The 57,671-nt window shown below is 38.6% G+C and carries 52 protein-coding genes, 4 tRNA genes, 1 pseudogene and 1 other annotated feature (1 of these 58 running past the window's edge); of the genes and pseudogenes, 44 read left to right on the top strand and 13 right to left on the bottom strand.

The features are described from left to right. Positions 1-381, top strand: partial view of a GNAT family N-acetyltransferase gene (locus tag AB1K80_RS13550; RefSeq protein WP_412857215.1) — the 3' portion only. The gene continues 108 nt to the left of window position 1, outside the view; the window shows 381 of its 489 coding nt (coding positions 109-489); the start codon falls outside the window, past its left edge; it ends in the stop codon at positions 379-381. Positions 382-434: 53 nt separating this feature from the next. Here AB1K80_RS13550 and AB1K80_RS13545 read toward each other — a convergent pair whose 3' ends face one another. The 3 genes from AB1K80_RS13545 to AB1K80_RS13535 form a co-directional block, all read right to left on the bottom strand. Continuing rightward, positions 435-641: a hypothetical protein gene (locus AB1K80_RS13545; protein ID WP_412857214.1), complete on the bottom strand. Its 207-nt coding sequence runs from the start codon at positions 639-641 to the stop codon at positions 435-437. Positions 642-775: 134 nt separating this feature from the next. Next, positions 776-910 carry a hypothetical protein gene (locus AB1K80_RS13540; protein WP_412857219.1) on the bottom strand — a complete coding sequence of 45 codons (135 nt, stop codon included), beginning with the start codon at positions 908-910 and terminating at the stop codon, positions 776-778. A 183-nt stretch (positions 911-1,093) separates the two neighbouring features. Then, entirely contained in the window at positions 1,094-2,017 is a 924-nt protein-coding gene (locus AB1K80_RS13535; RefSeq protein ID WP_412857213.1) for a DUF4885 family protein, read from the bottom strand. Positions 2,018-2,127: 110 nt separating this feature from the next. Between AB1K80_RS13535 and AB1K80_RS13530 the strand changes: the two genes are divergently transcribed. Beyond that, positions 2,128-2,985 (top strand): hypothetical protein, encoded by an 858-nt coding sequence (locus AB1K80_RS13530; protein WP_412857212.1) that lies wholly within the window; start codon positions 2,128-2,130, stop codon positions 2,983-2,985. A 443-nt stretch (positions 2,986-3,428) separates the two neighbouring features. On the opposite strand, the gene AB1K80_RS13525 is transcribed toward AB1K80_RS13530, so the two are convergent. Beyond that, entirely contained in the window at positions 3,429-4,349 is a 921-nt protein-coding gene (locus tag AB1K80_RS13525) for a DUF4885 family protein (protein ID WP_412857210.1), read from the bottom strand. A 264-nt stretch (positions 4,350-4,613) separates the two neighbouring features. Between AB1K80_RS13525 and dnaB the strand changes: the two genes are divergently transcribed. The 6 genes from dnaB to AB1K80_RS13495 all read left to right on the top strand — a co-directional run bounded on the left by dnaB (position 4,614) and on the right by AB1K80_RS13495 (position 9,871). Beyond that, the gene (dnaB, locus tag AB1K80_RS13520; protein WP_412857208.1) at positions 4,614-5,978 is read left to right on the top strand and encodes a replicative DNA helicase; all 1,365 of its coding nucleotides are present in this window, start codon (positions 4,614-4,616) and stop codon (positions 5,976-5,978) included. Positions 5,979-6,077: 99 nt separating this feature from the next. Next, entirely contained in the window at positions 6,078-6,491 is a 414-nt protein-coding gene (locus AB1K80_RS13515) for a VOC family protein (RefSeq protein ID WP_412857207.1), read from the top strand. 340 nt (positions 6,492-6,831) lie between these two features. Next, positions 6,832-8,121, top strand: coding sequence for an adenylosuccinate synthase (locus tag AB1K80_RS13510; RefSeq protein WP_412857206.1), 1,290 nt, complete (start codon positions 6,832-6,834; stop codon positions 8,119-8,121). Between the two features lie 145 nt (positions 8,122-8,266). Beyond that, positions 8,267-9,289 (top strand): DUF418 domain-containing protein, encoded by a 1,023-nt coding sequence (locus AB1K80_RS13505; RefSeq protein WP_412857204.1) that lies wholly within the window; start codon positions 8,267-8,269, stop codon positions 9,287-9,289. Positions 9,290-9,318: 29 nt separating this feature from the next. Then, positions 9,319-9,633: a hypothetical protein gene (locus tag AB1K80_RS13500; RefSeq protein WP_412857203.1), complete on the top strand. Its 315-nt coding sequence runs from the start codon at positions 9,319-9,321 to the stop codon at positions 9,631-9,633. 28 nt (positions 9,634-9,661) lie between these two features. Beyond that, positions 9,662-9,871, top strand: coding sequence for a hypothetical protein (locus tag AB1K80_RS13495; protein ID WP_412857201.1), 210 nt, complete (start codon positions 9,662-9,664; stop codon positions 9,869-9,871). A gap of 32 nt (positions 9,872-9,903) precedes the next feature. Here AB1K80_RS13495 and AB1K80_RS13490 read toward each other — a convergent pair whose 3' ends face one another. Next, on the bottom strand, positions 9,904-10,428 hold the full coding sequence (locus AB1K80_RS13490) for a peroxiredoxin family protein (RefSeq protein ID WP_412857200.1): 525 nt from the start codon (positions 10,426-10,428) through the stop codon (positions 9,904-9,906). Positions 10,429-10,728: 300 nt separating this feature from the next. Here AB1K80_RS13490 and AB1K80_RS13485 point away from each other — a divergent pair. From AB1K80_RS13485 to AB1K80_RS13435, 11 genes are all read left to right on the top strand, one after another. Next, positions 10,729-10,804: transfer RNA gene (locus AB1K80_RS13485), tRNA-Lys, on the top strand. A gap of 6 nt (positions 10,805-10,810) precedes the next feature. Beyond that, a tRNA-Glu gene (locus AB1K80_RS13480) sits at positions 10,811-10,882 on the top strand. An 81-nt stretch (positions 10,883-10,963) separates the two neighbouring features. Further along, positions 10,964-11,040, top strand: a tRNA-Asp gene (locus tag AB1K80_RS13475). A 25-nt stretch (positions 11,041-11,065) separates the two neighbouring features. Then, positions 11,066-11,138: transfer RNA gene (locus AB1K80_RS13470), tRNA-Phe, on the top strand. A 344-nt stretch (positions 11,139-11,482) separates the two neighbouring features. Next, positions 11,483-12,190, top strand: coding sequence for a response regulator YycF (gene yycF / locus AB1K80_RS13465; RefSeq protein WP_412857199.1), 708 nt, complete (start codon positions 11,483-11,485; stop codon positions 12,188-12,190). 7 nt (positions 12,191-12,197) lie between these two features. Further along, positions 12,198-14,036, top strand: coding sequence for a cell wall metabolism sensor histidine kinase WalK (gene walK, locus AB1K80_RS13460; protein ID WP_412857198.1), 1,839 nt, complete (start codon positions 12,198-12,200; stop codon positions 14,034-14,036). Beyond that, on the top strand, positions 14,026-15,402 hold the full coding sequence (gene yycH / locus AB1K80_RS13455) for a two-component system activity regulator YycH (RefSeq protein WP_412857197.1): 1,377 nt from the start codon (positions 14,026-14,028) through the stop codon (positions 15,400-15,402). Before walK ends, yycH begins: the two co-directional genes overlap by 11 nt. Then, the gene (locus AB1K80_RS13450) at positions 15,389-16,252 is read left to right on the top strand and encodes a two-component system regulatory protein YycI (protein ID WP_412857195.1); all 864 of its coding nucleotides are present in this window, start codon (positions 15,389-15,391) and stop codon (positions 16,250-16,252) included. The genes yycH and AB1K80_RS13450 overlap by 14 nt, the downstream gene beginning before the upstream one ends. Positions 16,253-16,258: 6 nt before the next feature. Then, complete coding sequence (locus tag AB1K80_RS13445) at positions 16,259-17,053, top strand: MBL fold metallo-hydrolase (protein ID WP_412857194.1); 795 nt, start codon at positions 16,259-16,261, stop codon at positions 17,051-17,053. 74 nt (positions 17,054-17,127) lie between these two features. Then, the gene (locus tag AB1K80_RS13440) at positions 17,128-18,318 is read left to right on the top strand and encodes a S1C family serine protease (RefSeq protein ID WP_412857218.1); all 1,191 of its coding nucleotides are present in this window, start codon (positions 17,128-17,130) and stop codon (positions 18,316-18,318) included. A gap of 68 nt (positions 18,319-18,386) precedes the next feature. After that, a complete protein-coding gene (locus AB1K80_RS13435; RefSeq protein ID WP_412857193.1) occupies positions 18,387-18,851 on the top strand; it encodes a GNAT family N-acetyltransferase in 465 nt (154 codons plus the stop codon). Positions 18,852-18,891: 40 nt separating this feature from the next. On the opposite strand, the gene AB1K80_RS13430 is transcribed toward AB1K80_RS13435, so the two are convergent. Together AB1K80_RS13430 and AB1K80_RS13425 are read right to left on the bottom strand one after the other, a co-directional pair. Continuing rightward, a complete protein-coding gene (locus AB1K80_RS13430) occupies positions 18,892-19,773 on the bottom strand; it encodes an ABC transporter ATP-binding protein (RefSeq protein ID WP_412857192.1) in 882 nt (293 codons plus the stop codon). Further along, entirely contained in the window at positions 19,774-20,463 is a 690-nt protein-coding gene (locus AB1K80_RS13425; protein ID WP_412857191.1) for an ABC transporter permease subunit, read from the bottom strand. A 196-nt stretch (positions 20,464-20,659) separates the two neighbouring features. Then, positions 20,660-20,930 (top strand) — a binding site (T-box leader). Positions 20,931-21,038: 108 nt separating this feature from the next. Here AB1K80_RS13425 and AB1K80_RS13420 point away from each other — a divergent pair. From AB1K80_RS13420 to AB1K80_RS13390, 7 genes are all read left to right on the top strand, one after another. Beyond that, positions 21,039-21,899 (top strand): S-adenosyl-l-methionine hydroxide adenosyltransferase family protein, encoded by an 861-nt coding sequence (locus AB1K80_RS13420; RefSeq protein ID WP_412857190.1) that lies wholly within the window; start codon positions 21,039-21,041, stop codon positions 21,897-21,899. A gap of 15 nt (positions 21,900-21,914) precedes the next feature. After that, a complete protein-coding gene (locus AB1K80_RS13415) occupies positions 21,915-22,472 on the top strand; it encodes an ECF-type riboflavin transporter substrate-binding protein (protein ID WP_412857189.1) in 558 nt (185 codons plus the stop codon). A 19-nt stretch (positions 22,473-22,491) separates the two neighbouring features. Further along, on the top strand, positions 22,492-24,207 hold the full coding sequence (locus tag AB1K80_RS13410) for an ABC transporter ATP-binding protein (protein WP_412857188.1): 1,716 nt from the start codon (positions 22,492-22,494) through the stop codon (positions 24,205-24,207). Continuing rightward, positions 24,198-25,028 (top strand): energy-coupling factor transporter transmembrane component T family protein, encoded by an 831-nt coding sequence (locus tag AB1K80_RS13405; RefSeq protein WP_412857186.1) that lies wholly within the window; start codon positions 24,198-24,200, stop codon positions 25,026-25,028. Before AB1K80_RS13410 ends, AB1K80_RS13405 begins: the two co-directional genes overlap by 10 nt. A gap of 162 nt (positions 25,029-25,190) precedes the next feature. Then, positions 25,191-25,361 carry a CxxH/CxxC protein gene (locus AB1K80_RS13400; protein ID WP_412857184.1) on the top strand — a complete coding sequence of 57 codons (171 nt, stop codon included), beginning with the start codon at positions 25,191-25,193 and terminating at the stop codon, positions 25,359-25,361. 80 nt (positions 25,362-25,441) lie between these two features. After that, positions 25,442-25,921, top strand: coding sequence for a 23S rRNA (pseudouridine(1915)-N(3))-methyltransferase RlmH (rlmH, locus tag AB1K80_RS13395; protein ID WP_412857183.1), 480 nt, complete (start codon positions 25,442-25,444; stop codon positions 25,919-25,921). Between the two features lie 53 nt (positions 25,922-25,974). Beyond that, on the top strand, positions 25,975-27,759 hold the full coding sequence (locus AB1K80_RS13390; RefSeq protein ID WP_412857181.1) for an AIPR family protein: 1,785 nt from the start codon (positions 25,975-25,977) through the stop codon (positions 27,757-27,759). A gap of 504 nt (positions 27,760-28,263) precedes the next feature. Here the strand turns inward: AB1K80_RS13390 and AB1K80_RS13385 are convergent. Then, positions 28,264-30,342 carry a methyl-accepting chemotaxis protein gene (locus tag AB1K80_RS13385; RefSeq protein WP_412857180.1) on the bottom strand — a complete coding sequence of 693 codons (2,079 nt, stop codon included), beginning with the start codon at positions 30,340-30,342 and terminating at the stop codon, positions 28,264-28,266. A 413-nt stretch (positions 30,343-30,755) separates the two neighbouring features. After that, positions 30,756-31,463 (bottom strand): 23S rRNA pseudouridine(2604) synthase RluF, encoded by a 708-nt coding sequence (gene rluF / locus AB1K80_RS13380; RefSeq protein ID WP_412857179.1) that lies wholly within the window; start codon positions 31,461-31,463, stop codon positions 30,756-30,758. A 393-nt stretch (positions 31,464-31,856) separates the two neighbouring features. Between rluF and AB1K80_RS13375 the strand changes: the two genes are divergently transcribed. Beyond that, on the top strand, positions 31,857-32,882 hold the full coding sequence (locus AB1K80_RS13375) for a restriction endonuclease (protein WP_412857177.1): 1,026 nt from the start codon (positions 31,857-31,859) through the stop codon (positions 32,880-32,882). 410 nt (positions 32,883-33,292) lie between these two features. On the opposite strand, the gene AB1K80_RS13370 is transcribed toward AB1K80_RS13375, so the two are convergent. Next, positions 33,293-33,451 (bottom strand): hypothetical protein, encoded by a 159-nt coding sequence (locus AB1K80_RS13370; protein ID WP_412857176.1) that lies wholly within the window; start codon positions 33,449-33,451, stop codon positions 33,293-33,295. A 51-nt stretch (positions 33,452-33,502) separates the two neighbouring features. Further along, entirely contained in the window at positions 33,503-34,048 is a 546-nt protein-coding gene (locus AB1K80_RS13365; RefSeq protein WP_412857175.1) for a Pathogenicity island protein, read from the bottom strand. Positions 34,049-34,575: 527 nt separating this feature from the next. Here AB1K80_RS13365 and AB1K80_RS13360 point away from each other — a divergent pair. Both AB1K80_RS13360 and AB1K80_RS13355 read left to right on the top strand, forming a co-directional pair. Beyond that, on the top strand, positions 34,576-35,079 hold the full coding sequence (locus AB1K80_RS13360) for a hypothetical protein (protein ID WP_412857173.1): 504 nt from the start codon (positions 34,576-34,578) through the stop codon (positions 35,077-35,079). 165 nt (positions 35,080-35,244) lie between these two features. After that, positions 35,245-37,068, top strand: a complete 1,824-nt coding sequence (locus AB1K80_RS13355; protein ID WP_412857172.1) for a hypothetical protein — start codon at positions 35,245-35,247, stop codon at positions 37,066-37,068. A gap of 94 nt (positions 37,069-37,162) precedes the next feature. Here AB1K80_RS13355 and AB1K80_RS13350 read toward each other — a convergent pair whose 3' ends face one another. Continuing rightward, a complete protein-coding gene (locus AB1K80_RS13350) occupies positions 37,163-37,897 on the bottom strand; it encodes an SDR family NAD(P)-dependent oxidoreductase (protein WP_412857171.1) in 735 nt (244 codons plus the stop codon). Between the two features lie 153 nt (positions 37,898-38,050). On the opposite strand from AB1K80_RS13350, the gene AB1K80_RS13345 reads away from it, so the two are divergent. The 13 genes and pseudogenes from AB1K80_RS13345 to AB1K80_RS13285 all read left to right on the top strand — a co-directional run bounded on the left by AB1K80_RS13345 (position 38,051) and on the right by AB1K80_RS13285 (position 53,032). Then, positions 38,051-38,635, top strand: coding sequence for a TetR/AcrR family transcriptional regulator (locus AB1K80_RS13345; RefSeq protein WP_412857169.1), 585 nt, complete (start codon positions 38,051-38,053; stop codon positions 38,633-38,635). A gap of 177 nt (positions 38,636-38,812) precedes the next feature. Beyond that, positions 38,813-41,068 carry a helix-turn-helix domain-containing protein gene (locus AB1K80_RS13340; RefSeq protein ID WP_412857167.1) on the top strand — a complete coding sequence of 752 codons (2,256 nt, stop codon included), beginning with the start codon at positions 38,813-38,815 and terminating at the stop codon, positions 41,066-41,068. Between the two features lie 339 nt (positions 41,069-41,407). Next, entirely contained in the window at positions 41,408-42,829 is a 1,422-nt protein-coding gene (locus AB1K80_RS13335; protein WP_412857166.1) for an MFS transporter, read from the top strand. Between the two features lie 101 nt (positions 42,830-42,930). After that, positions 42,931-44,121 carry an amidohydrolase gene (locus tag AB1K80_RS13330; RefSeq protein WP_412857165.1) on the top strand — a complete coding sequence of 397 codons (1,191 nt, stop codon included), beginning with the start codon at positions 42,931-42,933 and terminating at the stop codon, positions 44,119-44,121. Between the two features lie 320 nt (positions 44,122-44,441). Beyond that, the gene (locus AB1K80_RS13325) at positions 44,442-45,284 is read left to right on the top strand and encodes an MBL fold metallo-hydrolase (RefSeq protein WP_412857163.1); all 843 of its coding nucleotides are present in this window, start codon (positions 44,442-44,444) and stop codon (positions 45,282-45,284) included. 124 nt (positions 45,285-45,408) lie between these two features. Next, positions 45,409-47,514, top strand: a complete 2,106-nt coding sequence (locus tag AB1K80_RS13320) for an MMPL family transporter (RefSeq protein WP_412857162.1) — start codon at positions 45,409-45,411, stop codon at positions 47,512-47,514. Then, positions 47,515-48,186: a response regulator transcription factor gene (locus AB1K80_RS13315; RefSeq protein ID WP_412857161.1), complete on the top strand. Its 672-nt coding sequence runs from the start codon at positions 47,515-47,517 to the stop codon at positions 48,184-48,186. Next, positions 48,183-49,553, top strand: coding sequence for a sensor histidine kinase (locus AB1K80_RS13310; RefSeq protein ID WP_412857160.1), 1,371 nt, complete (start codon positions 48,183-48,185; stop codon positions 49,551-49,553). The genes AB1K80_RS13315 and AB1K80_RS13310 overlap by 4 nt, the downstream gene beginning before the upstream one ends. Before the next feature lie 141 nt (positions 49,554-49,694). Then, positions 49,695-49,934 (top strand): helix-turn-helix transcriptional regulator, encoded by a 240-nt coding sequence (locus AB1K80_RS13305; RefSeq protein WP_412857159.1) that lies wholly within the window; start codon positions 49,695-49,697, stop codon positions 49,932-49,934. Then, positions 49,924-50,268 carry a DUF2178 domain-containing protein gene (locus tag AB1K80_RS13300; RefSeq protein ID WP_412857158.1) on the top strand — a complete coding sequence of 115 codons (345 nt, stop codon included), beginning with the start codon at positions 49,924-49,926 and terminating at the stop codon, positions 50,266-50,268. The genes AB1K80_RS13305 and AB1K80_RS13300 overlap by 11 nt, the downstream gene beginning before the upstream one ends. 94 nt (positions 50,269-50,362) lie before the next feature. Next, positions 50,363-50,849 (top strand): annotated as a pseudogene (locus AB1K80_RS13295) (LURP-one-related/scramblase family protein). Positions 50,850-51,018: 169 nt separating this feature from the next. After that, positions 51,019-52,377, top strand: a complete 1,359-nt coding sequence (locus AB1K80_RS13290) for a TcaA 3rd/4th domain-containing protein (protein ID WP_412857156.1) — start codon at positions 51,019-51,021, stop codon at positions 52,375-52,377. 67 nt (positions 52,378-52,444) lie between these two features. Beyond that, positions 52,445-53,032, top strand: coding sequence for an Imm64 family immunity protein (locus tag AB1K80_RS13285; protein ID WP_412857155.1), 588 nt, complete (start codon positions 52,445-52,447; stop codon positions 53,030-53,032). 59 nt (positions 53,033-53,091) lie between these two features. Here the strand turns inward: AB1K80_RS13285 and AB1K80_RS13280 are convergent, their stop codons facing one another. Continuing rightward, positions 53,092-53,802: a GntR family transcriptional regulator gene (locus tag AB1K80_RS13280; protein ID WP_412857154.1), complete on the bottom strand. Its 711-nt coding sequence runs from the start codon at positions 53,800-53,802 to the stop codon at positions 53,092-53,094. Between the two features lie 156 nt (positions 53,803-53,958). On the opposite strand from AB1K80_RS13280, the gene AB1K80_RS13275 reads away from it, so the two are divergent. After that, a complete protein-coding gene (locus AB1K80_RS13275) occupies positions 53,959-55,854 on the top strand; it encodes a beta-glucoside-specific PTS transporter subunit IIABC (RefSeq protein WP_412857153.1) in 1,896 nt (631 codons plus the stop codon). Between the two features lie 12 nt (positions 55,855-55,866). Further along, on the top strand, positions 55,867-57,306 hold the full coding sequence (gene bglA, locus AB1K80_RS13270; protein ID WP_412857151.1) for a 6-phospho-beta-glucosidase BglA: 1,440 nt from the start codon (positions 55,867-55,869) through the stop codon (positions 57,304-57,306). Positions 57,307-57,671 lie beyond the last annotated feature (365 nt).

Raw genomic sequence — 57,671 nt, 5'->3', positions numbered from 1 at the left:
CGTGCATTAGATGGATTGACTGTTATCGATGAAAAGGGAGAGATCAAGGGGTTCATTACATACATCATCAAAGATCAGGTATGCGAAATCATTTCATTAGATAGTATCAAAGAAGGTGAAGGGATAGGGACCTCATTGATTCAGGAAGTCGAAAAACGTGCTATAAAAGAGACATGTAAGCTCCTTCAACTTGTTACAACCAATGATAATTTAGATGCTTTAAAGTTCTTTCAAAAACGAGGATTTGTTCTGTCACATATCATCAATAATGCCGTAGAAAAGGCAAGAAAGATAAAACCAGAGATCCCGTTCATTGGCCATTATGGCATACCAATTAGAGATGAAATAGTCTTGATTAAGAAACTGTCTAGTGAAGAGTAACAATTTCTGAATAGAAAAAAGCGCCAATTGGCGCTTTTTAGATAGACTCCTGATTATTTACAATGAAATGAGTAATCTAGGTTCAAAAAACTTAATTCCACTTCTGGAGAACCATTCACGTCATAGCATGAATTGGTGAGAGTACGAATTTCCTTATTGTTAAAGGACACTTTGGTAAATAGTAAGAGGGACGCCATCACAAGGATAAACGGGACAATGATCGCCATCCTTTGTGGAGTCGTTAATTTCTTTCGTTTCATTTTCGGATTCAACCTTCCATTTTTGGATATAAATTAAAAAATATTATAACACATTGTATGATTGATCATAAAAACAGAAGAAGCAGACAGCAAAGGTCTGCTTCTTCTGTTTTCTAAAAAAGTTCATCAATGAATCAGGCTTTATTGCTCTTTCCTTTTAACAGCTCTATGATGAGTTCATTTTGTTTTTCTATTGATTTTAAACTTTTCTCTATCATGGTACTTGATATGACAATCACAATTAAAATCGCTATCCCCACAAATAACAAGTAAACCCCTCCTTAAATGCAAATGTCGTACCCAATTAATTTCCACTCCTAGGTAGTTCTTGTTTTATTGTGGGAATCCTTCTATAACCTTTAGAAAGACACGAATAAACAAAGCGCTGTGATCGTTATTGTCACAGTGCTTTGTTTATCGTGATGACTTTATGATCATGATTCAAGTCATGTTCATCCAATGTCATATAAAGAATCGTTTTGATAGCCAATAGATAACACCAAATCTGGAATAGAATCAAACCCATTTTTCGCTAGGTCAAAAAGCTGTGCACCATAATGTGAACCGGCAATGCGCGCATGTTCTGCTGTGTATGGATTTTTAAGGAGTTCTTCTTTGTAAATATCAAAAATATTTGTTCCGTTATCTGTTACAAATTGCCCGTTTACTAGGCTAAGATCTTTTAAATTGTAGCCTGTGACTGTCTTTATTTGATTGACAAGACGGAACTTAGCAAGGGTGTCAGCTGTGAATTGATTGGAGTCATCGGATCTGTTTTTCATGATATGGAAAAACAACTCTCGTGTATTGTTGTTGTTTGAATTTAATATGTCTTCTATTTGCTTGATCAGCGATTCGTCTTTCGATCCACTTACAACTAATTTGAAATTGTTTGGGTCAATGGTAAAAGTTAAATTTGTGTTTTTAGGAATGGTTAAACCATTGGTAGAAAATAAAGCTTGCAGTTGTTCGTTCACCTTTTGGCGATTGAATATTTTCTTTTCTCCACTTTCTTGGGTAGGGTCGTAACGTTTTTCATTTCTGAAGATGGCATCATTAAAATCATATTGTCCGCCTTTTCCAGAATTAGCCCAGCTAATTTCCATAGTATAAGCCGCTTCTCTCTCCACTTTAGTTAGATCATTCCTGAAATAAGGAGAGTATGGATTTCGATATTTATCAAATATATGACCATGAGGATCTTTGAATCGTTTATTTTGTTCATTTATTTTTTGGTATTTTTCATCTAGTATTTTCATCCGTTTATCAGATTCGGTCATCACCTTATTTGTACTTTGGATAGCTGGTTGACTATTATTGTCCATTCTGTTTGGATTGATTGAAGCATTTGCTGTGTACGACGTATTAATATTCATTCTGACTCTCCTTTTTTGAAAAAAGTAGTGATTATTTAATATATCGGCATTTTAGTTAATATATGTTAGTATTGAACTGATATAGGAATTATTACAAGGGAGAGTAAATTATGGCAAATAGTATTTTAAAACGTTTTATATTTCCAGTGTTGTTGTTGGTAATTGTTACCAGTTTTATTACGCCAAATTCAGCAGAAGCAGCGATTACGGGGAATAACAGTCCGAACACAGCAAGTTCAATGGGATATTGGAAATATAGTCGTCCAGATACGACAATCTTACCAGAAGGTGAAAATGAAGCATATTATCAGTTCACGATTAATAGAGGTGAAAGGGTTTATGTGAGAAGTTCGTATAATAAGCAATATATGGGTATGAAAATAGAGGTGTATAATTCGAAATCTAATAAGCCAGGTTCCAGAGTGATTAACCCTGATTCAATTACACCATTTATTTTTGCTAATACTGGTGATGTTACATCTGCTTCAGAAACTTATTTTGTGAAAGTGACTCGAGGTACATATACAGGGGATATGTATTTTACTGTTTCAATTGAAGATCGTATTAAATCTGGTAATGGGAAGTTCAATTTTACGGGGACCGCTACCAACTTTGGGAATACTTCTTTGAAACTAACAGGCGTTGATTCTTCTGTTATAACAATGGATTTAACGAACAATTCTTCTATTCCTAAAAACGCCATTGTTAAATCTATTTCGACGAATAGCACTCAAACACCTAACCAAGGGGGTGTGACACACAACCTGATGGCTAGTCAAAACAATGTTTGGTACCAATCACTTTATTCCTCTGCAACGAAAGGTTCGTATCGAATTTCTCTGGAAAATCAATTAAAAGTGGCTCAAAAATGGAGTTTTATGTACAACGCAAAAGCTACAGCGAAATCTACTATGAGAAATGTCAGCGCTGATATCAGTTATGAATATGATGTCACTGATGAGTTCTAATTTTGTGTATTGAAAGGCACATCAAGATGGTACAAGCATTGTAAGTTTAACTTGTGAAGAAAATAAGTAGATATGTAGAAATGATGAAATTGAATAAGATCATGGGACATCCCTTTAACGTTACAGTACAACCGTAAGAGGGAGAATGTTTTGTACAATCATTGTACGCTTAGGAATGGACCACTTTAAAAAAGAAGAAAGGCTCTTGTGACATGTATTGTCATAGAGCCTTTCTTCTTTGTGGATCATGTTTGGCATGAATCTTATATCATTTCATATTTAATGGAGTTTCACATGTGACCCGTATATACCCATACCTTGGACACGTACATATCTATTAAACAGTTCAAATTCAGGCGGAAAGTCTATACTAATTGATATCATTTGTTCAAACGCATATATATCCCCTAGTATTTTCTTACTCTATCATTTCATAACTCCATTTAACCAATGTCTTGTAAAGAACCGTTTTGATAGCCAATGGATAACACCAAATCTGGAATAGAATCAAACCCATTTTTCGCTAGATCAAATAGCTGTGCACCGTAATGTGACGCGGCGATGCGCGCATGTTCTGCTGTGTATGGATTTTTAAGGAGTTCTTCTTTGTAAATATCAAAAATATTTGTTCCGTTATCTGTTACAAATTGCCCGTTTACAAGGCTAAGATCTTTTAAATTGTAGCCTGTGACTGTCTTTATTTGATTGACAAGACGGAACTTAGCAAGGGTGTCAGCTGTGAATTGAGTAGAATCGTCCGATCTGCTTTTCATGATATGGAAAAATAACTCTCTTGTATTGTTGTTTGTATGTAAGATATCTTCTATTTGTTTGATCAGTGATTGGTCTTTTGTTCCACTTACGACTAATTTAAAATTGTTTGGGTCAATGGTAAAAGTTAAATTTGTGTTTTTAGGAATGGTCAAACCGTTGGCAGAGAATAAAGCTTGTAATTGCTCATTCACTTTTTGGCGATTGAGTATTTTCTTTTCTACGCTTTCCCGGGTTGGGTCGTACCGTTGTTCATTTCTGAAGATGGCATCATTAAAATCATATTGTCCGCCTTTATTATTTCTTGCCCAACTCATTTCCATTGTGTAAGCAGCGCCTCTTTCAAAATGGGTTAGGTCACTTCTGAAATAAGGAGAGTAAGGGTTTTTATACTTATCATAAATATGGGCTTGAGGATCTTTGAATCGTTTATTTTGTTCATTTATTTTTTGATATTTTTCATCGAGTATTTTCATCCGTCTATCAGATTCAGTCATCACCTCATTTGTACTTTGGATAGCTGGCTGGCTATTGAAGTGCGTACGATTATGATTGTTTGAAACAGCTGATGTGTATGATGTGTTCATATTCACTTTGATTCTCCTTTTAAATCATGATTATTTAATATATCGGCATTTAAGTAAATAATTGTGATATATAAGGTGTTACAACAGAATATAGAAAAAGGGACATATTTATATATCTTCATGCACACTTATGTTTTGATATAAAAACACACTGTTCAATCAATCATCCTCATGGTAATTTTGACTATAGTTGATGTTTTTCACTTTTTTAGTGATGAAAATGTTAAAATGATGAGTAGCGTATTTTTTTATGAAAGGACGGTGCTTGGCATGACGGAACTTCTCGATGACCGGCTGCCGCCGCAAAATATAGAAGCCGAGCAGGCCGTATTGGGTGCTGTTTTTTTAGAACCATCTGCGCTAACGCTCGCTTCTGAAGTATTAATTCCAGAGGATTTCTATAGAATGTCGCATCAAAAGATATACAATGCGATGCTGATACTTGGTGATAGGGGAGAACCGGTTGATCTTGTCACGGTGACGTCTGAACTTGCCAATACAGATTTACTAGAAGAGGTAGGCGGGATTTCGTATTTAACGGATATTGCGAACTCTGTCCCGACTGCCGCCAACATTGAATACTATGCAAAAATAGTAGAAGAAAAATCGATATTAAGACGTCTGATTCGAACAGCGACAACCATTGCACAGGATGGGTATACGCGTGAGGATGAAGTAGAAGATCTATTGAGTGATGCTGAAAAGACCATTATGGAAGTGGCGCAGCGCAAAAACTCAGGGGCTTTTCAAAACATCAAGGACGTTCTTGTTCAAACATACGATAATATTGAGCAGCTACATCACCGAAAAGGCGATATTACAGGGATTCCCACAGGTTTCTCTGAGCTTGACCGGATGACAGCTGGATTCCAGCGAAATGACTTGATTATCGTAGCGGCTCGTCCATCAGTAGGGAAAACAGCCTTCGCCTTGAACATCGCACAAAACGTCGCGACCAAGACAGATGAAAGTGTCGCCATTTTTAGTTTAGAGATGGGTGCTGAGCAGCTTGTCATGCGTATGCTTTGTGCAGAGGGGAATATCAATGCACAGAACTTAAGAACCGGTAATCTGACAGAAGAGGACTGGGGGAAGCTGACAATGGCGATGGGTTCTTTATCGAACAGTGGAATTTTCATTGATGATACCCCAGGGATCCGTGTGAGTGAAATTCGTTCGAAATGTCGACGCTTGAAGCAAGAGAACGGTCTTGGCATGATCTTGATTGACTACTTGCAGCTCATTCAAGGGAGCGGTCGATCAAGCGATAACCGTCAGCAAGAGGTTTCTGAAATTTCTAGGGCCTTAAAGTCACTCGCAAGGGAACTTGAAGTACCAGTCATTGCCCTGTCTCAGCTTTCTCGTGGCGTTGAGCAGCGTCAGGACAAACGTCCAATGATGTCTGATATTCGTGAATCAGGGAGTATCGAGCAGGATGCCGATATCGTGGCTTTCCTTTATCGTGATGACTACTATGACAAAGAATCAGAGAATAAGAACATCATAGAAATTATTATTGCCAAACAGCGTAACGGTCCAGTTGGTACTGTCTCACTGGCGTTCGTCAAAGAATATAACAAATTCGTCAACCTCGAAAGGAGATTTGACGATGCCGGTGTTCCGCCCGGTGCCTAAGCCCAGCTCAAACAAGCTGGGCTTTTTCTGTTTAAGACAAGCAAGGAGGAGGAAAGAAAGTAAGGATCGTATATTTAAAAGAGAAAGGAGCGATGTCGGATGAAATTTCAACAGTTCCAGGCTGCACAGTTGCGTATCGCACGTCCAACAGTCAATATGAAAGCGGTTTTATCTTTTTATGAAGAAGGGCTAGGGCTCAAACGAATCGGATCATTTGATCAGCATGAAGGATATGATGGCGTCATGCTTGGACTTCCTCACCAGCATGTGCATTTAGAGATTACAAAACATGAAGAAGAAGAGGCTCTACCTGTCCCACATCCCGAACAGTTACTAATATTCTATATTCCTGAAGTAGAAGAGTTTGAGAGTATGACCGAGAGGCTGATCTCATTCGGTGGAAAGCAAGTCACTTCAACTAACCCATACTGGGATCGAGGAGGAGTGACGATTGAAGATCCGGATGGGTATCGAGTTGTACTAATGAATTCAGAAGGCATTACACCTATGTAAAACTCCCGAGCTGGGGGGCTGATAGGGGGACACGCAAATTTAGCCAATATCGCTTGGATTGCATGTCTCTAGGCGGGCAAGTGGTGTGCTTCGACAGACAGAAATGGATGCCGTGGCCACTTTCCTCCTGACAATATGATAATTAGTTATTTTTACTCAAAATCATCTCTTTTATGTGTGGAAGGAGCGATTAAAGCGCTTTTACCCCTAATTAAAACGAACAAAATCCCACTTATTGATTTTAACGTTCGGATTTGGCGTTGACTTTTTGATTGTGCATTGATAAAATAAACGTGTTTGATAGAGATAACGTTTTGAAAGGTTAACGGAGGTGCACGAAATGTCTTCAGTAGTCGTAGTAGGTACGCAGTGGGGTGACGAGGGGAAAGGGAAAATTACCGATTTCCTTTCAGAAAATGCAGAGGTGATTGCCCGTTATCAAGGGGGAAACAATGCAGGTCACACGATCAAATTTGATGGAGTGACTTACAAGCTACACCTCATTCCGTCCGGTATTTTTTATAAAGAGAAAACTTGTGTCATCGGTAATGGAATGGTCGTTGATCCTAAAGCATTGGTCGCTGAACTTGCGTATCTTCACGAACGTAATGTGAGTACAGAGAACCTCAGAATCAGCAATAGAGCCCATGTCATTCTGCCTTATCACTTAAAATTGGATGAGGTAGAAGAAGAGCGGAAAGGGGCTAACAAGATCGGTACGACGAAAAAGGGAATCGGACCCGCTTATATGGACAAAGCAGCTCGTATCGGTATCCGTGTCGCAGATCTATTAGATCGTGAAGTATTTGAAGAGAAGCTTGCTCGTAATCTAGAAGAGAAAAATCGTCTTTTAGAAAAAATGTACGACACAGAAGGCTTCAAAATTGAGGATATTTTAGACGAGTATTATGAATATGGTCAGCAAGTGAAAAAATATGTCGTGGACACGTCTGTTGTATTGAATGATGCATTAGATGATGGTCGTCGCGTTCTGTTTGAAGGTGCACAAGGTGTCATGCTTGATATTGATCAAGGGACATATCCATTTGTGACATCATCGAATCCAGTTGCTGGAGGAGTCACGATTGGTTCTGGTGTTGGTCCTACGAAAATTCAACATGTCGTTGGTGTGTCAAAGGCTTATACAACACGTGTTGGAGATGGCCCGTTCCCTACAGAACTTCATGATGACATTGGTGATCAAATTCGTGAGGTTGGCCGTGAGTATGGTACGACAACTGGACGCCCGCGCCGTGTTGGTTGGTTTGACAGTGTCGTTGTTCGTCATGCGCGCCGCGTGAGTGGTATAACAGATTTATCTCTCAACTCAATCGATGTACTGACAGGAATTGAGACATTGAAAATCTGTGTCGCTTATAAATTGAACGGAGAAATCACAGAAGAATTCCCAGCAAGCTTAAATGAATTAGCGAAATGTGAGCCTGTCTACGAAGAAATGCCGGGCTGGACTGAAGATATTACAGGTGTGAAAAACCTAAGTGAATTACCTGCAAATGCGCGTCATTATTTAGAGCGTATTTCACAATTAACAGGTATTCCACTTTCGATTTTCTCAGTCGGACCAGATCGTTCACAAACGAATGTTGTCCGTAGCGTGTACCGTCCATAAACAAGTCATATAGATGAAAAAAAACACTAGTGAAATGACACATTTTACTAGTGTTTTTTTGTTTAAAAATTTCTTAATTTCAGTGAAACCAACTTCCCGATATTACCAAAATATGATAACTGTATATAGGGGAAGGAGCGTTCATGTGAAAGAAAGAATACGATTATTAGATATTTTACGAGGCTTTGCAATATTAGGCACATTAGGGACGAATATTTGGTTTTTTGGCTATGCAGGGAATACCTTTGCGACAGACCAAATTGCTTATGAGTATGAAAACGGTAGTGTCCTTGAAAGGATTGTCTTGATGCTTGTTTATGGCAAGATGCTGTCACTATTGACCATTATGTTTGGTGTTGGATTAGAGCTGAAATATCAGCAGGCCAAAAGGAAAAATGCACCTTGGCCAGGCACATATTTATGGATTCTTTTGTTTTTGTTTATAGAAGGTTTTATCCATTTTGCACTTGTGATGGAATATGATGTGCTCATGAGTTACGCTGTCACTGGTTTACTCGTGGCATTTATTGTACGTGGAGGGACTCGTCGCATCAAAAAAGGCATGATCTTCTTTGGTATTCTTCATCTCATCGTCATATCCGCACTCATGGTGTTTTCACCTTCGGAAGAAGCATCCTATGATCAAACTGGCGAGCCAATGCTAGAGGAACAGCTTCCGGAAACGTGGATAGCACAGGTTCAAGAACGGTTACAGTATTTCTTGCTGTACAGAGAAGAAGCCATTTTTATCATTCCAATGAATACCTTTTTGTTTTTATTAGGTGTTCGGATGATGAGAGCGGGTGTATTTTATGAAAATGAGCGAGGACGATCGTTGCGGGACACACTGTTCCGAATCGGTCTTTGGATTGGAATACCGCTTAACGCCCTTATCTTTGTGCCGAATGAATTAGTGGAATTCGTCGTGCGCTACGTCTTTTCACCATTCCTCTCGATCTTTTATATAGCGATCATTGCCAAGCTCTTGGCTCGAACTCAATCGTGGTGGATGTGGACTTGGATGGAGCATGTGGGAAAAATGGCGCTAAGCTGTTACATCCTGCAAAATGTAATCTGTTCGATTCTATTTTATAGCTGGGGATTAGGCCTTGGCGGTCAGGTTATTCAGCTGAAGAGATTGAATATGCACGTGTTTGGCTTCAATTAGGAGCAAATCAGGCAATCGACGAGTTAAACGTGAAAAAAATACAAAAGGGTGCGCTCGTCAATCCTGATTTACCTCACGGAGCCCGTTATCCAGAAGACGTTGTTCAACTAGCAGGTTCACGCTTAGTGGATGGCTCAGTCACCTATCATTCGAATGGAGATGGGACAGTCAATCTCTATCAAGTGCCTTTAAGATGGGATGCATCACCAGACATGGAGACCGAGGTTCTTGAACAAGAGACAACACGTATCATTGATCAACCGAAAGTGGTTAAGATCGCTGTTGGACAGGATGAACAGGTGAAGAAGCTGATCGGTTTGTTGAAAAAATCAACATCCCAATAAATTCACAAATCAGAATGGAGTGATCCATTTGTTTTTTAGAAAAATGACTGAAAAGGAGAAGGTAAACGCAGAAAAAGCAGCTGGTTTTGCGTGTATCTTTTATATGCTGGCATTGGGATGTCATGCGATTTATTCGTATATGCAAGGTGATAGACCACCGGTCACTTTTATCCTATTAATCGCAGGTCTCCTCGTGTTTTTCTTAATAGAATGGCTGTTGAACAAAAGACAATCATAAAAAAAGAAGCTCCCATCACGAGAGCTTCTTTTTTATTTTAATGATTGATATTGGCCTTTTAGGTTTTTACGAATGTACTGGATGATTTTGCGTAGTTCGTTGGCGTGCGGTCTGCCAAATGGACTTGTTTGTCTCTGCTGATAGAGTACCTGACCTTTTTCATTTAATAAGAAATAGGCTGGTTCTCCGTGTACACCATGATCTTTATAAGGTGCATCTTCCCCGTGATAGAAGACCTCGTATGCTTTTAATGATGTGAGGTCTTGGTCAGACATGATAGGGAAGGATAGTCCCTCTTTATCAGCGAATTCTTTCAAATGATCAGGCTGATCCGTCGAAATCGCCATCAAATGAATGTTTTTATCTTGAAAATACGATTGCTGCTTTTCTAGTTCTTTTAATTCTTCCACACATACTGGGCACCATGATCCTCTAAAGAAAATGATGAGGTGCCAGCTTTGATGCTCCTCCAAGTGCTGATAAAAGTCGATATGATCCCCCTGCACTGTTGGTAACGAGAAATTCGGCATCTTATCTCCTAATTGAAATGAACTCATCTTATGTCCTCCTTTTCAATATCACCTTGTTTTATGTATAACCATTTATGTGCGGAATAAAACGTTTCCGTGTGTTGTGGAGACCGCTTAGGAGATAGACATTATGATAGGAGACATCAAATCAGACACTTTTTTTAAAAAATGTCGAAAAACGTATTGCCATATGTAATTACTCTATGATATTATAAATCTCGTTGTTATAAAGGTCTCTGAAACTTGTTAGGATGCGATGTTCCAGCTTTTTTGAAAGCTTTTGGTTTGACGCAATACGGCTTCTTCAGATTCACTTTTGCAAACCGAGAGCCATTAGCTCAGTTGGTAGAGCATCTGACTTTTAATCAGAGGGTCGAAGGTTCGAGTCCTTCATGGCTCACCATGTTTTGGCCCGTTGGTCAAGCGGTTAAGACACCGCCCTTTCACGGCGGTAACACGGGTTCGAATCCCGTACGGGTCATTGATTTACTTTAGCGTTAAGCTAATTTTTCCTCACTTGCTTGGGAGAGCACCACGATTGCTTTTTCGAGCAAGTTACTGAGGTCCGGTAGTTCAGTTGGTTAGAATGCCTGCCTGTCACGCAGGAGGTCGCGGGTTCGAGTCCCGTCCGGACCGCCATTTACATATTTATCATCTTCATGATGGCTCGGTAGCTCAGTTGGTAGAGCAACGGACTGAAAATCCGTGTGTCGGCGGTTCGATTCCGTCCCGAGCCACTTCCAAACGCATCTGCAATCGCAGGTGCGTTTTTATTATGTAAAGAACATATAAAAAGGGAGAAGCCGGGCCTAGGTAGGGCCCGGCTCCATAAGAAGAAGACGTTACAATCATATAGACGTTTGATGCGTGTAAAAGTTTCAATAAAAAAGGAAAAAGCCAATCATTTTTGTTTATCATGTCTCTTCCAAGCGTTCACTAGAAAAGAAAGCCGTTATTGTTTTTATCTTTGCCTCGTAAAACGTTATAATAGACAGTGAGCCTTTTTTAAAAAAAGAAAAGGGCCTGATCAAACATGCAAAATTGAGTGACATAGATGCTAAAAATGCAGGAGGAAATCATAATGGAAAAAAAGATTCTTGTCGTAGATGATGAAAAACCGATTGCTGATATATTGGAATTTAACTTAAGAAAAGAGGGCTATGAAGTGCATTGTGCGTATGATGGCAATGAAGCCCTTGATATGGTCGAAGAAATTAAACCGGATATCATTTTGCTCGATATCATGTTGCCAAACAAAGATGGCGTCGAAGTATGTCGTGAAGTGAGAAAGAAATATGACATGCCTATTATCATGCTGACAGCGAAGGATTCAGAAATTGATAAGGTGATCGGTCTTGAGCTTGGTGCAGATGATTATGTGACGAAGCCATTTAGCACACGAGAGCTGCTTGCACGTGTAAAAGCGAATCTCAGAAGACAGACGGCTACTCCACAGGCAGAGGAAGAAGCTGAATCCAATGATATTGAAGTTGGTTCACTAGTGATCTATCCAGATGCGTATGTCGTATCGAAGCGAGAAGAAACGATTGAATTGACGCACCGTGAGTTCGAATTACTTCATTATTTAGCGAAGCATATCGGACAAGTCATGACACGTGAGCACTTACTGCAAACGGTTTGGGGATATGATTACTTTGGAGATGTCCGTACAGTGGATGTCACAGTCCGTCGTCTTCGTGAGAAAATTGAAGACAACCCTAGTCACCCAAGCTGGATCGTGACAAGACGAGGCGTTGGCTACTATTTAAGAAACCCAGAACAGGACTAAGATTCTTATGAGTAAAGTAGGGTTTTTTCGCACGATTCACTTCAAATTGACATTAATCTACATACTGCTGATCATTGTTGCTATGCAGATCATTGGTGTGTACTTTGTAAAACAGCTAGAGCAGTCCTTAATTAATTCCTATGATAATTCCTTGAATCAGCGAATCTACTCGTTATCGTATTACTTAGAACAGGATTCAACGAAAAGTAAGGCTGAATTAAAAGAGGATGCTCAAAAGATATTAAACGATTTTAACAACAAAGATGAGTCTAATGAAATCTCAGAAGTCAGTTATATTGACGAGAGTAGAGAAGTGATCGCCTCTGTGAATAATGGCAACCAAGAGATTGCCGGTAAAAAAATCACCGATCAAATCATTAGCCGTATATTTGCGGTGGGCAAAGATTACGAGAAGAAATTCTATGACCCATCTTCTAATAAACGAGTGCGTATTTCAGCTACAGCCGTGAAGAATGAGAATCAAGAGACAGTGGGTGTGATTTATGTTGTCTCTTCTATGGAAAGTGTTTTTAATCAAATGCGAACTATCAATACCATTTTGGCTACAGGGACGCTGATCGCACTGGGGACGACGGCTTTACTTGGTATTTTTATCTTTAGGACGATTACCCATCCAATTTCGGATATGAGGAAACAAGCAATTGAGCTTGCGAAAGGGAATTTTTCTCGAAAGGTTCGGAAGTATGGACATGATGAGATTGGCCAGCTTGCGACCACGTTTAATTATTTAACGAGAGAACTCGAAGAAGCGCAGCTGATGACAGAGGGTGAACGGAGAAAGCTATCTTCTGTTATTGCCTATATGACCGATGGTGTCATTGCAACGAATCAAAACGGCGCCATTATCCTATTGAACAGCCCGGCACTAGAGCTCTTGAATGTTTCACGTGAAACGGCACTAGAAATGCCTATCACGTCATTGCTTGGTTTAGAAGAAACTCATACATTCGAAGACTTGGTCGAAAATCAAGATTCCATGTTGCTTGAAATTGAACGAGAAGATCAGCTATCGGTGTTACGTGTCAATTTCTCTGTGATTCAGAAAGAACACGGGAAGATTGATGGGTTAATTGCGGTCATTTATGACGTCACAGAGCAAGAGAAAATTGATGCTGAACGCCGCGAATTCGTTGCGAATGTATCCCATGAACTTCGTACGCCGTTAACGACGATGCGAAGCTATCTTGAAGCATTGGCAGAGGGTGCAATTGGAGATAAAGAGCTGGCCCCAAGATTCCTTGGCGTCACTCAAAATGAAACAGAGCGCATGATTAGACTAGTTAATGACCTGTTGCAGCTTTCCAAGTTTGATAGCAAGGATTATCAATTCAATCGTGAGTGGACGAATTTCATCAAATTCATCTCACTTGTTATCGATCGATTTGAAATGACGAAGGAGCAGCATGTCGACTTCATCCGTAACCTGACGCAACGTGAAGTGTATGTTGAAATTGACCAAGATAAAATTACACAAGTACTTGATAACATCATTTCAAATGCCTTGAAGTATTCACCAGAGGGTGGGCATATTACGTTCACAGCCGATCTGGATGAGGAAAAAGGTCTTGTGTTATTCAGTGTGAAAGATGAAGGAATCGGTATCCCGAAAAAGGATATGGATAAAATATTTGAACGTTTTTATCGAGTGGATAAAGCGAGAACAAGAAAGCTTGGCGGTACCGGTCTAGGTCTTGCCATTGCAAAAGAAATGGTTCAGGCTCATGGTGGAGATATTTGGGCTGACAGCATTGAAGGGAAAGGAACGACTGTGACCTTTACTCTTCCGTACAATGAAGAACAAGAGGATGATTGGGATGAAGCGTGAGACCTTTAAAACGATATTACTGACAATCCTAATTGCGATCAGTCTTGTGTTTACGTGGAATATTTGGATGTTCCAGCCTGTCATGCAGGACAAGGCAGATGCCGGCACTAAGGTCGTAGAGAAGAAGAAGATTTCAAGCGACGAGCCTCGCAGTCTCATTGAGGTTGTAAAGCCCCGAGAGATGTTCATCCATTCGAATGGCGAGCATGTGAAAGTGGATCAAAAGGAGCTCTTTCAAAACTTTTGGAATGATGTGAGCCTTTGGGATGCCAAAGAAATTGAGGATGTGTCGGATCAATATTCCGAGCAAAGATTTAAGAATTTCTTCTATGGAAGTGGGGGGCAAGGAAAGACATTGGATCTTGTATTCAATGATCCTATCCCTATTGATATATTCCAAGCGCTGTTTAAATGGCCGAATAAATCCATTGAATACAACTCATTTGATCGGATGATTGTTCCCTTTGAACAGCAGGACAAGGACAACAAGAAAGTATATTTGGTTCTATACAGCAAAGAAATAGTGCTTGAGCTGACCATAGAGTCCGCCAATTACCGTAATCTAATGAACAGTATCGCAGCCGCTCAAAACGAGATGCCGCGTTATGACTTATATACGTTCTCGACTAATTCTAAAAGAGATTTCCTACTGCCGAGAAAGCAAATGCAGCTTGAATCAAAAATGTTCTTTATCGAGACGATTAAGACAAGCATATTCAAGGATGCCTTATTCAATGATCCGAGTCTTGTCGGTGAGGAGTCTAATTTAAATCGGACGGTGTATACAGATGGGACAAGTCGTCTGGAAGCAAATCAAAAAGATCACCGCATCCAATATCAACAGCGCAATATCAACGCTAGTACCGTCTTCCAAACGGGAGATTTGATCCAGCGAAGTGTGAAATATTTCAATGACACGGGAAGCTTTACTGATAATTATCAATACTTCGGTATTAATAGTAATCAACAGTTGTCCTTCCACATGTTTATGGATGGTTTGCCAATCATCAACAGCACCCAGCACCCGTTCGGGATGACTTCCCTTGAAGTGCAATGGGCGAATGAAGATATCTTGAACTACAAACGTCCAAACTATATTCTTGGCAACAAGGCGAGTCAGAGGCAACAGGTGAAGCTGATGAATGGAACAGAGCTGAAGGACTTGATTATCAAGCAGTCGACATATGATCTGGAGAAAATTGAACAAATTTTCCCGTCGTATCAAGCGACTTCCACTGCATCAGATCAAGACCAAACCATGTTTGTTTGGTTGGAGCCGGTATGGTGTATGAAATATAATGGCAAGATCGTCATGTTGTCGAATGACTTGTTGGCAGAGGGGAGCGAGAAGAATGGAGTGGAATAAGACCAAAACGATCTTCATTGTGGCTTTTCTCGTTCTCGACATCTTTCTTGGTTTTCAATACTTTGAAAAACGATCAACCGACCATTTTGCCATCATAGAAAAGACCGATACATTGGAAGAAATGAAGGCAGATGGGATCAAATATGGTAATCTATCAGATGAAGCGAAGATCGGATACCGTATTACAGCTGAAAAAAGGCAATTCACGAAAAAGGATGTGGACGGGTTAATCGATCAAAAGACCAAGAGCACATTCCCGAAAACAGAAAAAGATGATCCTGTTACGTTGCTTGAGATGACGTTTAATGATCCGATCGCTTTGCCAAAAAAGGATATGAAAACAGCAGTCACCAACTTAGTGAACCAGCGTTTGTTGGATGGAAAGAACTATAAGCTTTGGAGTATCGATGAAGAGGCAGGGAAAATCGTCTTTTTTCAAACCTATAAAGGAAAATACATTTTCCAAGAAGGCTTAGACGATACAGACAACATTGGAAAAATCACGTTGAATGTGAACGATCAAAACGAAGTTGTTTCGTACGAACAGTCAATGGTGACATCCATCAATGAAGTCAGAAAAGAAACGCTTGTCCCAGCGCTTGAAACAGTGAAGGACTTGTATACGCAAAACATGTTGAGTCCGAACTCAACGGTGAAAAAGGTAGAGCTAGGCTACTATACACAATATCCAGGTGCAAGCACACAAGTCATGGTGCCTGTATGGCGAGTGGAACTTGAAACCGTAACAGCCGGTTCAAAGAAAAAGACGGAAGAAGAATATTTGATCAATGCCATCGATGGCTCAACACTTGATCATTTAGATAAAGAAGATAAATCTTCATTGGAGTGAGAGAACATGAGCTTGCAGTTCAGTGTACTAGCGAGCGGAAGTACGGGGAATGCATTTTATTTAGAAACAGACGAGCATGCCTTTTTAGTGGATGCTGGTTTAAGCGGGAAACAGATGGTTGAGCTACTTGGCCAGATTGACCGTAAGCCTGAAGACTTGGATGGTATTTTTGTGACACATGAGCATTCAGATCATATTAAAGGGTTAGGTGTCATGGCGAGAAAGTACAAGCTACCGATCTATGCCAATGCGAAAACATGGAAGGCGATGGAGTCTCATATCGGGAAGATCGAGACAGAGCAGAAGTTCCATTTTGATATGGAGACAGTTCAATCGTTTGGCGGTCTTGATGTCGAGTCATTTGGTGTATCTCATGATGCGGCAGAGCCGATGTTCTATGTGTTCCATTACGGAGGGCGTAAGCTGGCGCTCATGACGGATACAGGCTATGTTAGTGATCGTATGAAAGGGATTATCAAATCAGCCAATACCTTCGTATTTGAGAGCAATCATGATGTTGGCATGCTGCAAATGGGGCGATACCCTTGGAGCATTAAACGCAGGATTCTGAGTGATGTTGGACACGTATCAAATGAAGATGCGGCCCTTGCGATGACAGATGTGATTGGTGATGAGACGTCTCGCATTTATTTGGCTCATTTAAGCCAAGACAACAATATGAAGGATTTAGCCCGTATGGCGGTCCAGCAGACGCTTGAAATGAAAGGCTTTGTTGTGGGAGACGGCTTTGATTTATATGATACAGACCCGAAAAAAGCAACCCCGCTTTGCGCCGTATAATTTTATAAACGTATGATTAAGATAGAAGCTTCTTACCAACACTATAAACATCTATTCACTGAAAGGAAGGAAACATAGTGGATTATCGCGATGTAGAGTGGAAGCCGAGACGAAGCCGAAAAGGATATTTCCTATCGGGCTTGATCGGTGTATTGGTAGGGGCTTTTTTAATGGGATTCTTTTTTCCTTACGTATCGGGAAACGACGGGAATCTCTTTGGATGGCAGTCAAATGGAGAGCAGCAGGCTTCACAAGGTTCAGTAAAAACCGTCAATGTGAAGGTCAATGATGCAGTCACAAAAGTTGTATCTAACATGTCTGACACGGTTGTCGGAGTCATTAATATTCAAAAGTCGAGCTTTTGGGAGGAAGCTGGAGAGGCGGGCAGCGGATCGGGTGTGATTTATAAAAAGAAGGATGACACCTTTTATATCGTGACCAATCACCACGTCATCAGTGGTGCCAATCAGCTCGAAGTGAGCCTTCAGGATGGGACGAGAATTGAGGCGAAGCTTGTAGGAAGCGATCAGCTCATGGATTTAGCTGTACTGACGGTTAAGAGCGATAAGATTCAGAAAACCGCCACCTTCGGCAATTCAGATCATGTGCAACCAGGTGAGCCTGTGATTGCCATTGGAAATCCGTTAGGGCTTGAATTTGCAGGCTCTGTGACCCAAGGTGTCATTTCCGGAACGGAACGTGCTATCCCTGTCGATTCAAATGGAGACGGACAGACCGATTGGAATGCAGAGGTTTTACAAACCGATGCCGCCATCAACCCAGGAAACAGCGGTGGTGCACTCATCAATATGGACGGAAAAGTCATCGGAATTAACTCGATGAAGATTGCAGAATCAGCGGTTGAAGGAATTGGACTATCCATTCCAGCGAACTTGGTCATTCCTGTCATAGAGGATTTAGAGCGCTATGGTGAAGTCAAACGTCCGTATCTTGGAGTTGGTATGAAATCACTTGAAGATATTGCGAGCTATCATTGGCATGAAACGTTAAAGCTCCCATCAAAGGTGACAATGGGTGTCGTCGTCATGAGCGTTGAACCGTTGTCACCAGCAGCTAAAGCAGGACTCAAAGAATTGGATGTCGTCACATCTTTTGCTGATCAAGACGTAAAGAATATCGTCGATTTGCGTAAACATTTGTATCAAAAGAAAGTCGGCGACAAGGTAAAAGTGCAATTTTACAGAAGCGGAAAGAAAAAGTCGGTCGAGATCAAACTTTCTCAAACCGATCAGTTTGGGGGATAACCAGTTCCAAGACGGGACTGGTTTTTTCTTTATATTCCTCATAAGCTAGAGGAAAGGGGGCGTTCAAATTGATTACACTACAACCGATGTCACAAACGGATTATGATTCATTGATAGGGGAATCGATAAAGAATTATGCAGAGAATAAGATCTTGGCAGGGACATGGGCGAAAGAAGAAGCCTTCAAAAACGCAGAAGATCAGTTTCATCATTTGCTTCCGCAAGGCATCCATACAGAGGACCATGAGCTGTGGAACATCATAGATGGGGAACAGGTGATAGGTTGGGTTTGGCTATGTTTTGATCCAGATCATCCTCAAAAAGAAGGGTTTATCTATAACTTTTTCTTATTTGAGGCGTATCGGGGAAAGGGATTGGCGAAACGTGCCATTGCAGCATTAGAAAAGCGAGCGAAATTATTAGGGGTGCAAAAACTTTCCTTACATGTGTTTGCCCATAATCAAATTGCGCGTTCACTGTATGAAAAGACGGGATTTTCAGAAACAGGCATCTACATGTCCAAACGACTATAAACAAAGGAGAAGTACCGTGCGGGCAACGTACGGTACTTGTCTATGAGGAAATCATGTCATCTTTCGCCGTGACCCGGTAAAGATCTATTTTACATTGAACGAAAGCACGGATGATGGCTGGGATTTGGGCTTCTGAACGGATCAATAATGAGGTTTCGTCATCACAGAGCAGTAGGTCTGTCCCGACACTTTGCAAGTACTGGGTGAGGACAGGCTTTACCTCATCATCAATCCATGAATGCTTGAAAGTTGCACGAATGTTTGTGGACATGATGGTTTTCACTTGAGGATGAGTACTGTGGGGCACTATTTTTCCTTCAGATATATAAACTGTTCTGGTACAAATACTACTAGTAAACATTGGACGATCTGCTGTTAAAAATACCGTTTTCCCTTCATACTTTAAGGTTTGAATGATTCTCTGGATGTGCACGATTGAATCTGAATCGATATCAGCAAATGGCTCATCGAGTAAAACGAAATCAGGCTGATGGGCAATGGCTTGTGCGATGCCTAGACGCTTCTTCATACCAGGTGTAAAGGCACCAACTTTCTCTTGTTGATAGCGCTGTAAACCAACAAATTCGAGCAATTCTTCATAGTAACTCGTTTTCTGGCGCGCACCGGTAATTTTCGATAGGTAGGCAATATGCTCAATCGCTGTAAGCCCTTCGTATAAATCCGTATATTCAGGCAATACCCCTATATGATGCCTCACTTTTTTGAGTGGAGACTTGTCCATCATCGTAAATGAACCAGAAGTGGGGCGGGAGATACCTGTCACGATATTAAAGAAAGTCGTTTTGCCAGCATCTTTAGGTCCGATGAGACCGAAAATGTCTCCTTGATGAACATCCAGGTCAATTTGATCTATCGCGACTTTTGACCGGTATATTTTTGTCAATCCTTTCGTATGAAGCACTTACACATCCCTCCTTTGAAACAGGAGCGCTGTTCCAATGAGCAACATAGCTGTCATTCCAACATTCATCAGCATAAAAGTCGACGGCTCACTCCAACGTGCATAAAAATAAGGAGTGATGAATTGAAACCAGTGGATAAACCATTCTGACGAAATAACAGAAATCACACTAACGATTGGAAATAGTAAGGAAAATAACATCCCAACAAACATCGATTGCTGCGGGTTTGGAAATAGGATGGATAAAAATAAAGTAAATGAGATCCCTACACTGATAAAGGTTAATATTTCCAATGCATCAGAGAATAGAAATCGGTGTGAAATGACCATATTCAAGACATACGTTATCATAATACAACTGATCCAAAACAGCATCAGCCCAAGATATTTCCCGATGACAATGTTCAAGCGGGTTGTTTTACTGACAAGAAAACGAATCGTTTTTAAGTGAATTTCGCGACTTAAAATATCATGAGACAATAAAAAAATGAGGAAGAAACCAAATAAAGAAATCACGAGTTCATTCCCAATAGAATAGGGATCCTTCGCTTGTTGCCAGTGATCTTGATATGTACCCACCAATGGAAGGCTAGATACAATAGAAGATAAGATGAAAATCATCACAATCATGAAAATAGATTTTGTACTTTTTAAGAGTTGCTTAAACTCATTCATACAGATGGTCCACACACGCTACTCCCTCCCTTCCTCTTTATTATAACGCTGGAAAAGAAAGACTCCATATCTCTCGCTTTAACATTTGTTTAAATTTTAAAAAATGAATCCCTTTTCATTCATTAGAAATTATTGTATTTTTAAAATGTTCAGAAATATATCTTGCTTTATGAAAATACATCATGTATGATAGCTTTAATTCAAAATAGTTAAACAGGCAATGACGAGAGAAAGTACAATCATCAATTTTTCCACAGAGAGCTTCGGTAGCTGAAAAGAAGCAAAAATAATGATTCGAAAAATGGTCTCTGAGCCTCGTGCTGAACATATCCATGATATTAGTAGGTTACGACGAGAGTTGGTACTCGTTATCAAAACCACAGTATATGAGCCAGATTGGAGCTTTGTACTTGTAGAGGCTGTTTAGCGCGAGCTAACAGTAAATAAAGGTGGTACCACGAGACAAATACCTCGTCCTTATGATTCAGATAAGGATGGGGTATTTTTTATTTTCCACTTTTTTCATACAAATGTTCAAATGTTCCACGTGAAACACCACAACCACTTTTAGAATGAAAGGGAGAATTAACATGAGTGAACATGCATTAGTTTTACAATCAGATTTCGGTATTGATGACGGAGCTGTCAGCGCAATGTACGGAGTAGCAAATGCTGTCAGCAGCAACATTCGCATCTTTGATTTAACCCATAACATCCCACAATATGATATTTGGGAAGCATCCTATAGGCTGCTACAAACGGTCACATACTGGCCAGAGGAAACCGTGTTTGTATCTGTTGTAGATCCAGGCGTAGGTTCTGATCGTAAGAGTCTTGTGGTCAAGACAACAAGCTCTCACTACATCATCACACCAGATAATGGAACATTGACACACTTGGCACAGGATATTGGTATCGTTGAAGCACGTTATTTAGATGAAACCATTAACCGATTACCGAAGTCAGGGAAATCACATACATTCCACGGAAGAGATATTTATGCATATACAGGTGCAAGAATTGCATCAGGCGTCATTTCCTTTGAAGAGGTAGGACCAAAGGCCAATATTGACGACATTATTCACCTGCCAGTTGTCAAGGCATTTGCAGAAGATGAGGTGATTACAGGGACGATTGATATTTTGGATGTTCGGTTCGGAAACCTTTGGACAAACATTCACCATACGTTATTTGAACAACTTTCAATTAATTATGGCGATTCAATAGAAGTTACCATTGCCAACGGCCCGAAAAATGTGTATAAAAATATCATGACCTATGGACGATCTTTTGCCGATTTAAAGGTAGGCGAACCACTCGTATATGTAAATTCACTTGATCATCTAGGCGTGGCGATCAATCAAGGGTCATTTGCAAAGGCTTATCACATCGGTACAGGCACAGGCTGGCGCCTTTCGATTCGCAAAGCTCCGCGCATTATATACGAATAAGAAGGAGGAAACATCATGGCAGGTAAACAACTTTCAACGAAAACTGTCGTTGCCATCGGAATTGGCGCAGCCGTCTTTGTGATATTAGGTCGCTTCGCCTCCATTCCAACTGGCATTCCGAATACACAAATTGAAACATCGTATGCATTCCTTGCGTTAATGGCTGTATTATTTGGCCCTGTTGCAGGCGCACTCATTGGTTTTATTGGCCATCTCATTAAAGATGCGACGCTATTCGGCCCTTGGTGGAGCTGGATCATTGTCTCTGGCTTTGTCGGATTAATGATCGGTTTTATCTCAAAACGTTTAAATGTAGAGGAAGGAATCTTCGGCTTGAAGAAAATTATCTTCTTCAATGTAGTGCAAGTCATCACACAGGCTATTGGCTGGTTTGTCATTGCACCAATTCTTGATATTGTGATTTATGCAGAGCCAGTCAATAAAGTATTTTTACAAGGGTTTGCCGCAGGGATTTCTAACATCATCACAGTTGGTGTGATTGGAACGATCATCATCGCGGCTTATGCAAGAACGAGAAGCAAAAGCGGCAGTTTGACGAAGGAGACATCATGAAGCAAGGTGGGACACATACATGAAGAAACCGATGATTCAATTCGAACATTTCGGATTCAAGTATCGCAGTCAATCAGAACCCACATTGAAAGATATTAACCTGACCATTTATGAAGGAGAAAAAGTCCTCATCGCAGGCCCGTCTGGATCAGGAAAAAGCACACTAGCCCATTGTATCAATGGGCTAGTTCCTGCGTCTTATAAAGGTACATTGGAAGGAAGCCTTCATATCGGCGGAAAGAATGCAGAGAAAGAGAACATTTTCTCCCTTTCACAGCTTGTCGGAACGGTCTTACAAGACCCAGATGGACAATTTATTGGAATGACGGTTGGGGAAGACATTGCGTTTTCGCTTGAAAATGACCAAGTCGCTCGTGAAGAGATGAAAGAACGTGTAAAAGAAGCAGCGAGATTAACAGAGGTAGACGGTAAACTCGCTTCATCTGTGCATGATCTATCAGGCGGTCAAAAACAACGCGTCGCCATTGCAGGTGTACTTGTCAATGATGTAGACATCTTACTATTTGATGAACCCCTGGCGAGCCTTGATCCCGCAACGGGGAAAGAAGTCATTGACCTCATCGATCGTCTGCAAAAAGAGACAAAGAAGACCGTGGTCATAGTCGAGCACCGTTTAGAAGACGTACTCTATCGGCATGTAGACCGCATCATTGTCGTCAATGACGGAACCATTGTGGCAGACATGACACCAGATGAGTTACTCGCTTCAAATGTATTGGAAGAAGCGTATTTACGTGAGCCATTGTATGTGAAGGCAATGAAGTATGCGGGCATTTCTATCAAATCTGGAGATTCATTAGCCCAATTACAGCGTCTGACGTTAGATGATGATGCAAAGCATAAAATCGAGCAGTGGATGGAATCGTCCCAGAAGCAGGTAGAAGCGAACAATGCCCAAGACTTGCTTGAGGTACGTGATCTTAGTTTTGACTACCCGACGAGACCAAATACACTCAAAAACATCTCCTACACTATAAAAAAAGGAGAAATGATCAGCATTGCCGGTGCAAATGGGGCAGGCAAAACGACATTGTCTAAGCTGCTTTGTTCTTTTGAAAAGCCAACTGAAGGAACCATCCTTTTAAATGGTGAAGACATCACAGCAGACACGATCAAACAGCGCTCCGAACGAATTGGCGTTGTCATGCAAAACCCAAATCAAATGATTTCCAAACAAATGATTTTTGATGAGGTAGCCCTTGGTCTTGTGCTGAGAGGAGTACAGGAGGAAGACATAAAAGAACGTGTCGAGCGTGTCCTCAAGGTGTGCGGGCTATATCCATTCCGGAACTGGCCCGTCTCAGCCCTTAGTTTTGGACAGAAAAAACGTGTGACCATCGCGTCTATCCTTGTATTAGAGCCGGAGATCATCATCCTTGATGAGCCAACCGCAGGACAAGATTTCAGACATTATACAGAAATGATGACGTTTTTAGAACAGCTCAACAAACAAGGTGTGACCATTCTCATGATCACACACGATATGCACTTAATGCTGGAATACACAACTAGAACCATCGTGATTTCAGATGGAGAAAAAATAGCAGATGATACACCTGCTAACATACTGACAGATCAGTTACTTGTGCAAAAGGCTAGTTTAAAGGAAACATCATTATATGAACTAGCATTAAAAGCAGATTGGCCCAATCCAAATGAACTTGTGGATCGCTTCATTGAGGTCGACAGAAAGGAAAGAATGACATGGCTGTAGATGTACTATCCTATATTGATCGTCCATCTCCGATTCATCGGCTGACAGGGGCGACCAAGCTTATTTGCTTTATTTTATGGTCTTCCGCAGCGATGCTCACGTATGATACAGGCATCCTTGTCTTTATGCTGGTGGCCAGTATCATATTCTTTCAGCTGTCGAAGGTGCGATTTCGTGATGTGTCGTTCGTCGTCATCGTGCTGGTGATTTTTCTACTGATCAACAATATCGCCATCTACATTTTTGCTCCTCAGCAAGGTGTCGCCATTTACGGAACGAAACACGAGTTGTTTCATCTTGTAGGTTGGTACAATGTCACGCTGGAACAGCTTTTCTATCAAATGAACATTACATTGAAATATGCAACGGTCATGCCAGCGGCACTCTTATTTATTGTGACAACCAATCCAAGTGAATTTGCCTCATCGCTCAGCCGAATTGGGGTCAGCTACCGGATCTCTTACGCAGTCGCAATTGCCTTACGCTATATTCCTGATATCCAGCGTGATTATCGAACGATTGCGATTTCTCAGCAAGCAAGAGGCATCGATTTATCAAAGAACGAAAAGCTAGGGAAACGAATCAAAAATGCCTTGTCGATCGTGATGCCACTCATTTTCTCGAGTTTAGAGCGGATTGAGACAATTAGCAACGCGATGGAACTACGCGGTTTCGGAAAGAATAAAAAGCGCACATGGTACACCGCCAAAGACTTTCAAAAAGCAGATTATACGGCGCTATTATTTGTCGGAGCGGTACTGATTGTGTCGCTCGTGATTACATTTGTCAGAGGAACGAGATTTTATAATCCGTTTATTTAGAAAAAAAGCCTTCACAAGGAGTGGAGGCTTTTTCTTTTTGCTGTGGATAAAGCGTGAGTAAAATGGCAAAAGACTATTAACATGTGAATAAATCGGTTATATTGAACAATGAGCGAAATACTTGTGAATAACCAGAGAACGTATGGGAGGAAAAAGAGACATATGCACAAACTATTTTATTCATGTGAAGAACATATCGAAACCGTCCTAGACATGTACATAGATGATCATGAAACACCGCCAGAATTCAGAAAAATCGAACATACCCACAGTTTATCCACAGCCTGTGAATTGTGCGCTGAACACGCAATATATATAGTGGGGAACGAATGATCGGACACAAAATACACAAATTTTATCCACAATTGTTGATAACTCATATGAATAACTTGTTCTTAAGGTGGGGATGACCTGTGAATATATCAATTATCACAGTAGGAAAATTAAAAGAAAAATATTTAAAGCAAGGCATAGCCGAATACACAAAACGATTACAAGCCTATGCCAAAATTGAGATCATTGAGCTCGCGGACGAAAAAGCACCCGAACACCTCAGCGATCAAGACATGAAAATCATCAAAGACAAAGAAGGCGAACGCATCCTAAACAAAATCAACCCAGACGCCCACGTCATTGCCTTAGCAATCGAAGGAAAAATGAAAAGCTCCGAAGAATTAGCCGATACAATAGATAAGCTGGCAATATACGGAAAAAGCAAGGTGTGCTTTGTGATCGGTGGATCGCTAGGATTAAGTGATGCTGTGATGCAGCGTGCGAATGAGAAGTTGTCGTTTTCTAGGATGACGTTCCCGCATCAGTTGATGAGGTTGGTGCTGGTGGAGCAGGTGTATCGGGCGTTTCGGATTTTGCGGGGGGAGCCTTATCATAAGTGAAGTTAAATATCTTTCAAATAAATATTATTACTACTATTAAAAGGAGAATATAAATGAAAAATCCTATTATGAAAAGTTTTCTTAGAGAATTTAAAACTAAATTTGAAATTGAAAATGCTAATGAAAGTGTAGTATTTGAAGATTTTATAAATTATTGTGTCTTAAACAATCATGTTATTGACTCAGAAAGAAACTTTCAGGAGCTTCAAACTGGTACAGCAAAAGCGATTGATGGTATAGCAATTTTAGTTAATAATAAGATCATTTTGAATGAAGAAGATATAAAAGTTTTAATAGATGAAAAACAAGTATTGTCTGTAGAATTTATTTTTACTCAATCAAAAACATCAGAGAACTTTTCTGATTCTGATATAAATTATTTCCTTAAAAACGTACATAAATTTATTTACGAAGAAAAATGCTCAATACCCGAATTAGATAAATACTGGGAATTAAAGAATATTATTTATGATAATTCTCATTTGTTTAGAAAAGGAAATCCTGTTTGTACAATGTATTATGCTACAAACTCTGCATCAACAGAACTTAGTGAGGATATTCATATATCAATTTCTGATGGTATAAAGGCTTTAAAGGGAACTGGAGTACTCTCAGATGATTTGAAGTTTATACCATTAGGTATTAAAGAAATACAAAAATTATACAGAAAAATTGACTCGGACTTAGAAGCTACATTTAAGTTTCCAAAAAATATCACATATGCTTATGATGGAGATAAAATTACATCAGCTTATTTTGGTTTAGTAGATATAGTAGAATATATGAATTTATTAGTTGATGAAGAAACAAAAGGAGTAAAAAATGTATTTGAGGATAATATTCGCGATTATTTGGGGGTAGAAACTAACGAGGTAAATAAAAACATGCAAAAAAGATTATTTGATAACGAGTCACAATTATTTGGTATTCTAAATAATGGAGTGACAATAGTCGCTGACGAAATTAAACCAGTAGGTGAAAAATTCACGTTACTTAATTATCAAATTGTAAATGGATGTCAGACTAGCAATGTGATATTTGATAGTTTCAATGATTTGGAACAACATGGTATTTCTATTCCTTTAAAAATAATTGCTACAAAAGATGAGAGTACAAAGAATGAGATTGTTAAATCAACCAACAGTCAAACTGGACTTAAACCAGAACAATTAGATGCTTTAAATAATTTTCACAAATTACTAGAGGAGTTTTATAATTCTCAAAGAGGAGAACAAATAGATGTACATCTCTATTATGAAAGAAGATCTAATCAGTATAGAAATCAAGATATTCCTCAGACTAAAATAGTAAATATCCCAAAACAAATTAAATCAGTCACTTCAATGTTTTTGGACAATCCTCATGGTGTTTCAGGACATTATGGAACTGTAGCTAGAAAAGTTAAAGATGAAATATTGAGGGATAATGATAAGTTAGAACCGTATTTTATAAGTGCTTTGCTTTATTATAGAGTAGAGTCATTCTTTAGAAAGAATAAAGATTACAAAAGTTTTACTAGAATGAAATGGCATGTACTAATGACAGTAAAATATATGCTTGTTAAAGATGGTAAGTTTAGTCCTAAACTTAATTCAAGAGAAGTTCAGAATTTATCTAACGAGATAAAAAAGAAATTATTAAAAGAAGAAAGCACTAATAAAATTATAAAGAAATCTATTGAAAATATAAAAGAAATGGCAACTATAGAAAAACTTGATTTGTTAGATAGGAAGATATTTGAACGTAAAGAAACCACAGACAAGTTAAAGAAATTTTTGATAACAAAGAATAAAGAGTTTAGGTCTCAAAAAAAAGAATATAAAGTAACTGTAGAGTAGCTTTTAGATTTTATTCGTTTATTTAAGAGATTTCGCTATATTTTCTTGGTTATGGGTATGTAAATTATTAATAAAAGTATTCTTATTCTAAAGCTGTTTAGTAAACTTAACAGCTTTATTTTTGATTTTCTTAGTAAAGTGAGATACTATCAGGGAAAGCCATGCAGGGGGTATTCGAGGTAGACCACAGACTAATAGCAAGGATTTAGATAAAGCTATAAAGCTATAAAGCTGTACGATATCAAGACTCACTTGATAAAAGAAAAAAGTGATCTTACCAAGGTTAGTAAGTCAACATGATATCGGGCGTTACAGAGAAGAAGATCTAATGAAAATCGTGATTACGTTTTGCTTTTTAAAATAGAATAAAACTCTATACAGCAAAGAACTCAGGGTGTAATGCCTGAGTTTTTTGCTGTATACGGTCAGATAACTATCCTGGTGGATAGTTATCTGACCTACACTTTTTATAGTTATGATCATGAACGACTTGGAACTTGCGTGTTATTGCCCTACATTGAACTTGGAGACTACTTTTTGAAGATTATCTGCCATGTCAGCAAGCTCTTGGGAAGTATGAGCAATCTCATTGATAGAAGCTAACTGTTCTTCAACTGTCGCTGAAGTTGTTTGCGCTCCATCCGCGGTATACTCCGAAATCTTCGCAAGCTCTTGAACAGAAGCTGAAACTTCCTCAGTTCCTGCTGACATCTGTTCAGATACAGCAGAGATACTTTGTATCTGATCTATAATACGGGCGGTTGAATGTTCGATCGTAGCGAACAGGGATGCTGCTTCTTCACTGATACGTAGACCCTCACCAACCTGAGTCCTTACGTTACCATTCATAGTGGAATTAGACTGTTGGATCAGGTTATCCATCTTCGTAATCGTCTCACTGATTTCATCAGCAGTATGCTTGGATTGTTCGGATAGCTTCCGTACCTCTCCAGCAACGACGGCAAATCCACGTCCTTGTTCACCAGCCTTGGCTGCCTCAATTGCAGCATTAAGGGCCAGTAGGTTAGTTTGACTAGCGATCTCAGTGATCGCTTCATTCATTCTTCTTGTTTCAATAGAAAGATTAGCCAAGTCTCCGATCATATCTGAAGATTCCATTACAGCTTCTAGAATGCGTTTCATTTGATCACTTACATTTTCGATAGACCCTCTACCTTTTGCAACATCCTGCTCTGTTTGACCGGTCGAATCTACAATTGTATTGGCTGCCTCTGCTATAGAGCCTACGCCTGTGGCCATTTCTTCTACAGCTATCGCCGTTTGGTTGGAGGTTTCTGCTCCAGTTATGGCACTTTCTGCACTTACTTGTAGAGTTTCCGCTACGTCCTGAACAGATTGAACGGTCTGATCCGTACTCTTTTTAATGGTTGCGGAAGAGGATGCCAGCTTTGTAGAGGTTTGACCAAGCTCTGTAACCACGGAGCAAAGGGATAACGTCATCTCATTAAAGTCATCAGCAAGAGCTTTGAATTCATCATCTCTTTTTAGATCTACTTTATTGGTCAAGTCTCCATTTCTTACGTTCTTGGTTCCCTGTTTTAATTTTCTGATAGGAATGATGAACGTACGGATGGTAATCGTCACTAATACAGCAGTTAATAAAAAGGCAATACTAATGACCAAAAGGGTTGTTCTAAGGATCGGTTTAGCTGCTTCAGTATAATCCCCCGTACCAATCAAGGCAGAAATCTTCCAACCTGTCATAGGTTCTGTTGTCGAATATAATTCCAATTCATTGCCTTCGAGAGTAGAATGGGATTTGGTTATTTGAGAGTACTTCTCTTCTTTGTCATCAGGGATATCTTTACCACTACCGGCATCAAAGACTCCTCCAGGCGTAAAGTAATTAATATCAAATATATACCCAGTACCCGTTATGATGGTATTATTCTCATCTGTTACGATCAGAGTACCGTTATCCCCGATCTTTGCGAAATTTATCCCTTCCGCCATCACACCTTGATTAATGCTGAAATTCAATACACCCTGACCATCCTTGAGAGTATGTGAAAAGTTATATTCGAATTTCCCAGTTAAAGATTCATCAGCAGTCTCGGATGAGAAAGCAGTTTGTCCGGATTTGTTCATCCCTTCCAAGTACCATTTAGCTTCTATTGGATTAAAATCACTAGTTTCAACCTTAGGGTGGATGATATATTCCCCTTTATCATTCGCAAGAATAGCTCTGTCGATTTCTGGATGAGTGCTCAGGATCAAATCCAACTTCTGTTGAGTCTCAGCAGAGGTTATGCTCTCAGAATCTAAATCAGATGCTAACAATTCAAGGTTCTGGATTGCTGGCGTAGTATGTAACTTCAGTAGACTCATTACGGTACCTACATTAGAATATATGCCATTTTTAATTTTAAGCTCTATCTCTTGTTTAGCGCTTTCATACGAAAAGTATCCAATCAATACACTAGGAATGAGAAGGACAGCTAAAAATGACGCAATTAAACGATTTCTCATTAATTTGGACTGTCTTTTGCTAAATTTCCAAAAATCTGAAAGTCTAGTTTTGAGCCCCTTTTTTTCTGTTTTTACCGACGATGTCTTTTTCATAAGGGTTTCTTGCCTCCAATATAGTAAGTTAGTCTTGTATATACTATGTATCGACATATATCGACTAAAACTTAGTATCAACATGGGGGTAATAAATGGTTAAATTGGAGAAAATATTAAGTCCACCTCATATCCTGCTCTAAAACACAATGTCATGAGTGAAACATACAATAATCTGGAATGATATGAGTGGTGATTTCAACACAAAAAGAAAATTGTATCATGCGGTCTAAATAAGTTCTATTAAAGAAACCACTCCATTGCTACATTTTCAGGAGTGGTTTGCGTTTATATATTAATGTAAATCTTATGGTTAGCTTCTTTCTTGAAAAGACGCACTAAGATTTAATTATAATAAGATTGCCCCTTTATTTGGAGATGACAATTCTACTAAACTTGATGTTCTATAGTTTTTACCATTCTTTTGGCTCGTAGTTTAATTCTCTAAATAATTGAGTTCGTTCTTTCTTGGATAAATCTCTCCACTGTCCAGGAGGAAGTTTGCCTAATTGAACATTCATGATTCGGATTCTTTGCAATCGGTAAACTTCGTATCCTAATTCAGTACACATGCGGCGAATCTGGCGATTTAGCCCCTGTGTTAAAATAATTTGGAAATCAAATTTTGATAACTGAACTACTTTACAGGGAAGTGTTTTTGTCCCTAATATTTTGACACCTTCTGACATTCTCTTCAAGAATTCAGGAGTAATGGGCCTGTCTACCGAAACGATATATTCCTTTTCATGCTTATTTTCAGAACGGAGAATTTCATTAACAATGTCACCATCGTTCGTAAGAAGTATTAAGCCCTCCGAATCTTTATCCAAGCGCCCAATATTAAATACTCTTAATGGATGGTTGACTAAATCAACAATATTCCCCTTTACACGTTTCTCTGTTGTACTCGTGATACCTACAGGTTTGTTTAAAGCAATATAGACATTATTCCTTGCTACTCGGATTGGATTTCCATCTACTCGAACGTCATCCCCAGGTTCAACTTGGCTCCCTATTGTTGCACGTTTACCATTAATCTTAACTCTTCCATCGGCAATTAATTTATCGGCACCTCGTCTAGATGCTTTTCCAGACTCACTTATATATTTATTAATACGCATGTTGACACAACCTTATCAGATGATTGTTTTATTAGACACTAACTATACTTTATTTTCAGGGTGAATCACAACTCGTATTTAGATATACTGGAAAAAAGTTTGTGGGAAATGGAATGATATATCGCTATCATAGGAGTATTTTCGTTTGTATATATAGGGAATAGATAAAAGTAAATATTAGGTATACAAGTAATTGATGGTAGTATATTCTGAATATGATTGGCTCAAATACAACGGCGTCTAATAGAAAGCATACGTTCGATACGGAAAAGTAACGAGTCATTAGTTGACATCATATTTTACTGAAGCAATTCCAAAAATTAAATATAAATAACGTTACATATTATGTGAATGTCTTTTTTAAAAAGAATTTAGAAAGGGTGGAAATATAGGATGACAGTTTGGTTATTTCGTGCTGGAAAACAAGGGGAGTTTGAAAACAAGTTTCTAGATGATGAAAGAGTCTATCTGACTTGGGATGATCTTAATATAGATTTAAAAGAAATTGAATCTAAAGAGGTTCTATATAAAAGATTAATCGAACATTATGATCTAGATAAAGAAAAAACAGCTATCAACTGGGCTTCGCAAATTTGGCCAATTGCACATGCCATGGAGCAAGGTGATTTAGTCGTCTTACCTTCAAAGTTTAATCGAACAATACACATTGGTGAGGTAGCTGGTGATTATGTTTATAACGAATCACTTGGAAGTCCTTATTACCATTATCGCAATGTAAAATGGATTGCAAAAGATATACCGAGGGATCGTTTTGATCAGGATATTTTATATTCACTAGGTGCTTTTATGACGGTTTGTAAAATACATAGAAATAATGCAGAAGAACGCATGAGAGAAATGCGTAAACATAATTGGTATGTACCAAAAAATAAGAATGTGAAGGAACTAGTTGAGGAAAATGAAGAAACGGTTTCTATTGATTTAGAAGAATATATTTATGACCAAATTTCCGAGAGGATTATTCAGCGATTTAAGGGACATAAGATGGAAAATTTAGTTGAGGAAATCTTGAAAGCAAAAGGGTTTACGACGTATAGAAGTCCAGAAGGTGCGGATCACGGTGTAGATATACTAGCAGCTTCCGATACACTTGGTTTTGGAGATCCAAAAATTTGTGTTCAAGTAAAAACATCGGACACGCCTCTTGATAGACCGACATTAGATCAATTAATAGGTACAATGAGTAATTATAGTGCAGACTTTGGTCTGTTAGTCTCATGGAGTGGTTTCAAATCATCTGTTACGAAAGAAATACCTAAGCAATTCTTTAAGGTTCGTCTATGGGATTCCAAAACCATTATTCAACAAATCTTCGAGAACTACGAAAAGCTAAGCGATGAAATTAAGAAAGAGATTCCTATTAAAAGAGTTTGGATGTTAGCTAGTGAAGTAGAATAAATCATCACAGTGAACCGTCTCATAAGTAAATGAGGTTTATGAAAAACACCTGAATATTAACATTCAGGTGTTTTTTAAAGGGCTCAAAAGAAAAGGTATTGGTAGCATTTTAGAATGGCTCAAAAACGAGCTCGTAAATTGGGAGTGAGAATGATTGTATTAGAAACACAATCATCTAATTTTATTTGAAAAAAGGCTTTCAACGTATTGGATTCAATTTAAACTCTTATTCAAATGAAGATATAAAGAAAAAGGAAATTCGCATCGAAATGATACCTTATAGAAAATCGAACTTAGCTTAGTTACCGTGAACCGTATAATAAAGTGAATTCACAATATGCTATTAGTGTGAATCTTAGCTAAAAGGAGATGAAATTTATTCATCTCCTCTAGCACATCCCATAAGGATCCTATTTTTTCTCTTTCACCATCTTAATGACAAGAAAGAAAAGGATAAATAAGATAAAATAATTCATTGGATTCTTAAAGATGCTCATCTCTAATGAAATCTGTAATAGAATCCAAAGTAAAAAAATGATTAGTATAGATGGAATGATGATTTTGTACATTGTGGTCACCTTCCCTTTACGATAAGAAGAGAGTACCCTTTTTATTATCAATTAAAAACAAGATGCAGCAGCTCCAGTCAATGCTCCCCCAACAGCACCGGTGATGGCACCAACGGCACCAGCGCCTACAGTGCCGATGCCAGGTATCGTGACGGTTCCTACAGCAGCACCAGCCAGACCGAGCGTACCACCTCCAGTGACTGCCCCACCGCTGGTACCTAGAATACATTTTCCAACAGATTGAGTACTGGTGTTTCCGCTTGTTTTTTCACTCACCACTTTAATTAAAATCCCATTTTTCACTTTTTCATAATGCAAAGTAACAGGATGATTGTTTTTATCGGTCGATTTCTTAGGAAGAACTTGTTTTTCATTCGTGATTTTATCTTCCAATATCGCATTTCCCTTAGAATCGATATGAACACTAGCATGATGAAACGTCATCTTTAATTCACTATCATTAAGGTTCTCCACTTGATATGTGGCCTGTGATTTTGTGGCATTTGCATCTTTAGGTAAAGTTGGCAGAGCCAAGGCGCTTATTAGAAATAGAGAAGCGGCCAATTTGATAAAGGTACTTTTTAATTTACTACTCATTACATATCCTCCTCCTTTGGTTTACCATCCTAACATAGCTAAACCTGCTATTAAATAGTGAGAATATAAAATAAGTAAATCATAATGTTTTGAGTGAAAGTCAATGATGACTTTTTTCTTAATTTCTTTGTAACTGTAGTGAACGTAGGTTAGGTGCTTAATAGATGTAGAAAATTAATCAGATGAAAAGAAATCTAACAAGGAAAAGTAATAGAAGTCTTTTCTTTGATGAGCTAAACTTGGATCTATGACTGTTCTGAACGAAAGAAGGGGAATGATGTTTAATCGCTAAACAGTAGAAGTTATCAAATATACATTACCTGTTAAGAGTAGAATTGCTCTTTTTATTGCATATAACCTTTCACTTTTAAGCACAGCAATTGGTTTATATTCTCCATTGGAAGTTAGTTTTTTATTATTCATTGATAGTGTTCGTTGGTCAGTCGTCTGACGGATAATACCACTTTTAGAAGAAATAGAAGTTTAAAGAGAAGCTTTATGATGCCAGTAAGCAAGGAGAGATGGATATGTATAGATTTAATAGGCTGTACAGATTGGCTGACACTGAGATTTGGGAAGTAAGGTTACTCAAAGTCAATCATGCATACTGCTACTTTTCTATAACAGACATGAAGAGAAAAGCGACAATTGAGGATAATCCACTTGCGACCGAGGACGAGTTAAAGTCAAGGGAGAATTATATTTCAATAGATGTTCATAGTAACTTTAAACTTAATGAAATATTAGAAAAAGAAGAGTATGAGGAATTAATAGATGATATATCGTCATTTGTTGAACATATGGTAGATAATGCACATGTGTTTTTCCATTTCCACTTATATGAAAATGAAAAGTTTGAGTCTCATCATATAGAAATTGAGAGTGATGAAGATTTATATGGATCTAGAGAAGAGCAGGTTGAGGAATATAAAGAGCAATTTATTAAGAAAAGCTGTATCAGTTTAGTTGAAAGACATTTGAATAAAAGAATGGTGCATTTATCGGACAGTCATTTTTGTCAAGACAGGTAAGGGGGAGTTCTTTTTTCCATGCCTTTTTATATTCAGGGGATTTTCTTATATAAATAACGTATGATATAGGATGAAAATATAAATGCATGACAATAAGAATAAGTAAATATCAGACTTATGGATACGTAGATGAATATATTCCATCCATACTTTAAGGAGGATTTCATGGGTTTTAAAGATGACATGAAACGTGAAATGCGTAATGTAGTGAAAGATGTAGAAAAAGAAGTCAATAAAACGTGGAAGATCGATTATAAAGGGCATTCTATCGAAATTATCAATCAGATAAAAGAAGAGCAATTGATCATTGATGGGAAGACAGTTGATAGTAGACAACGGAAAAGTCTATTTTCGCACATCTTACCATATTCGAGATTGTCAGGGATACTGGAATTTGAAGATGGTACAAAGCATAAGGTATCCGTTAAGCTTGGTGGTTATGTACGATTGAATTGTATTGTAAAAGTAGGTCATGAAACGGTTTTAGATGATTCCACTAAGTTAGATTTTCTTCCGTGGGATCATAAAGAGAAGATCGTTCCCTTTATCCAACAACAAATTCAAACACATCATAAAATAGTAGATGATCGTTTACCAGATGATGAATATTTATATAACGAAAACGAATCGCGATGGGCTCCGGGCTTATTCGATTATTTAGTAGATGAAGGTCCTACACCATTTTATGTGAAGAAACTATTGAAAGTTTTTGAAGACCAACTACATCACCCTACAAATCAAACAAGAAAGATCACGTATGAAAAGATCATGTCTAATCATATGGCGACATGTAGTGACGAATTGATCAAACGGATTCAGCAAGCAAAATGGGACGAGTCTCTTGTACAACAAGAAGCGTTATGGCTTCTTGAACATGCAGCACATCGAGAGGTTGTAAAATTTGCAGTCATTGTATTGGGATGTACGAATTGTGAGAAATACAAAGAGCTTTTATTCACAATAGGCATGCATGAAGAATTTACGTCTTACGTTGTATCTGCTTTAAAGAGTGGCACGACTCAAGCGAACGAACAAGTGTGGCAACTTGCAAAGTCCGTACATGGCTGGGGGAAAGTTTCAGCTGTTGAGCAATTGGAAGCATCGACGCCAGCAATCAAGCAATGGTTACTAACAGAAGGTTGTCAAAATACAATCAATGATGAAACGTTAGCTTATACTTGCGCTCTTCATGGTGACCTTGAAGCCACTCTATCTGAAGATAGGATTTCAAAAGAGTTATATCATGGAGCGAGTCTCCTCATTCTGTCATTAATAAGTGAAGAGAGTTCTCACCACGGCATTGATGATTATCCGAATGCAAGCACAGTTCTTTCGCGTTTTATTGAACATGCACAGATGCACTGTCAATCACTTGAAGATTTTTATCCTATTATGAAAATCAGTGAATTCTTAAATGATGATAAAGAAATGTGGGAAGAGCGCTTTGATGACTCATGGAAACAAGATGAGTATTTGGCAATTCAGGAAGCGATTCAGCCATTGATCAATGACAGGAAATGGCCACAACTTGCAATGGATATGTTAAAACAAAACCATCATGTCCAAGCACTTGAAGTCGCTCTCTATTATCGTTTAGACGTTGTGCAGCATTTATTTGAGTTGCTTGAGAATGAACCGACAAATAGTGAATTATATTTCGCTGTGATGGATACAAATAAACGCCAACATATTCAAGATCTTTGCCATTTTGCAGAGAACCATTTACCGTTATCAAATCTTTCAGATGATGAAGAGATGTGTCTACAATATATTGTACAGGATTTAGATGAATATGAAGGTGTCGGCCTATCATTGATTCATGCTGCGCTGAGAATAGAAAATTTACAGTACTTTGCATTAAGCGTCCTAAAAGAATGGTCTCCATCGTATTCACAACAAATAGCGACAAGGGAAATGATTCAAAGTATTGCAGTGAATACGAAGGATAAAGAAGATCGTCAGTTAGCAAAACACTTATTAAAGCGATAAGACATTTTTATTTTTTTGTTAATATTTACAATAAAAAACCTCCTAAGTAGTTGTATTGCATTTTTATAGCAACTACTTAGGAGGTTATATTTAATTAAATAGTATCTTTCCCACCATCAACAATATATGTCTGCCCAGTCACATAAGATGCCTCATCCGATGCTAAAAAGCAAACTACGTTGGCCAGTTCGGAAGGTTGGCCGATTCTTCCCATTGGGATGGCTTCTGAATAGACTTTTAACATGTCATCGTTTACGTCTTTTAAAATGCCAGTACTCACGACACCTGGAGAAACACCGTTTACACGAATGTGATCACGTGCATAATCATGCCCAGCTTGGCGTGTTAGCATAAGCATTGCGCCTTTTGAGGTAACGTATGCTGGTGAACCCGGTGTGGCGTGTCGTGATGAAATGGAGACGGTATTGATGATGGAGCCGCCACCATTTTGCTTCATATGAGGAACTGCGTGTTTGATACCGAAGAAAGGTCCATTGATGTTGATACCGAGCACTCGGTTCCATTGTTCTTCTGTATACTCATCAATGTTTGCATATGCCCCAATGATTCCTGCGTTGTTACATAAGATATCTAGTTTTCCGAAGGTATTGATAGCGTTTTCAATTAAGTTTTTAACATCTGCCTCTTTTGAAACATCTACTTTGACAGCTTTTACGCTTTCACCAAATGTATGATCAAGTTCAAAAATATTGTCTGTTATATCCCCAGCAATCACTTTTGCGCCTTCTTTTACGAATTTTTCGACGATTGCATAACCAATCCCAGAGGCAGCTCCAGTCACGACAGCGATTTTGTTTTCTAGTTTCATCCAAAATTCCTCCCATACGTTATGTTGAATGTACCCTACAATCCCAAATTATCATCTATTGTGAAAAATGAGGTAAACAAAAATACTTCAATTGAAGGTTAAACAACGGATATAATCATATTGTCGGATATTTTGATAACAGGAGCGGGACAGATGAAAATTAAACTGGATAGAAGAGTGAAAAGGACGAAACGTTCTTTAAGAAATGCTTATATTGATTTAATTGAACAGTTCCCTGAACATGAGATTACCGTATCAATGATTGCACAATATGCAGATTTAAATAGAGCCACGTTTTATGCCCACTATTCAAATAAAGAGGAGTTCCTAGAAGAGGCTTTATATGATTTATTAGAAGGATTAAGAGAAGCGATTCTCTCTCCTTTTGAACATAAACAACGGATCAATGTAAACACGTTAGCTCCCACAACGATTCAAATTTTTGAATATATCGAAAAAAACAAACGGATATTTTATGCACTGTATACTAGCCATGCCGATTTCAAAAAGTGCTTAGAGGAGCTGTTTCATCAAATTTTTTCAGAAGATCTCTTTATTGAGGTTCAATCCACAATAGGTACGGTGCATTATGAGACGTTTTTACATTATCAAACGAATGCCACGCTCGGGTTGATTTATAGTTGGATACAAGGTGAGTTCCAATATTCTGCGGAGTTTATGATGGAGCAACTGACGATCTTTTCGAATACGCAAGTAATTGGATTGAAAAAGTTGTAAAGTCTAATATGGTGTATCGTTGAGTCAATGTCAGTACGTGTCAGCACCTATTTTGGGGCATACTCTATATTGAACAAGTAGTTAGGAGTGAGTGGATTGAATGATCCATTGTCAGATTTCCAGATATCTTTTCAACACATTAAGTCACTGGCCCCAAAGATAAACAAAGGGGTACTAATGATTTGGGTCATTAGTGGTGAAGTCAAAATAGAGACATCGAGTCGTTTTTATCAGATGTCAGAAAACGATATTCTCGTTCTGAATCGTAATCAACTTTTTCAGGTTCAAGGGGATGAACAGAATAGGGTCATGATGTTATCGATTTCCGACGGGTTTATGGATGATCATTATCCACAATATCGCAATCAGCGATTTGATTGTTATTCAAGAGAAATTGATCTTGGAAGAGAAGAGATGATTCTTGCAATTCGAAAGCTATTGGCAAATGTGATGATGAGTTATTACAGACAAGATGAATCCTATCGGATCGAAGTGATTACCTATATTTCCCAAATTCTTCTGATATTGATCCGTAGTTTTAAACAAGAAGGTAGTGTCATTCAGAAATTAGATATAGGTGATCGACGTTTATTGCAAATCATTGACTATATGGAAAAAAATTATGATCAGATGATCACACTAGAGGAGATGGCGAAGAAGTATTATCTTTCAACTAGTTATCTTTCTCGCTATTTCAAAAAGAAAACGGGCATGGGGTTTAGTCGTTATTTAATGAGTATCAGGCTGAAGCATAGTATGAAGGAATTGCTGTATACATCTGATTCTATTTCGCAAATCGCGATGAATAATGGCTTCCCAAATACAAAGTCTTTTACCGCCTTTTTTAAAGAAGTATATGGAATGACGCCACATACATATCGTGATAGCCATATTGTCCAAAAGGAGGACTCTGTTCAAAGCGATCACAAGGTAGATGTTGCCAATCTGATCCAACCATCAGAGGTGATCGCAAAATTAAGTAGCTTGAATTTGGATGATCAAAAATCTTATAGCCATCCAGAGACAAGGTATGAAAAGCTGCCGATCACCTTGACGGGTCTTGAGCCAATGAAGTTACAGTATCCTGATCATATTCTCATTATTGAAGACATTGTTGAGCTATTAAAAGAAGATGTCCGTTCTCAAATACTAGATGTCAAAAAGGATTTGCAGTTAACGTATATCGGGGTTCGTCATCCCATTAGTAACACGGCGATTCCTCCTGAGGTAGAGACAGATGAAGAGATTCCGACAACATCACCGTATTTTAATATTGATAGTGCTTTGGCCTTTATGAAAAAGCACGATTTATCTTTGTTTATACGTGCGGAATATATAGATATCTCGAAAGATGAAGAACAATATTTTAAAAAGCTCAGACAGTTCATCAGACATTGCTTACAGCTTTACGGCGAGTCGTTTGTGAAGCAATGGCATGTGATGTTTTACGAGCCTTATTATACGGGGGTTGAGGCACAAGAACTTCAGAGGGTTTATTTAAAATTGTATCAAGTATTGAAAAGTATGATTCCTTCGATCCATGTGGGCGTGTATATGCCTTTTTCTTTCCAAAAAGAAAGGACAAGCCAACATCATGAATGGCAGTTAGAACATGGAGAATCGATTGATTTTATCGGTTATAATGCGAATCAAAATGAGATCATCGACTTCAAAGAAATGGCAGATACTAATTTCGATTTAGCCAAAGATTACATCAAAGAAAAGACGAATAAAATGAAGCTCTATTTAAAAAAGAACAGTATAGAAAAACCACTTCATCTTGTTTCATGGAATACATTATCAGGTAATACGAGGTATACGAATGGCACCTTTTTCCGCGGAGCTTTAATCTTGAAAAATGTATTAGATATCTCCAATGATGTCAAAACAGTGGCCCTTTGGATTAATACAACTGTACATGAAGACATAGGGAAAGATCAGCGTTATCGAATGGATGGTGTAGAATTATTCCATTATTTAAATGGAAAACGTCCAGCTTATTTTGCCTTGATGTTTTTAAAACGTCTGGAAGGTCGGATTGTCGCACAAGGGAAGGATTACGTGATGACAGAGAATGACCGGGGATATCAATTGGTTCTCATGAATTGTAATATTATCAATCCTTACTTCTCCATTGAAGAGACATACCTGCAGAAACTGAATAAAGAAATTCATGTAACGATTTCTGGAATTCCTAAAGGAGAATATCAAATACGCAAGCATGTATTTGATAAACATAATGGAGCGTTATATACAAAGTGGTTGAATTTGAACAGTAAGCATGGCATGGATACGGAAATCATTGATTATATTATCAATTCAAGTAGACCTTCTTTAGAGATTTTCGATGAAGAGATTGAAAATGATTGGTCCTTTTATTCCTATTTAACAAGCAATGCGATTCACTTTTTTGATATCCGAAAAGCCTATTGAAAATGGTTGCCGAGGGTACGGTTTTCTATCTAGTGAGATTCATACAGAGCCTGATGGACTTTTCTCAGAGCGAAAGCTCAAGGAAAGATCTTGTCGGGCTTTAAGTCGTTCCTTGAGATAGATGACAAAAATCTACCCCATTATTTTTCCTCAATAGCATGAGAGGTTAATTTTTTGGCCTTGCTGTCAGGTGAATTGCACAAAAATTGACTCTCTTCATATGAACTAAATTTTTATAATCATAGTATAGAAACGAAACAAGATGTTCCTGCTAGTCACTACTTGATGCAATACGGTTTCTGTATGAATGGATGAAAAAAATTTAGTGGGGGTTTAACAATGGAGGCAAATTATAAAGGTACAGATAAGTTGATCACAGGGATTGTGTTTGGTGTTATTACCTTTTGGCTTTTTGCACAGGCATTGGTCAATGTAGTTCCAGATGTTCAAGCAGATTTAGGTATTTCTCCAGGAACGTTAAATATCGGAATTAGTTTAACAGCCTTGTTCTCAGGGATGTTTATTGTAGCGGCTGGCGGAATTGCAGATAAAATTGGACGTAAAAAAATCACATACATTGGGTTGATTTTGAGTATTATTGGTTCACTTTGCCTTGTTTTAGCGCAAGGAGCGGTATTATTAATTATCGGACGTATTATTCAAGGGCTTTCTGCTGCTTGTATTATGCCAGCAACGATCGCTTTAATGAAGGCTTACTTTGATGGAAAAGACAGACAACGTGCCCTAAGTTTCTGGTCAATCGGTTCTTGGGGAGGTTCAGGTGTATGTTCATTTGCAGGTGGTGCCATTGCAACATATATGGGTTGGAGATGGATCTTTATCTTCTCAATCATTTTTGCCCTGCTAGCGATGCTGTTAATTAAAGATACTCCTGAAAGCAAAGCAGAAGGCACAGGTAAATTTAAATTCGACTTTATGGGTCTAGCCATCTTTATCGTCACGATGGTTGCTTTAAATGTGTTTATCACATTTGGTGCGGACTTAGGATGGACAAGCCCAGCTGTTATGGCTCTTGCTGTTGTGACGGTGATTGGAGCGATTGTTTTCTTCAAAGTTGAGAAAAAGAAAGAAATTGCACTCATTGATTTCTCTTTATTTAAAAATAAACCATACGCTGGTGCTACTTATTCAAACTTCTTACTAAATGCAATCGCTGGAACACTTGTTGTTGCTAACACATATGTTCAAGTGGGCCGAGGATTTACAGCGTTTCAGTCAGGAATGCTATCGATTGGCTATTTAGCGGCTGTGCTTGCGATGATTCGTGTCGGAGAAAAGATTCTTCAAAAAGTAGGTGCAAAATCGCCGATGGTGTGGGGAACGATTATCTCAACCTTTGGTGTCGCAGTGATGGGATTAACATTCTTGCCTGATGTCGCTTATACGATTGTCGTATTCATTGGATTTGCTTTATTTGGTCTTGGACTTGGCGTATATGCAACCCCATCGACAGATACTTCTGTATCGAATGCACCTTCTAATAAAGTGGGGGAAGCTGCCGGTGTTTATAAAATGGCGAGCTCATTAGGAAGTGCGATTGGTGTAGCGATTTCCGCAACAGTCTATAGTTCAGTTGCAGCGAATGGAAGTGTCGAGACAGCTGCAACAGTAGGGATTATCGTGAACGTCATATTTGGAGTACTAGCTCTTCTATCAATTGTCGTCATGGTTCCAAAAAATGCTGGTAAAACCTTAGATGATTCAAAGATTTACCAAGCACCAAAGAAAGCTGTTAATTAAGACATGCAAGAAAAATAGAATTCGTATTCAGCTCATTTTTATCATTTGGTACAGAGAGAGGGTCACCTTCTTTCTGTACCTTCAAAAAGGAGACGAACATGATGAAAAGTGAATTAATGTCCATGCTAGAATCACGTAAAGAGGAAATTATCAACATACGTCGTTATTTACATGAACATCCTGAGATCTCATTTAAAGAAGAAAAAACAGCACAGTATATTACAGATTTTTATAAAGGGAAAGATGTTGATATCCATACGAATGTTGGAAATGGGTATGGCATTGTTGTCACAATCAAAGGCGGAAAGCCCGGAAAAACAATTGGTCTGCGAGCAGACTTTGATGCCCTTCCGATTGTAGAGGAAACAGATGTGCCGTTTCAATCAAAGAATGAGGGCGTTATGCATGCGTGTGGGCATGACGGACATACGGCTTACCTATTGGTTTTAGCTGATTGCTTAATTCAATTAAAGGAGTCAATTCCAGGCACAATTAAAATCATTCACCAGCATGCTGAAGAGGTGCCACCAGGTGGAGCGAAAAGTATCGTAGCGTCTGGTTTGATTGATGATTTAGATGCTGTGTATGGCATTCATTTGTTGCCTATGGGTCCTGCTGGAACAGTAGGCTATCATGCGGGCTATTCCTTCAATGGACGAGCATATATGAAGTTAAAAGTACAAGGAAGAGGTGGACACGGTTCCTCTCCTCATTTAGCGAACGATGCGATTGTGGCTGCTGCCCATTTTGTAACAGCTGCCCAAACAATTGTGAGCCGCAGATTAAGCCCATTCGATATCGGTGTGATCACGATTGGATCTTTTGATGGAAAAGGGACATTCAACGTCATTAAGGACAGTGTAGAGCTTGAAGGCGATATCCGCTATATGACGAACGAAACAAAAGAAACCATTGAGCGAGAAGTGAAACGGATTGTAAGAGGGATTGAAGAAGAATTTGACGTCACATGTGAGCTGACGTATACACCAGATTATCCACCTCTATACAATGATCCTGAACTGACAGCTATGGTTGCAGATAGCTTACGAAGCATGGATGATAAGGACATAAAAGAAGTGAAGGAATTCCCAGCTATGTCTCCATCTGAGGACTTTGCTTATTATGCTGAAAAATTCCCAGCATGCTTTTTCTACATTGCATGTACACCAAAAGGGGTAGAACAACCTTATTTTAACCATCATCCAAAGTTTGATATCGATGAAGATGCACTACTCGTAGCTGCGAAGTCTGTTGGACAAGTTGTTTGCAGTTATTATGGATTAGACGAATAGCAATAGGAAGAAACCATATCACATACTTGTGTTATTTCAGTATGTGATGTGGTTTTTTGTATCATATCATTTTGTATAAATCTAATTTGAAACTCTGTAGGTAACGTTTAAAGTGAATATATCAGTGCAATTAAAAAACCTGCAAAAAACATTAGATCTTGTGTAGAATCGATACGCTTCATTTCAGAACTTTGTTATGATTAGTCTCTATCAAGGTTTTTTAAAGGGATTTAGTAAAATACATCAAGAATGACTATTTACCAGAGTAAAAAATTTCATTTCGACTCAAAATATGAAGAAATGAAAGGAGGCTGCATGCGATGCACTCAATTCACAAAATAGGACAGAGTTTTTGGTATATCACGCCAGTATCGCTTACGGACCGACCTATTCTAGGTATGGTCGTAGGGAGTAATAAGACATTAATGATTGATGCAGGAAACTCGGTAGATCATGCCAAGTATTTTGTCCAAGAAACGTTACAAAACGCCACTCCTGATATGGTTGTGCTTACGCACTGGCATTGGGATCATATTTTTGGTCTGCCAGCGTTATCTGAATCGCTTTCGATTGCTTCTGCAAAAACCAAACATGAAATGGAGAAGCTGATCCCATTTTCGTGGTCGGATGAGGCGATTGATGAGCGTGTTCAGGAAGGGACGGAAATTGAGTTTTGCGCCAAGGCAATCAAGGAAGAATATAAGGATCATCGAGAGATCAAGGTTGTTTTGCCTGATGTGACGTATGACAAACGATTGGAAATTGACCTTGGTGGGGTTACGTGTCTCGTACAGTATGTTGGAGGCGATCATTCATCAGATTCCGCCATTGTGTATATGAAAGAAGATAAGATCCTTTTTCTCGGTGACTGTATTTATCCAAATATGTATGCCGAAAAGGAGAACTACACAATCAAGGAAACATTACGGCTCTTAGAAGAATTGGAATCATTTGATGCAGATACATACATTCCTTCCCATCAAAAGCCGATTACGAAAGAAGAGTTTCGTCAAGAAGTAGCCAAGCTGAGAACGATTGCGGAATATACGGAGCGTTACCGTGGGGATCAGGACAAAATTGAGAAGGAATATGAAAAAACTGTACAAAGAGATTTAACAGAAAATGAACGGGAAACCATTACTCAATTTGTAAATGGTTATTAGGGTGATAAAAGACAGGGATTCGTTTCCACTGTCTTTTTTTATGGGATTCTTTCAGGTGTATGAATTTATATAAAGTTTATATATGACATGTATACTCAAAAAGGTCATGAAAAGGAGGGAAACAATGAGATCATTCATTGATAAAATAGCAACAAAAAAGGGAGCTTGGCTAACGGTTATCGTTTGGTTTGTTTTCATGGTAGGGATAAGTGCTGGACCAACATTAGGGGATTATAAAGTAACAAATTTTCAATCATTGCCTGATGAAGCGCAATCCATGATGACGCAAGACCAGTTAGATGAGTATTTTCCAAATGACAAAGGGACACCTGGGATTTATGTTTTCCATCATCCAGAAGGGGAATTACCGATAGATGATGTTTATACCATCATTGATGGCATTCAAGAGGCGAAGATTGAGGGAATTGAAGAGATTGTCGATGTTTCCGCATTGCCTCCACAAGCATTATCAGCCTTTTTATCAGAAGATAAGACGACAATGATCGTACCAATGAATCTGAAAGCAGGATTAGGAAATGCTGAATATGCAGAGATTAATGATGAAACGACCAAAGTAGGGACAAACATTGCGAAAGAGTTAGATACTGATTTTTATATTACAGGACCAGCGGGAATTGCTGGTGACACAGTCAAGTTATTTGAATCAGCTGATTTAAAGCTATTGTTTGCGACAGTCGCGATTATATTGGTTTTATTAATTGGAATTTACCGTTCCCCATTATTAGCGATTATCCCTTTATTTGCAACGGTAGTGGTCTATCAAGTTGTCAATCAAGTCGTAGCTTTACTTGGAGCGGGCGGACTTGAAATCAACAACTCTACGACCTCTATTATGAGTATTTTGTTATTTGCGGCCGTGATTGATTATTCGTTATTTGTCTTTTCCCGTTATCGTGAAGAGTTAAATCATGATGAAAATCAATTTGAAGCGATGAGAGTAGCTATGCGTGCGACGGCAAAACCAGTATTATTTGCAGGTGGTACGGTATTTGCTGCTATGATCATTTTATACGTAGCTGACTTCCGGGATTATCAAAACTTTGCCCCAATCTTCGGAACAGCTATGGTCATCATTATGTTGGCCTCTGTCACACTGATTCCGGCACTATTTGCGTTATTTGGGCGTAAAGCATTCTGGCCAAAAGTACCGAAATACGGTGTAACCAATGAAGTGAAGCATGGCATTTGGGGACCAATGGCGAAATTTATTGTTGGGAAACCAGTTGTAGTTGGTGTAGCAGTATTGCTGTTTTTAATCGTGACAGCGGCGAATGTGTTCAACTTAAATTATGAATTTAACTCAGTAAAAAGCTTCCCTAAGGATTTGCCATCTCGTGTAGGATTTGAAATCGTTGAGGAGAAATTTAATAAAGGCGATTTGGCACAAACAACGGTACTTGTGACTGGAGAAGATTTAACTCAGGAGCATTTACAGGAGATCTCTTCCTCCTTCTCAGAAAATGAAGAGATCGGTTCTGCGAGACCTTCAGGCTTAACAGAGAATGGGGAATACGGTAAAATCACGGTATCATTAAAGATGAATCCGTATAGTATCGAGGCGATTGAGTTTTTGGAGGATTTCCGTACAGATCAAACGACTTACCGTTTATCAAATGATCAAGAAGTCGATTTGTCCTTTGCGGGGACAACGGCAAAATTAGTGGATGAACAACAAGTCAATAATGGAGATATCAAAAAAATTGTGCTTCTAGAAACATTACTCATTTTTGTCTTGTTACTGGTGATGACTCGTTCCATTAAAATGCCACTTTATATGATGGCGACCATTTTAGTTTCATTTGTATCTGCGCTAGGGTTAGGGATTTTCTTAGTAGATGTGCTATTTGGTTACGATGCTATTTCTACGCGTGCTCCCGTATATGCCTTTATCTTTTTAGTGGCATTAGGCATTGACTATAATATCATCTTAGTGAGCCGGTTCTTAGAAGAACGTAAATCTCTCAACGTGAAGGCCGCATTAGAAGTTGCTTTACGGAATACAGGTGGGGTGATCTCATCAGCAGGTATTATTCTTGCAGCAACATTTGCGGCATTAATGACGATGCCTATTACCGATTTGTTCATTTTTGGTTTTATCGTGGCCATTGGGATTATCATTGATACATTCTTAGTTCGAGGAATGTTATTACCATCACTTATATTATTCTTTGAAAAAGATAAAACTAAGGTGGAAAAGGAGGAAATATAATTGCATTTATTGGTCGTGGATGACGATGAAGCCATTTTGCAATTAGTTTCCATCCATTTAGAACAGGCAGGATATGATGTGAAAAAAGCAAGCAATGCTGAGGCAGCGCTTGCTTTTTTGCAACAACAGCATTTTGATTTAATCATCATCGATGTGATGATGCCTGGAATGGATGGTTTTCAATTGGCAAGCATTGTCACCAAACAATATGAAGTGCCTGTGATCATGTTAACGGCAAAAGGACAAATTGAAGATAAGCAAAAAGGGTTTGAACAAGGTATTGATGATTATATCGTCAAGCCTTTTGAAACAAGTGAGCTGCTCTATCGCGTAAAAGCCATTTTGCGGCGTTATCGCAAATCTAGACAAGCGTTAACGGTTGTCGGAAATATGAAGATTGATACGAACAGCTGGGAATTAACGATTGCCAATAAGCAATATATATGGCCCATGCGTGAGTTGGAAATTTTAAATTACCTGTTACAGCGCCCAAATCGCAATGTGAGCCGGTGGGATTTAATTGATGACATATGGGGAGATACGTTAGAACAACCAGAGTTCACATTAAATACCCATATCAATCGTATACGTGAACGATTAAAAAGAGCAGAGGCGAATGTTGAAATTGTGACAATACGAGGGTTCGGCTATCAACTTGAGGTAAAGGAATGAAATTACTACAACGCTTTATTTTATATACGTTTGTGATCATTTGTATCAGTATTTTCATTGGTTTTATTTGTTCTAATTTTTTATATAATGTCTTTGTTAAAGAACAAATGAATGAACGATATTTAGGCATTGCGGAACAATTATCAACACAAATGGAAGAGCACGAAATCACGTTACAAGCATCATCAGATTTTCTCAAGACAATGAGCGATTTAGGCTATCAAATCGCACTAGTGAAAAGCGATGGAGACAAGATGGTGATTGGTGAACCTTTTCAAAAGAATGAATTGAATGATGACATGTACGCCTTGTTTGAAGGGGAAAAATCGTATAATGGGATCAAATCTTTCAAGAATTCATCTTTAATGATGAGTCATTTTGCAAATGATATCGAAAATACGGTCGGAACAAAAGTAACACTTGAAGGTGAGGACTGGGCGTTATTTTTACGTTCAAATAATACGAGTTTCTTTACAGAGTTTCATTTGATCATCTTTGGCTTTATATTTGCCGTCTTTGTGAATAGCATCATTGGGATCTTATTCATGTCTCGCAAATTAACCCAGTCCCTTTCAGAATTGACGAGTGCAACGCAAGAAATGGCCAATCATAACTTCGAATATCCATTAATGATTAATCGGAAAGATGAAATCGGACAGCTTGCCGATAGTTTCCGATTGATGCAACAAAGGTTAGCCAATACAGATAAAGCGAGGAAGAAGTTTATCAATAATGTCTCACATGATTTTCAATCTCCACTTTTAAATATACGAGGCTATTCTGAACTGCTTCATGATGAGCTTTCAACTGAAGGGAAAAAATACAACAAGATTATCCAAACCGAGGCGAAACGATTATCAAACTTAACCAAACAATTACTCATTCTGACCTCAATTGATCAAGGAACATACCCGATCAATAAACAGTTAGTCAGAATAGACGAACAGCTCCATCAAGTGGTCCACTCCATGCTATGGCGAATAGAGGAAAAAGGTCTTGAAATTAAGATTGATTTGCAGCCTGTCACGATTTACGCTGACCGTACGTTATTAATCAATGTATGGGAAAACTTAATTGGCAACGCCATAAAATACAATAAAGAGTATGGAGAAATTAGCATTCAATGTGTGGAAGAAGACGACAGGGCAGTCGTGAAGATTAAGGATAGTGGCATAGGCATTGAAGAAAAAACGATCGAAAAAATATTTGAACGATTTTATCGAGTCGATAAGGCTCGTAACAAAGAGGGAATGGGCTTAGGATTAGCCATCGTTCAAGAAGTATTATCGTATCACAACGCTTCTATTGAGGTAGAAAGTAATCAAATAGAAGGAACGACCTTCACCACCGTTTTCCCTAAGAAGTAAAAGAGTCTCGTTTGATTTCCTCAAACGAGACTTTTTATTTTTACGGCAGATTACCATTTCATAAAGTATTTCATTATTTTGTATAAGTTTACTTTACTTTTGTAAAATATTAGTTTATGGTGATGTTAAGAGGTGATGGTGATGAAAGGCAATTTTGGGGATTCGATATCAAACAAGGTGTATGAATATCGGGTGCTTGCCAGACTGTCTCAGCAGGAGCTTGCTCAGAAGGTCGGTGTGTCTAAACAAACCATTTTCGTAATGGAAAAAGGAAATTATGTACCTACCTTACTATTAGCTTTTCGTATTGCAAATTTCTTCAAAGTTGATGTTAACGATATTTTTACATATGTCGAAGGGAGTGGAGAAGATGAATCATAAGGGGGATCTAGTAAATACCATCTTTTATCCTTTAAAAACGTGGGTAGAAGCATCAGCGGCTAATTGGAATATGCTAATTGGTATCGGATTTGTATTGCTTTTGGTCGGATTGACGTTGACCGTCGTATTTCTTAAACGAATGGGAAAAGCTGATGAGAGAACAAACCAGATTGCTTTAAAATGTTGCCTCTATATGTTATTTGGCATCATATTGTGTGACATTGTTTTTCCAAAAGAGTATATGTGGCAAATCTTCTTTTTATTTAAGTATTCTCTTGCAACTCTTGCATCAGGCATCTATCTAGCGGTTCGATATCAATTAGATTTTAGCTAAAATGCCAGTTGTTCAATCAATCATTTTGAAGCAACTCTTATTTTTTAAATCATTCACTTGTAAAATTTTATTCTTTCACTCAATGGAGGCATCTATGAAACAACTTTTTATCAAACAAAAGATATTCAGCCTAAGTGACAAGTTTACCGTAAAGGATGCACAGGAGCGGGATGTTTATTATGTAGAGGGAAAGTTTCTGCAAATACCAAAGACGTTCACCATCCTAGATACAGAAAGAAATGAAGTGGCTGTGATTTCGAAAAAGATGTTTAGTTTTCTCCCGAAATTTCTCGTTCAGATCAATGGTCAAGAGGTGCTATGTATTCAGAAAGAGTTCTCTTTCTTTAGAGCACGATATTCGATTGATGCGGCTGGCATAGAGGTACAAGGAAATTGGTGGGATATGGACTTTGACGTCTTACAGAATGGCGAATTGATCGGTCAGGTGAACAAAATACAAGGTTTCTATATTAAAAGAGGAGATGGAGGCTGTGGTCATTGCGCTAGTTGTTGCGATTGATTGTGTGAAGGCGGATAAGGCTTCATCATCTTCTTCTACTTTTTCTGCATCTTCGGATTAATACATCATGACGAATTGAAAACCTTAATTGGGAAAGCCTTTTAAGGTTTTTTGCTGTTTTTGAATGAGTCTTATTCATCATAGATTATGAATTTTATGGTTATGAACCTATTATTTAACTTTGGTGTTATAATGATCAAATAATAAATATAGGAACAGGAGCATGAGGAATGAAGAAAAAGACGTTATTTATGATAGGTAGTACGCTAGCAGTGTTATTCATCATTATTTTCTTGATAGCCGGACGATCCACTCATCCTGCAGATTTAGCAAAGCAATTTAAAGAAAAAGTGGAAAGTGGCGATGCGAATGGGCTAGTTAAATTAGTCAAACTTCAAAGAGAAGATATGTCATGGGATAAAAAAGATGCCGAAGCCATCATTGACTATCTAAAAAGTGAAAATAAAGAATTCCAAAATCAAATAGAGTTATTAGAGGTTCAAGCAAACTATTATGTTCCAGATGGTGAGAAAAGTATTGAAACGACGATTGCTGAGAATTTTTTTGGTGAAGCCATTATGTCCATGGGGCCGTTTTTTATAGATAAAGAAAAAGGGCTATTTGGAAGAGATACATATACACTGAAAGCCAGAGCTTATAAGGTAGAGGTCGAAGCTACGAAGGGAGCCGAGATCGAATTTAAGGGTGAAAAAATCAATTTAGACAAAAGCAACTCAAAGTTTCTAGGGTATTTCGGGCCAGGTGTGTATGAAATAAAAGGAGAAAAGAAGTTTGACTATACAACAGTAAGTGATGAGGAAAAATTCACGCTTTTTGATGGAACTTCTTTTGAAGAAACAGTCACACTTAATTTTTCAGGTGAGAATGTGAATATATCATCTTCCGTACCTAATACTGAAATCGTGGTGAATGGAAAAGGAACTGGAGAGAAAATAGAGGAAGGTACTACATTTGGTCCTGTGAAAGACGGCATTTCACTTCAAGGGAAGGCTGAATTTCCATGGGGAGAATCCAAAAGTAAAGAATACAAAGTAAAAGTTGAAGAAGACAATGATGATGACTCGTTTTTAGGATTTTCCGGGTCAACGAATGGATATGATTTAACACCTAGTCCAATTAACAATAAGACCATGAAAAATAATGTGAAACAAGTGATTAATGATTTTGCTAAGCAGAGAATAGAAGCGCAAAATGCAAAGGATGCAAATAAATTAAAAAATGTGTCTGATCAATTAAAGAAGGAATATATAGAAACGATTGCTGATTATGATTCAAAAAATTACTTTGAGGGAAAGGCACTGGGGACAAGAATTGATTTTTCAAGAGCCAGCTATGAGTTTGGGAGTGGAGGTTCACATTTACTACATATCCCAGTAGAATTTCATGATAAAACAAGACAAGTGTATGAATACTTTGATAGTGAAAGCGAAGAAGGATTTTCAGAAGTTGAACTTATTTTAGAATATATAGAAGATAAGAAATCATGGATCATTAGTCGTGTTGAAGATGATTACTCATATGATGAAGATTATATGACGAGCAATGAAGTAGAAAAAACAAGTTTTTAATTTGATGTCGTCGATTTCTGAATGAAGAGATGCATGAACGTTTTTGATAATGGAGGAATCACAGATAGTGGGTGCATATATCAATGTGGGCATCGTCTTTGGCGATGAGTGTCATGTAGTAGAAGTGTTTCGTGATTTTACTCAGTATCTAGAGAAAAAGGGTGTTACCTTTACAAAGGTGAAGTACAGTCTCGATGTGGATGGTGACAACTGGGTTGAACATATGATAAAAGAGAATGTCATCAAGGATGAATGGTTATTTGGTTATTTTACAGAATTCGAATTATCGAGATGCCTCCATCTTCAACATGTCACATTCACTATTCATCAAGAAGAAGGATACTTTGGATTTTTATTGGATCTGGATTTGGAAGAGGTCGTTTCAAATGATGTATTCACTGTTCAACGTCAATTGGTAGAATGTCTTATTGAGCTTTATCAATATCTGCCTTTTGAGTATTCATTCATTGGTGTGGAAATTGAAATCGAGGTCCATCCACGTAACTTTGAAGCTTTAGTACAAAAAGATCATGGTTATCCAGTCGGTCTAATTGGGAAACAAAATGATATGGATGTTTATTATGATCAATTTGCAATTGATGGTATGTCTAGGCAAGAAAGACGGAAGGAACGTATACCGATAGAAAAGAAATAATATTCTTCCTAGCACCCAAAACAGCCTTCTGATTTGATCAGAAGGCTGTTTTCAATTCATCACCCATAGTAATTATTCGCTTGAATAAAAAACTGAGACTGCATGTAGTTATAGGTAATTTTGGAGAAGTCGAAGGGTTGTCCATTTGTGAGATGGAAGACGGTTTCAACGCGAAGGGCGGGATCGTATGGGTTGAGGCCTAGATGCTTCGCTTCAATGTCATTCAGTTTATCGACTTGCAAGTACATGTCAGAGAAGCCTACTTTGAGACCAAGCCCTTCACTTACAAATTTAAAGACCGATTCTTCGGCAATTTCTGTGTTGAGATAGGGAATCAAAGTTTTACAATAATAGGATTCTTCTAAGCATAACGTTTGTCCGTTGATATAACGAATGCGTTTGAGGTAGAAGACATCATCATCTTGCTCGATGTTCAAGTTTAGCGCAGCTTCTTCTGGCGGCTTGATGGTTTCTAACTTGATGACTTCAGACGTCAACTGAAATTCCTCTAAGTCTTTTTTAAACCCTTGGTTGGATAAAAGACTGATGTAGCCTTTGCGTCGATGTCTCCTAACGAAGATGCCGCTCCCTCTCACTTGATAGACAATTCCCTTTCTTTCGAGTAAGTCTAAAGATTTGATAATTGTACTTTTGCTTACAGCAAATTGACTCATAAGTGTTTCAAGTACAGGGAGTTTGTCTCCTTGTTGAAGCTCATGAGTGACAATATATTTTTCGATATCGCTTGCAATTTGTTGATACTTTAACATAGCCATTTCCTCTTCATTTTCACGATGGATTATCTTCGTATTATAGCACATAAAAAAATTTCTATGACAATACAATTGAAAAATTATATATGTATTGATAAATTGTACCGGTATAATTATAATGAACTTATACTAGTAGGGATAAGGGGGGATTATATGTCAAAAGTAAGGGATTATCAAAAACTTGCAGAAGACATTTTAGAGGCGGTTGGTGGAGAAGAAAACGTAGTCAGTGCCGCAAGATGTGCCACACGGTTACGTTTGGTACTGAAACGCTCGAATCCAAAGGCGAAGGAAGCCGTCAATTCACAGCCTGGTGTTATTACCGTGGTGGAAAACGGCGGTCAGTTTCAAGTCGTGATTGGTCAGCATGTCGGTGAGGTGTACGAACATTTTGCAAGCCTCGTTCAATTACAATCATCTGATGAAGACTCCAATAATGAAAACAAGGGAACTATATTGAACCGAGTCATTGCCACCATGTCAGCTGTGTTTGCACCGTTTGTGTATATATTAGCTGCAGCTGGTATTTTACAAGGGACATTGATCTTAATTAATTTATTATTTCCGAATTTTTCGAAAACGGGTACGTATGAGGTCTTTAGTTTCATTTCGTGGGCCCCGTTTACGTTTTTACCAATTTTCATTGCGATTACGGCATCCAAGCATTTTAAGACAAATATGTATATCGCAGTTGCGTGTACTGCAGCACTTGTCAGTCCAACCTGGACAGAAATTGCTGGACGCGTAGCATCAGGAGAGGGCGTTACTTTTTTAGGAATTGCTTTATCTGAAACAGTTTATACGTCATCTGTATTGCCACCCCTTTTCTTGGTTTGGATTCTTTCATATGTCGAGAAGTTTTTAAACAAGAGAATTCATGAGGTGGTCAAGCCTTTATTTGTACCATTCATTTGTATGGTGGTCATGGTCCCATTAACGATTCTTATCATTGGTCCACTTTCTACAGCGGGTGCAAATGGTATTGCAAACGGATACAATTTCTTAGCTGAAAACGTACCGGCATTAGCAGGTGCGATTATTGGCGGACTATGGCAAGTTCTTGTTATCTTCGGTGTTCACTGGGGCATTACGCCGATGGTGCTTGCTAACTTTGAACAGTATGGACGGGATTCGTTCCAGGCGTATCAAACCATTGCGGTTATCGCTCAAGTCGGTGCTGTCTTAGGTGTCATTATAAAAGCGCGAAGTCGTGAAACACGTAAAGTCGGGGTTTCTGCAGGAATCACTGGTTTCTTTGGTATCACGGAACCTGCGATTTATGGGGTCACGCTACGTTTCAAAAAGCCATTTATTTTTGGATGTATTTCTGGCGCAGTCGGTGCCATTGTCGCTAGTTTCTTTACGCCATATTACTTTGCATATGCAGGCTTACCGGGTCCGCTTACGATTGTGAACGGCATTAATGCAGATTATCCAACGTCAATTATTGGGATCCTAATTGGTGTGGCGATTGCCCTCATCTTGCCAGTTGTGCTTATTCAGTTGTTTGGTTATGGAGAAGATACTGTAGAGAAAACAACAGATCAAACACCTGCGAAAGAAGAGAAGCTAGAAACGATTGCCACAATGAACAATGAAGAAACAGTTACTGCACCATTTGCAGGAAAGATCATGTCACTTTCTGAAGTGCCAGATGATGTGTTTAGCTCTGGAGCAATGGGCAAAGGAATTGCGATTGAGCCAACAGACAATAAGGTATATGCACCATTTGACGGCAGTGTGGTCATGCTCGCACCAACAAAGCATGCCATTGGATTACGTTCAGAGTTTGGTGTAGAGTTACTCATTCATGTAGGAATTGATACGGTTTCTCTAGATGGAACAGCATTCACACTCAATGTGAAAGAAGGCGACAAGGTGCAAAAGGGTGACTTGATGATGACATTTGATCAACAAGCCATTGAAAGCAAAGGATTGAAAACAATCACACCTGTCATCATCACCAATACACAAGCTTACGAAGATGTGATGATTGAAGAACTGACAGCATGTCAGCCGAATGACGTCATCATGACAGTAGTGAAATAGGAGGAATAAAACATGACATTACCAAAAGATTTTCTATGGGGCGGCGCGTTAGCTGCACATCAATTTGAAGGCGGATGGAATCAAGCAGGAAAAGGACCGAGTGTTGTAGATGTAATGACAGCCGGTGCTCACGGAGTACCTAGACAAATCACTGAGACAATAGAAGAGGATCAATTTTACCCGAACCATGAAGCAATTGACTTCTATCATCGCTATAAAGAAGATATTGCGATGTTTGCAGAAATGGGCTTGAAATGTTTACGTACATCTATTGGATGGAGCCGTATTTTCCCTAAAGGGGATGAAGCAGAACCGAATGAAGCTGGCTTACAGTTCTATGATGATGTATTTGATGAGTTACTAAAGCATGGCATTGAGCCTGTCATTACGCTATCTCACTTTGAAATGCCACTTCATTTGGCAAGAGAATATGGCGGGTTTAGAAGCAGAAAGGTCGCTGAGTATTTCGCCAAGTTCGCGGAAGTGTGTTTCAATCGCTACAAAAATAAGGTCACATATTGGATGACATTCAATGAAATCAATAACAAAATGGATGTAAACAACCCAATATTCTTATGGACAAATTCAGGAGTATCGGTCAAAGAAGGCGAAAATGCCAAAGAAATTATGTACCAAACAGGTCACCATGAATTGCTTGCGAGTGCATGGGCAGTGGCAAAAGGAAAAGAAATCAACCCTGACTTTAAAATTGGAGCGATGGTTTCCCATGTGCCGATCTATCCTTATTCATCAAATCCAGATGACGTCATGCTAGCTGAGGAATATATGAGACAACGTTATTTCTTCCCAGATGTTCAAGTGCGAGGCTACTACCCGAGCTATGCATTAAAAGAATTTGAACGTGAAGGCTACCATATTCCTATCGAAGAAGGCGATGAAGAAAGTCTATTGAAAGGAAAGGTTGATTACCTTGGCTTTAGCTACTACATGTCGACAACCGTCAAAAGTGATGCAGTCGCCGACAATAGTGGTGACATTGTGAATGGCGGATTGCCGCATGGTGTAGAAAATCCTTATATCAAATCCAGTGATTGGGGTTGGTCCATTGACCCAACTGGATTAAGATACACATTGAATCGCTTTTACGACCGTTACCAAATCCCGTTATTTATCGTGGAAAATGGTTTTGGTGCGATTGATACTGTGGAAGAGGACGGATCTATCCATGATCCAGAACGTATTCAATATTTAGCTTCCCATATTGAAGCACTGAAAAAGGCAATCGAATATGACGGTGTGGACCTCATTGGCTACACACCTTGGGGCATCATTGACATCGTTTCATTCACAACGGGCGAAATGAAAAAACGCTACGGAATGATCTACGTTGATCGTGATAACGAAGGAAACGGCTCAATGAAACGTCTCAAAAAAGATTCATTTAACTGGTACCAAAAAGTGATCGGAACGAACGGCGAACAATTGTCATAGTCAAGAAGGAACCCGGATGAGCGTGGGAACAGCGCTAGTTCGGGTTTTTATTGTTCTAGTAATATATGCTCGGTCTTCAATTATTATTGACGCTTGGGTGCATAAGGAACATTCAATTATGAGTTGTTTTGATATGAAAAAGTACAGTCCCTATTTTTATAAAGAATATATATTTTTTGGGATATAAATACAACTTAATAGATCTTATTAACCGGTACTTTTGTGGTTTTAAAGGGTATCCTTCCCGATTTTCATTCTAAGTGCCTATTCTTCTGTTGTGTTAGTCACGGTAAAATAGACCTTATGATTAATACTGGAGGGAGTGACTTTTTCTGGGTAAGATACTTGATGCAAAAGCACTAACA

This window comes from Bacillus sp. 179-C3.3 HS (assembly GCF_047229225.1).
Taxonomy (GTDB): Bacteria; Bacillota; Bacilli; order Bacillales; family Bacillaceae; genus Bacillus.
This window is presented reverse-complemented; position numbering and strand designations above follow the sequence as displayed.

Bases quoted from the DNA above. Each gene is read 5' to 3' on its own strand.
- AB1K80_RS13545 (WP_412857214.1), bottom strand. From the start codon at position 641: ATGAAACGAAAGAAATTAACGACTCCACAAAGGATGGCGATCATTGTC.
- AB1K80_RS13535 (WP_412857213.1), bottom strand. From the start codon at position 2,017: ATGAATATTAATACGTCGTACACAGCAAATGCTTCAATCAATCCAAAC.
- AB1K80_RS13530 (WP_412857212.1), top strand. From the start codon at position 2,128: ATGGCAAATAGTATTTTAAAACGTTTTATATTTCCAGTGTTGTTGTTG.
- dnaB (WP_412857208.1), top strand. From the start codon at position 4,614: ATGACGGAACTTCTCGATGACCGGCTGCCGCCGCAAAATATAGAAGCC.
- AB1K80_RS13515 (WP_412857207.1), top strand. From the start codon at position 6,078: ATGAAATTTCAACAGTTCCAGGCTGCACAGTTGCGTATCGCACGTCCA.
- AB1K80_RS13510 (WP_412857206.1), top strand. From the start codon at position 6,832: ATGTCTTCAGTAGTCGTAGTAGGTACGCAGTGGGGTGACGAGGGGAAA.
- AB1K80_RS13490 (WP_412857200.1), bottom strand. From the start codon at position 10,428: ATGAGTTCATTTCAATTAGGAGATAAGATGCCGAATTTCTCGTTACCA.
- yycF (WP_412857199.1), top strand. From the start codon at position 11,483: ATGGAAAAAAAGATTCTTGTCGTAGATGATGAAAAACCGATTGCTGAT.
- walK (WP_412857198.1), top strand. From the start codon at position 12,198: ATGAGTAAAGTAGGGTTTTTTCGCACGATTCACTTCAAATTGACATTA.
- yycH (WP_412857197.1), top strand. From the start codon at position 14,026: ATGAAGCGTGAGACCTTTAAAACGATATTACTGACAATCCTAATTGCG.
- AB1K80_RS13450 (WP_412857195.1), top strand. From the start codon at position 15,389: ATGGAGTGGAATAAGACCAAAACGATCTTCATTGTGGCTTTTCTCGTT.
- AB1K80_RS13445 (WP_412857194.1), top strand. From the start codon at position 16,259: ATGAGCTTGCAGTTCAGTGTACTAGCGAGCGGAAGTACGGGGAATGCA.
- AB1K80_RS13420 (WP_412857190.1), top strand. From the start codon at position 21,039: ATGAGTGAACATGCATTAGTTTTACAATCAGATTTCGGTATTGATGAC.
- AB1K80_RS13415 (WP_412857189.1), top strand. From the start codon at position 21,915: ATGGCAGGTAAACAACTTTCAACGAAAACTGTCGTTGCCATCGGAATT.
- AB1K80_RS13410 (WP_412857188.1), top strand. From the start codon at position 22,492: ATGAAGAAACCGATGATTCAATTCGAACATTTCGGATTCAAGTATCGC.
- AB1K80_RS13405 (WP_412857186.1), top strand. From the start codon at position 24,198: ATGGCTGTAGATGTACTATCCTATATTGATCGTCCATCTCCGATTCAT.
- AB1K80_RS13400 (WP_412857184.1), top strand. From the start codon at position 25,191: ATGCACAAACTATTTTATTCATGTGAAGAACATATCGAAACCGTCCTA.
- AB1K80_RS13390 (WP_412857181.1), top strand. From the start codon at position 25,975: ATGAAAAATCCTATTATGAAAAGTTTTCTTAGAGAATTTAAAACTAAA.
- AB1K80_RS13385 (WP_412857180.1), bottom strand. From the start codon at position 30,342: ATGAAAAAGACATCGTCGGTAAAAACAGAAAAAAAGGGGCTCAAAACT.
- rluF (WP_412857179.1), bottom strand. From the start codon at position 31,463: ATGCGTATTAATAAATATATAAGTGAGTCTGGAAAAGCATCTAGACGA.
- AB1K80_RS13375 (WP_412857177.1), top strand. From the start codon at position 31,857: ATGACAGTTTGGTTATTTCGTGCTGGAAAACAAGGGGAGTTTGAAAAC.
- AB1K80_RS13370 (WP_412857176.1), bottom strand. From the start codon at position 33,451: ATGTACAAAATCATCATTCCATCTATACTAATCATTTTTTTACTTTGG.
- AB1K80_RS13365 (WP_412857175.1), bottom strand. From the start codon at position 34,048: ATGAGTAGTAAATTAAAAAGTACCTTTATCAAATTGGCCGCTTCTCTA.
- AB1K80_RS13360 (WP_412857173.1), top strand. From the start codon at position 34,576: ATGTATAGATTTAATAGGCTGTACAGATTGGCTGACACTGAGATTTGG.
- AB1K80_RS13355 (WP_412857172.1), top strand. From the start codon at position 35,245: ATGGGTTTTAAAGATGACATGAAACGTGAAATGCGTAATGTAGTGAAA.
- AB1K80_RS13350 (WP_412857171.1), bottom strand. From the start codon at position 37,897: ATGAAACTAGAAAACAAAATCGCTGTCGTGACTGGAGCTGCCTCTGGG.
- AB1K80_RS13345 (WP_412857169.1), top strand. From the start codon at position 38,051: ATGAAAATTAAACTGGATAGAAGAGTGAAAAGGACGAAACGTTCTTTA.
- AB1K80_RS13340 (WP_412857167.1), top strand. From the start codon at position 38,813: ATGATTTGGGTCATTAGTGGTGAAGTCAAAATAGAGACATCGAGTCGT.
- AB1K80_RS13335 (WP_412857166.1), top strand. From the start codon at position 41,408: ATGGAGGCAAATTATAAAGGTACAGATAAGTTGATCACAGGGATTGTG.
- AB1K80_RS13330 (WP_412857165.1), top strand. From the start codon at position 42,931: ATGAAAAGTGAATTAATGTCCATGCTAGAATCACGTAAAGAGGAAATT.
- AB1K80_RS13325 (WP_412857163.1), top strand. From the start codon at position 44,442: ATGCACTCAATTCACAAAATAGGACAGAGTTTTTGGTATATCACGCCA.
- AB1K80_RS13320 (WP_412857162.1), top strand. From the start codon at position 45,409: ATGAGATCATTCATTGATAAAATAGCAACAAAAAAGGGAGCTTGGCTA.
- AB1K80_RS13310 (WP_412857160.1), top strand. From the start codon at position 48,183: ATGAAATTACTACAACGCTTTATTTTATATACGTTTGTGATCATTTGT.
- AB1K80_RS13305 (WP_412857159.1), top strand. From the start codon at position 49,695: ATGAAAGGCAATTTTGGGGATTCGATATCAAACAAGGTGTATGAATAT.
- AB1K80_RS13300 (WP_412857158.1), top strand. From the start codon at position 49,924: ATGAATCATAAGGGGGATCTAGTAAATACCATCTTTTATCCTTTAAAA.
- AB1K80_RS13290 (WP_412857156.1), top strand. From the start codon at position 51,019: ATGAAGAAAAAGACGTTATTTATGATAGGTAGTACGCTAGCAGTGTTA.
- AB1K80_RS13280 (WP_412857154.1), bottom strand. From the start codon at position 53,802: ATGTTAAAGTATCAACAAATTGCAAGCGATATCGAAAAATATATTGTC.
- AB1K80_RS13275 (WP_412857153.1), top strand. From the start codon at position 53,959: ATGTCAAAAGTAAGGGATTATCAAAAACTTGCAGAAGACATTTTAGAG.
- bglA (WP_412857151.1), top strand. From the start codon at position 55,867: ATGACATTACCAAAAGATTTTCTATGGGGCGGCGCGTTAGCTGCACAT.